The following is a 45,680-nucleotide window of genomic DNA, read 5'->3' on the forward strand; positions in this document are numbered from 1 at the left end:
CCTCGATCCAACCCCCGGCGAGGCCCGTGTCAACGCCCTTATGCCCCGGCGATCTCACACCTGGTTACGCGCAGAACTTCTGGATAGGCGCTTAGCCACTACGGCCGGGCCCAGCGGCCATCACGTCCAGCGTGGTGCAACCCGGCAGCTCACACCTCCGCCGGATCAGTTCCTCCAGCGCCACGTTGATCAGATCGGCCGGGTCGTCCTTGGACTGCACCGCCTCGCGGATCGCTTCCTCGGCGATCCACCGGACCTGGGGCGCGTCCTACCCCACGCCCAACCGCTCGCGGACGAACGCGCGACATCAACTGGCCGACATCGGCACCGCCCGCTGCAGCTCCACCTCTTCGGCCAGCCCCAGCGCGCCACGCACATGCCCGACCACCGCCGCCGGAACGTCCTGGACCTTCGGCCGCTGGTAGGACTTCAGTCACGCCACCAGCGCCATCGGCGGCCTGGCCTGGCAGGAGCGGGTCCGCCGGGCCGTGGCGGCCGTGCCCGGCGTGGAGACCGGGTGCGCTCAGTTGAGCGGGGCGTAGCCGAGGATGTGGTCGCGAAGCAGGGCCCCCGCGTCGGGGTCCCCGCGCTCGAACGCCGCCATGAGCGGCTCGTGGTCGGCGGTGTTCTCGCAGAGCCGCATCCGGAACAGCCGTATCGACAGGTGCGTCCACACCTCGATGCCGAGTGACTCCCACACCGCCAGGAGCACGTCGTTGCCCGAGGCCTTGACGATCTCGCGGTGGAACGCGACGCCGTGGCGTACCTGGTCGGCCACGGAGGAGGCGGCCGCGGCCTGTCGCAGGCCTGCGTGGTGGACCCGCAGCGCCTCGACGGACGGGTGCCGCAGCCGCACGGCCGTCTCCTCCAGGCCCGCCCGCACCTCGTAGATCTCGCGCAGGTCGGTCGCGGTGATCCGGCGGACCCGCGCGCCCTTGTGCGGCGACGACTCGATGAGCCGGAGCGCCTCCAGCTCGCGCAGCGCCTCACGTACCGGAGCCTGGCTGACGCCCAGTTCCGCCGCCATGTGCCGTTCCACGACGCGGTCGCCGGGCTCCCACCGACCGCTGATCAGGCCGTCGAGTACGGCCTGCCGGATCTGATCACGAAGCGGGAGTCGCATGACAGGTTTCACAGTCCCATAATGACGGATGGAAACATCCTATGATCGATCATAGGGTGTTTAATGGTGGTATGGAGAAGGACATTGACCCGCAGGAGACCGCGGAATGGCTGGAGTCGCTGGAGGCGGTCCGCCGGGCGGCAGGCCCCGAACGGGCCGAATACCTGCTGAAGCGGCTGGCCACGAGCAGCCGGTACATCAACACCGTGCCGACGTCGGAGGAGCCCGGCTACCCCGGTGACCTCGAACTGGAGGAGCGGATCGCGGCCTACGACCGGTGGAACGCGGCGGCGATGATCACCAGGGGTAGCCGACTCGGTCTCGGGGGCCACCTGGCCACCTATGCCTCGGCCGCCTGGCTGTACGAGGTCGGGTTCAACCACTTCTTCCACGGCGGCCATGACCAGGTCTACTTCCAGGGCCACGCGTCCCCGGGCATCTACGCCCGCGCGTTCCTGGAGGGACGGCTGACCGAGGGTCAGCTCGACCTGTTCCGGCGCGAGCCCGAGGGCGGGCTGCCGTCGTACCCGCATCCGCGGAGCATGCGCGGGTTCTGGCAGTTCCCCACGGTGTCCATGGGCCTGGGGCCGCTCAACGCGATCTACCAGGCCAGGTTCAACCGCTACCTGCACAACCGCGGCATCAAGGACACCTCGCTCAGCCACGTATGGGCCTTCCTCGGCGACGGCGAGATGGACGAGCCGGAGTCCACGGCGGCCATCACCCTGGCCGCCCGCGAAGGGCTGGACAACCTGACCTTCGTGATCAACTGCAACCTGCAGCGGCTCGACGGGCCGGTGCGCGGCAACACCCGCATCGTGCAGGAACTCGAAGGCGTCTTCAGGGGCGCGGGCTGGCACGTCGTCAAGGCGCTGTGGGGCGCCGAATGGGACGGGCTGCTCGGTTCCGATGAACTGGTGTCCCGCCTGGGCGAGATGCCGGACGGGCAGTTCCAGACCTTCGCCACCTCGACCGGGGCCTACATCAGGCAACACCTGTTCCACGGGCTGGACGTGCCGTACTCCGACGAGGACCTGCGGCGCATCGTCGGCGGCTCACGGGCCGGCCACGAGCCGCGCAAGGTGCACGCCGCCTACCGCCGGGCCCTCGACCACCGCGGCGCGCCGACGGTGATCCTCGTGCAGACCGTCAAGGGGTGGACGCTCGGGGCCGGTGTGGAGGCGCGCAACGCCAACCACCAGATGAAGAAACTCACCCGGGACGAGTTCCGCGCGCTACGCGACCGGCTCGGGCTGCCGGTGCCGGACGAGGCACTCGACGCGGACCTGCCGCCGTACCTGCACCCCGGGTCCGACTCGCCCGAGGTCCGCTACGTGGCCGAGCGCCGCCGCGCCCTGGGCGGGCCCATCCCCAACCGAACCGTCTCCCACCAGCCGCTGCCTGCGCCGGCCGAGCGGCCGTTCCAGTCCCTGGAGAAGGGGTCCAAGCAGCCGGTGGCCACCACGATGGCCTTCGTCCGCCTGGTCAAGGACCTCATGAAGGAGCCGGAGACCGGGCGCCGCTGGGTGCCCATCGTGCCCGACGAGGCCAGGACCTTCGGCATGGAGTCGCTGTTCCCCACCGCCAAGATCTACTCGCCGCTGGGCCAGCGCTACGAGTCGGTCGACCGGGACCTGCTGCTGTCCTACCAGGAGGCGGTCGACGGCCAGCTCCTGATCGAGGGCATCACCGAGGCCGGATCGATGGCGTCGTTCACGGCCGCCGCCTCCAGCTACGCCACCCACGGCGAGGCCATGATCCCGTTCTACATCTTCTACTCGATGTTCGGCTGGCAGCGGACCGGCGACCAGATGTGGGCGCTGGCCGACCAGCTCGGCCGTGGGTTCCTGATCGGCGCCACCGCGGGACGGACCACGATGACCGGCGAAGGGCTGCAGCACGCCGACGGGCACTCCCAGTTGCTCGCCTCCGCCAACCCCGCGTGTCTGGCCTACGACCCCGCTTTCGGCTATGAGGTCGCGGAGATCGTGCGCGAAGGGCTCCGGCGCATGTACGGGCCCGACGGCGAGGACGTCTTCTACTACCTCACCCTCTACAACGAGCCGCTCCCCCAGCCCGCGATGCCCGAAGGCGTGCGCGAGGGAATCCTCAGGGGCATCTACCGCTACTCCTCCGGCGGCGGCCAGGCCCATCTGCTCGCCAGCGGCACGGCGATCCACTGGGCGCTGGCCGCGCAACGGCTGCTCCAGGAGGAGTACGGCGTGGGCGTCGACGTCTGGTCGGTCACCTCGTGGAGCGAACTGCGCCGCGACGCGATGACCTCCACCGGAGTGCCCTACCTCCGGCAGGCCCTGGCCGGGACCGAGGGTCCGGTGATCGCGGTCAGTGACTGGATGCGCGCCGTGCCGGATCAGATCAGCCCGTGGATCGACCGGCCGTGGACCTCCCTCGGCACTGACGGGTTCGGCCTCTCCGGCACCCGGGAGTCCGTACGCGAGCACTTCGGCGTCGACCCACGTTCGATCGCCGACGCCGTACTCAAGTCCGTCGAGGAGACCGGCCGGAGATGACCGGCCCGGCTTCGCCACCGCTGCGGCCGAGCCGTCCGGGGGTGTCGCCCCGTTCCGCCGTACGCGGAGCGGGGCGGTACCTGACCGTGATCTCCAGGGACCTTCAGGGACCTTCTGGCCGACCCGGTCGAGGGGCGCCCGAAGTCCTACGCGCGAGACGCCGGTGTCACCGGTGAGGGCGGCCGATCGCCAGGTCCGTGAGACGTGGGTCGACTTCGGGAAACGAACCGTCGCCGAACAGGATCCGTGCCGCCAGGGCGCGGCCGGCACGACCGCGTAGCGCGGTCACCGCCGCCTCCGCCGCGGCAGGGGATCGAATACCGGCGAACACGCGGCGCAGCAGCAGCCGGCCGCGGAACCGGGTCCGCAAAGCGTCTCCGTCGTACCGGCTCAGCACACGCTGGTCGCCGGTACGCAGGTACCCGGCGATGACCGCAGCGGCCAGCTCGGACATGCGGAGACAGGGGTCCAGCCCACCGGCCGTCAGCGGCGAAACCGCGCCCGCCGCGTCTCCGACGAGCAGCCCGGCGGGACACGCCAACCGTCGCAGCACACCGCCGACCGGGATCGGACCACCTCGGCGCTCAACCGGCCCGGCCGACGGTGTGCCGCCGGGCGCGTCCGCGGCGAAGGCGTCCAGCAGGTGGCGGATGCCGGTGCGCATCGCGTTCGGATATCCCGCGACGCCGACATGCGCGTGTCGGCCGTCGTCGATGACCCACCCCAGGTACCCCGGGGCGATCCGCGGGTCCAGCACGCAGTGGAACGCCGGGGTGGTCGTGCCCGACGCGATCGGGTGGACGATCTCGGCGCCGACGAGGAAGCGCCGGTTGACATCAAGACCGAGATCACGGGCCACCCGGGAGCGGGCGCCGTCCGCGCCGACGACGAACCGGGTCGTCACCGGTTCCGCGCCCGCGAACCGTACGAACCCCATCGTCGTGCCGACATACCGTACGCCCAGAAGGACTCGTGCCCCGGCCGACTCCGCCGCGCGGCGCGCGTGTTCGTAGACGGCCGCCATGTCGGCCACGCGGTACTCGTCCCGGTCGCTGGTGAGCCGGATCGGTGCCCGCCGCGACGGCGGATACAGCAGCACGTCCCGGACACCTGGCCCGAGCAGACGATCCGGCACGTCGAAGTCGTCGAGGGTGCGGCGCACGAAGATCCCTGTCGTGCGGACGCCCGTCGACAGCGACCTGCGACGGTCGACCACCATCACGCTCAGGCCCCGTCCCGCGAGCAGGCGGGCCGTGCTCAAGCCGGCCAGCCCCGCACCCACGACCAGTACATCCACTGTCTGCATGCCTTGTGACGGTAGGGGCAGTGCCTCATCCATACGCTGGTTTGCACGCCACCTGCCCCATACCTCCACACCGTGGCCATACTCAAGACCGTGGAGCGTTCCCAGGCCCTCGGAAACGAGGAGATCCCGCCCGATCAGGCGACCAGACGGGATCTCGCCAACCGTTCTTGATCTGCCCCAGGAACGGCCCGCGGAGCCGCGCACCGTGCTCGGGCCGTGTATCCCGGCGTCGGGGTTGTCGCACCGACGGGTGGCCGCTGTCCGGTTTCACCGGGGCCGACCGACCTGGGCGGTCCAATAAGATCATCCGCATCGTAGCCTTACTCCAGGCCGCCGTCGCCCGCCACCGCTTCGGGCGTCCGGCCGCCGTCGCCGTCGCGCTCTACCTGACCGCCGCCGCCGTCGCCGCCGGGTACGACGGCGGGCGGTGGTTCGCCCTCGTCGCGACGGCGAGTCTCTGGCCGTGGGACGACGGGGCGCGGCTCCTGCCCGCGGCGATCGGCGTGCTCAACGCGTGGGCGCTGTGGCAGATCCTGCGCGGCCCGGCCTTGCCACGTGCCGGGGCGCTGCCGCGTGATGTGGTGTGGCTGCGGCGCCTGCTCTACACGGACGTGGCCGGCGACCTGCTGCTCTGGGAACTCCTCGACGAGGTGTCCGGCGTCGCGGAGTACGTCGCGCGCTGGGCCGTGTGGGCCGCCACCATGTTCCTGCTGGTGCGGGCCCTGGCCGGGGTGTCGGCCCGGTTCCGGGTCATCGCCCTCGGGCTCGGTCTGACCGGGGTGCTGGCCGCGGCGCTGCGGCCGTTCTCCGAGATCCCGTTGACGGCGTCGTTCCTGGTGGCGATGGCGGCCCTCGGCTGCAAGGTGATGATCATCGCCGGGCAGAGACGCGACAGACGGTTCAGCGCCGTCACGGTCGGCATCGGCTGGACCGCCCTGCTGGTCCCGCAGGTCTACTCGCTGCTCCAGATCGGACGGGTGGCGTTCGACGGCCTGTCGCTCGCGGTGCACGCGCTCGACGGGCTGCTCGTCGTGTGGGCGGCGCGCACCGCGCACGAGCTCGCCGCGCCCGGACAGGGCGTCCCGGCGCCGGGAACCGGCCGGACGCCGCGGCTGATCGCCGCCGCCTTCGTGCTCGCGCTGCCGGCTGCGGTCGTCGGCGCCGAGGAGGACGCCCGGCTCACCTACACGGTCGCGGACGAGGGCTGCCGCGACCGGCTCCGGCCCGCGACCGCCCTCGGGCCCGAGGAGCGGCGGCGGTCGTTCCTCTGCCTGGCCAGGAACGAGACCTTCGCGGCGAACGCGATGTTCCCCGAACGGCTGGCCGACCAGCGCGTCCTCGCCCACGGCGCTCAGCTGTGCGCGCTGCCCGGCGACCGGGAACGGAACGCGCTGCACGAGCGGGCCGGTGGTACGGCGGACGCCATCGAGCTGACCGCGGCTCTGGAGTACCTGTGCCCCGGCATCGTCGCCCGGCAGACCGCCGATGCGCACCGCCGTCAGGCAGAGCGTGACCTGCAGGAGGCCAGGTGGAAGGCCGAGGCCAACGCCCGGTGCGACGACCCGTGGCCCGGGACGCGGGCCAGACGGCAGGGCACGGCCGCGTACATGCTGCCCGAAGGCGGCGGCTACGCCGTCTTCGACGACCGTGACGACAGCGCAGGCGATCCCGGGGACATCTACGGCGACGGCGACGAGGTCGCCGACATCTTCGACGCCGTCGAGGACGGCTTCGTCGACGTCGTGGGCAGCAGCGCCGCCATCGTGACCAGAGGGGACGCGGCGATGTGCTTGACGGTCAAGGCGTTCGACCGCGCCCCGCCGCTCCGGCTCACCGGCTGGGACCAGGTGGTCGAGGTGGGCATCGCCAGCCGCAGCGGCCGCCTGGTCGTGCCGACGTACCCCGAGGGCGGCGATGGCGGTGCGGCCAGGCCGCTGCCGGACCTGGCCGTCGCCGGCCCGGGCCACTACCGCCTGCGAATCTACGCCCGCACGCTGCCGTGGGACGAGAACGACCCCGAAGCGCCGCTGGAGGAGCACCTGCTCGTCGTCCATCCCGGTCGCTCGACGGACAAGGTCGTCCACCGTCCGCGCGACTGACCTCGCCGCGCCTGCCTTCGTCACAAGGGTCGGGCAGACCCGCACGAGATGAGGCGCGAGGGCCGTGACCCCTTCGGCTCAGCTCGTCGTCAGCCGCAGCACCGCCTTTCTGCTGGACAGCGAGAGGGCCTGGACGGTGATGCCGTTGACCGTGACCGAGCCGCTTCCGCTGAAGTACGCCGAGCCGCTCACACCCGGCCCGCTGGACTTCACATGGACGCCGCCGGCGTTGAAGGACAGGGTCAGCTTGGTGATGCCGAAGCCGGGGTCGATCCGGAACGAGACCTTCCTGGTGATGGAGATCTTGCAGTTACCGTCGTAGCAGGCACGAAGGTTGGGCTTGGCGGCGGCGGCGAAGGCCGTGGTCGCGCCGGCGGGGACGATGGTGAGGGACACGGCGACCGCCAGGGCGGCGGTCCGGATTTTGCCGGACATGATCCTCCTCGGGTTTCCATCTGCGGACGGAACGGAAAAGTCCTGAGCAAGTTCAGTGTGCGCCTGTTCCTCCGGGTCCGCTCCCGGAACGGGCCCGGTTTCCCGTCGTGGTCGGAGCCGAAGGTCGCCGCCTGCGAGGCGCGGGCACCCCACAGCGCCACGGCGGTCCGCCGCGGACGCCCACGACGATCAGCCGTAGGAGGCCGCCTTCCTGGCGATGGCGTGCAGCATGACGCGGCGGATGACCCCGCTGAAGGGCCGGATGAGCCGCCAGTAGGCCAGCATCCTGCGCCGGGTGTCCACCGACCCGGCGGTGACCCGCGTCTCGGTGCGGAGCAGGGTGCCATGCTCAGTCGGGATCAGCTCGAAGACGGACGCCGACTTGGCGAAGCCGGGCACGTCATAGTCGCGGAACTGGCCGGTCGGGCAACTGCGGCGGAACTCCGCCGACCGCAGACGCCAGAACTGACTGATCGAGCCGAGCACGACATACCGCTGCGACTCGCTGGCCAGCTCGAACCAGCCCCGGCTGAGCATCGTGCCGATCATCGTCGGCGCCTCGTTCGCCCCTGTCGCCGAGAGCGAGCGGACGCTCATGAGCAGCCGCACCAGCGGAAGCTCACCGGGCGACAGCGTGTTCAACGCGGCCCAGACCGTTTCCGGCCGCTGCCGGATGTGCAACTCGTGGCGTTCGGAGCCCAACGGCTGCGGGATGAAGTCTTCCAGGACCTTCGGCATTCGCATGTCCCTTCGTTCGTCAGTTGTGCTGCGACAGGTGAGCAAGCTTTTCCGGGTTCGCCATGCCGTAGATGGCGCGTACCCGGCCTCCGGAGGAGTCCGCCTCGACGGTGACGACCGCGACCGGCCGGTCACCGGCGACGATCAGGGCGGTCGGCGTGCCACCGGGGAACGCCCAGCGGACCTCGCACCCCGCATAGCGGGGCCCGACGGCGGCCAGCAGGCGGGCCACCTTGTCGGCGCCGTGCACCGGCCGCAACGCGGCGCGGACCCGGCCACCTCCGTCGTTCCACAGCGTGACCTCGGGCGCCAGTACGTCGAGGAGATCGGTCACACTGCCTCCGACGGCCGCGTTCACGAACCGCTCCGCCGCCACCTGGGCGTCGCGCCGGTCGGCGGTGAAGCGGGGTCGCCGCGCGTGGACGTGCCCCCGCGCCCGGTGCACGAGCTGACGCACCGCGGTGGGCGTCCTGTCGAGAATTCCGGCGATCTCGTCGTACTCGTAGGCGAAGGCCTCCCTGAGAACGAACGCGGCCCGTTCGAGCGGCGACAGCGTCTCCAGAACGACCAGCAGACCAAGCGCGACACCATCACGGCGTTCCTCCCGGCCGTCGGCGCCCTCCTCGGTCCACAGCGGTTCCGGCAGCCACGGGCCGATGTAGTCCTCGCGCAGCCTGCGCGCCTTGCGGAGCTGGTCGACCGCCCGGTGCACGACGATGCGCATCAGGTACGCGCGCGGATGCTCGATCGCCGCGTGGTCGACCCTCTCCCAGCTCAGCCACGTGTCCTGCACGACGTCCTCGGCGTCGGTGACGCTGCCGAGAATGTCGTACGCCGCCGCGAACAGCAGGTTGCGGTTCGCGGCGAAGACCGTCGTCCGCTCGTCCACGATGTCGTCCGCCACTTCCGTCCCCCGACTCCCCCGGTTGCCTGCCTTTCCCACATAGGACGAACCCGTCGCCGGTCGTGTGACATCTCAGTCGACACGGCCGTTCCCGGTGTCCTCAAGGTCGAGTTCCACCGGAGCGGACCGGTCCTGACCCGGCTACGCATGGGCCCGTGTCCGGCGGCTGAGCTGCCTGCGGTGCACCACGAGACCGGCCAGCGTCAGCAGTGAGACGAGGCCGAGCTGCCACCAGTTGTCCGGACTGCCGCCAAGGTCCAGGTCGGCCGCGTGGTTCACCGCGTGCAGCGTGTTGGCGACGAAGAACCCGACCAGCACGATCGACAGCACGTCATGCCACACCAGCGCGCTCAGCATCATCAGTCCGATGCCGATCTGGAAGACCCCGGCGTCGTGCAGGAAGTGCACGTGATTGGGGAACCGGGCGAAGACCGCGAAGCCCGCCGGGTCGATGCGCATCCACACGCCGAAGACCAGCATCGTCAGCGCGCCGACCACCACGGCCACCTGGACGAAGGTCCTGGCCTGCCTGCTGTAGCCGTTCGTCATGTTGTGTCCCTTTCCTGTGCTCGCTCTGGTGATAGGACGAGCGCCCAGGGCGGTGTGTGACACGGCTCATCCCGCCTCGCCGGTCAGCCGACGGCGTCCGCGCCTTCCCGGTAGCCGACCTGCCGCAGGATGGTCACGAAGTAGGCCTTGACGGCGTCGGCGCTCTCGGTGGCCGGGTAGGAACCCAGGTGGTGCAGCACCGCGCCGTTGAGCAGCTGCTGGACGGCGTTCAGGTCGCAGTCGCCGGGAAGCTGCCCGCGCTCACGCGAGCGGCTCAGCGCGGCGTGCTCGGCCGCCGCGCGCCGTCCGCCGTGGGAGTCGCGGTACGCGCGCAGCAGTTCGGGGTGGTCGTCCACGGCGCCGTACAGCCGCCGCAGCATGCGCCGGTTGCGCGGGTTGCTCAGGTAGGTCGCCCAGTTGCCGAGCATGTGCTCGATGTCGGGCCAGTCGAGGGCGCCGGGGTCGTGATCGTGGTGCACCGACTCGATGGCCTGGATCAGCAGGGCCGTCTTGTCGGGGAACCGCCGGTAGATGGTGGCCCGCGTGACGCCGGCGCGCTGGGCGACCTGCTCGATGCTGGTTCCGCCCGCGCCACGTTCGATGAAGAGGTCGAGAGCCGCCGCGAGAACCGCCGCGTCCACCTCCTGGCTGCGCGGCCGCCCCGGTGGGAGTCGTCGAGGTCGTGTCACGGCGGCGCTATCCGGCCTTGGTGACCAGCGCGTCGAACGCGCGGTCGGGCAGGATCCGGTTCAGGGCCAGGAGTGTCCCGGCCAGGTAGCCGACCGGGTAGCGCGGTTTCGGCCTGGGTGATTCGACGGCGCTCCTGATGGTCCTGGCGACCACGGCGGGGGCGGAACCCCTGGTGTTGCCCTCGGCCCGGCTCGCCATCGACTCGGCCAGCGCGCCGTAGGCCCCGTGACCGGAGGTCTCGCGCAACTCGCGTGGCGTGTCCTGTTCGAACTCCGTCCTGATGACGCCCGGCTGTACGACCACCACGTGGACGCCGAAGGACCGGCACTCCTGGCGCAGCGAGTCGGAGTAGGTCTCCAGGGCGTGCTTGGAGGCGTGGTACCAGGCGACGAGCGGCAGCGAGATCTCACCGGCGATCGAGGAGACGTTGACGATCGTGCCTGAGCGCCGTTCACGCATGTGCGGCAGGACGAGCTGGGTGAGCCGGGCCGGGCCGAAGAGGTTGACCTCGAACAGGTGACGGGCCCGTTCGACGGGCACGTCCTCGACGGCGCCGTGCAGACCGGCTCCGGCGTTGTTGACCAGCACGTCGATCCGGTGCTGCTCGTCCAGGACGGCGTCCACGACGCGGCCCAGATCGTCCTCCCTGGTGACGTCCATCGCCAGAGCGTAACCGCCCGCCTGACGCAGTTCCGCCATCCGGTCCACCCGGCGGGCTGCGCCGTACACGATGTGGCCGGCCCGGCGCAGCTCCAGTGCGGTGGCGCGGCCGATGCCGGACGAGGCACCGGTGACCAGGCAGATCTTGGGAGTCAAGGTGGCGTCCTTCCCCTGTCGGCGACCCCTGATTTCAATACAGTACTGTACTGTATTGAAACATCGGGTGAGAGACAGGATCCGCCATGAGTGCCTATGTGCTCGGGCTCCACGACATCGATGAGACACGACTGCCCCTGGTCGGCGGGAAGGGGGCCAACCTCGGCGAGCTGTCCGCGATCCGGGGCGTCCGCGTGCCGCGCGGCTTCTGCGTCACCACCGACGCGTACGAGCAGGTCGTGGAACGCGACGCGTCGGTCAGCTCGCTGATCGGCGGGCTGGCCGGGCTGCGGGCCGACGACCGGGCGGGCATCGCCGCCGCCTGCGCCCGGCTGCGCGCCGCCGTCGAGGGCCTGACCGTGCCCGACGAGATCCGGCGCGACATCGAGCGCAACCTCGGCGACATGGGCGGCGCGGACGTAGCCTGCGCGGTCAGGTCCAGCGCCACCGCCGAGGACCTGCCGTCCAGCTCCTTCGCGGGCCAGCAGGACACGTACCTCAACGTACGGGGCGCCGAGGCGGTGATCGACAGCGTGCGGCGGTGCTGGGCGTCGCTGTTCACCGACCGGGCGGTGGCCTACCGCATCCAGAACGGCTTCGACCATCGCGCCGTACGGCTTTCCGTGGTCGTCCAGCAGATGGTCTTCCCCGAGGCGTCGGGCATCCTGTTCACCGCCGACCCGGTCTCGGCCAACCGCACGGTGGTCTCCATCGACGCCGGGTTCGGCCTCGGTGAGGCCTTCGTCTCCGGGCTGGTCAACGCCGACAACTACCGGGTCAGGGCGGGGCGGATCATCGACAGGAAGATCGCCGCCCAGACGAAGGAGCTGCGCGCTCTGCCGTCGGGCGGCACCGAGGAGCTTCCCGTCGAGCCCGCGCGGCAGACCGCGCAGAAACTCGGCGACGAGCAGATCCTGCTGCTGGAGAGACTGGGGAGGGAGATCGAGGCGCACTTCGGCCGCCCCCAGGACATCGAGTGGGCGCTGTACGACGGCGCTTTCCACATCCTGCAGAGCCGCCCCATCACCACGCTCTATCCCGTGCCGCCGGCGCACGACGGCAAGAACCACGTGTACGTCTCCTACGGGCACCGGCAGATGATGACCGACGCCTTCGCCCCACTGGGCCTGTCGTTCTTCTCGCTCCTGCACGACAAGCTGGGCCGTACGGCGGGCGCCGTGGCCGGCAACCGCTTCTACAAGGACGTCTCAGCCGAGCTCACCTCGGTCTGGGCCAGACCCGCCACGCTCAAGAGTCTCGACCAGGTCGACGTGCTGATGGCCAACGCGCTGCGGGCCGTGCTGAGGCGCAAGGAGTTCGCCGCCGGGCTGGCGCGCGGCAAGACCTCGATGCTGGACTTCGGCGAGGGCGGCGTGCTGCCGATCGTGCGTCACTATCTCAGGCTCGCCCACGAGGACGACCCCGGCGTCGTGCCGGACCTGATCGCGCGCACCGAGGCGACGGTGGAGCGGCTGCGGAGCGAGATCGCCGGCAAGTCGGGCGACGAACTGTTCGCCTGCATCATAGACGACCACGACGTGCTCGCCGAGCTCACCTTCGACCCGCGCAGCGTGGCGGCGGCCTTCCTCGGCATCCAGTCGGTGAACTGGGTCAACAAGCACATGGAGACCTGGCTGGGTGAAAAGAACGCCGCCGACGCGATCGCCCAGTCCGCCGACCACAACGTCGTGGCCGCCATGGGGCTCGACCTGCTCGACGTCGCCGACGCCGTCCGCGAGCATCCCGACGTGCTGCGCTACCTGGAGACCGCCCGGTGCGACACCTTCTACGAGGGACTGGCCGCGTGCGCGGGCGGGGCGGCCGTGGGTGACGCCGTCCGCGGCTACCTGGACACGTACGGGATGCACTGCGCCGGTGACATCGACCTCACCAGGACCCGGTGGAGCGAGGACCCGACGCTGCTCGTGCCGCTCATCCTCAGCGACATCAGGAACTTCCCGCCCGGGGAACGCCGCCGCAAGGCCGAACAGGGCCGCGCCGAGGCCGAACGCGCCATGAACGACCTGCTCGCCCGCCTCCGCGAGCTGCCCGGCGGCGCGGGCAAGGCCAGGAGGGCGGCCAGGAAGATGAGCCTGATCCGCCACTTCATCGGCTACCGCGAGTACTCCAAGCACGCGCTCCTTCTGCGGTACGAGATCTACAAGCGGGCGCTGATGAAGGAGGCCGCCGGGCTGGTCGCACGCGGGGTCGTCAAGGAGCCCGAGGACGTGTACTTCCTGTTCATCGAGGAGTTCAGGAAGGTGGTCAACACCGGCGAACTGGACTACTCGGTCATCACGCGGCGGCGGGAGGAACACGAGACCTACCAGAGGCTGACTCCGCCGCGGGTGATCACCTCGGAGGGCGAGGTGATCTCCGGCGCGTACGAGCCGGGCGCCCTGCCGGAGGGGGCGCTGGCGGGCATCGCCGTTTCGTCGGGAGTCGTGGAGGGCCGGGCGCGGGTCATCCGCAGCATGGCCGAGGCCGACCTTGAGGACGGCGACATCCTCGTCACCGTCTTCACCGATCCGAGCTGGTCGCCGCTGTTCGTCTCGGTCAAGGGGGTCGTCATGGAGGTCGGCGGGGTGATGACGCACGGCGCCGTGGTGGCCCGCGAGTACGGGCTGCCCGCGGTCGTCGGCGTGGAGGACGCCACCCGGCGGATCAAGGACGGCCAGCGCATCCGGGTGAACGGCGCCGAAGGGTACGTCGAGATCCTCTGAGATCGCCGGGGCGGCCCCGCCCCGGCGTGTTCTCAGCGAACCTTCAACCCGTCGGACACGCTCCGGTGCACCGGGGTCCAGCCCAGGTCGCGGGTGGCCTTGGCGTGCGAGACCCGCATCGTGGTGTCGATCAGCAGGCAGCCCAGGTACGGCACGGCCAGCCTGACCAACCATCTCGGCGTCACGACGGGACGAGGCGTGCCGTGCGCGCGGGCGACCGTGGTCAGGAAGTCGCGCCAGCTCATCGGCCGGTCGTCCACGATGTTGTACGCCTCCCCCGCGCCGCCGTGTTCCATGGCCGCGACCGTGGCCGCCGCCGCGTCCTCCACGTGGACGAAGGAGGTGGTCCCCGTCCTCCCTCGCGGGAGTACGGGAGCCCGCCTGCGCATCAGGTCCGCGAACATGTCGCTGAACGCGTTCCTGCCGTAGAACATCCCGTACCGCAGGGCGATGCCCTCGATGCCCTCCGCGTCGAACACCTGCCGTTCGGTCGCCACGCTGGAGTCCGTCACCAGGTCGCCCACGTTGCCGACGCGCAGCCCGAAGACGTCGTTCTCGGTCAGGACCCTGGTGCCGTGATCGCGGTAGCCGTACCCGGTGATCAGTGACTGGGTGACGAAGCGACGCGCGCCCACCACCCGCGATGCCTCAAGGAGGTGCGCGGTGCCCCTGTCGCGGAGGGCGATGGTGGGGTCGTCGGGGCGCAGCCTGAGCCCGGGTTTCCGCAGCGCCGTGGCCTGGTGCATGACCACGTCGGCCCGGTGCCCTTCGACCGCGCGCAGCAACCCGTCACGATCCATCACATCCGCGATCACCGGGAACGCGCCGCGATCCACGACGAGCCGCCGCTTGGCCGGATGACGGATGAGCGCGATCACCTCGTGCCCCGACCCGGCCAGCGCCGACACCAGCGGCAACCCGATCGCACCGGTCGCGCCTGCGAGCAGCACCCTCATCGCACCTGCTCCCACGCCTGCGGCCAACTCCACGTCCAGACGCCGAAGACCGGCGTGCGGAGCACGTTTCCCGTGACGGCCTGTGCCATGACGACCTCCTGTCTTGGTTGAACACATCAAAGGACGAGACGGCCGGCGCCGTTGTGACAGACAGGTTCACGGCGTGGATCACCACCACTACCTCTTCGCCCGCACCCTAGCTAGAGTTAGAGCATGGGTAAGCCTCCCAGGATGACCATCCCGACCCAGCTCGTGCTACGTGCCTTCCTCGACGACCCCACGCGGGAGATGTACGGACTGGAGGTCTGCGCCGCCTCCGGCCTGGCCAGCGGCACCATCCATCCCATCCTCGCCCGCTTCGAGGGCATCGGCTGGCTGGAGTCACGCTTCGAGGACGTCAACCCCCACGAGGCGGCCCGGCCTCGCCGCCGCTACTACCGGCTCACCCCCGACGGCGCCGAGAACGCCCGCCTCGCGCTCGCCCAGGCGCACACCAGGATCGGCACGCTGCGTGGCCTGAGCCCACGGCTGGGCGGCGGAAGTTGAGCGACCTCCCCCAGGGTTCCATCGCCAACCCCAGCAGGTTCGTCATCGACCGCCACCTCGCCCTCGCCCTCGACCGGGCTCTCGTCCACGCCCTCGACCAGGCCCAGCTCCTCGCTTCCGGCCCCGTTTACCTCCACTCCTTCGAAGATCGAAGCTTCAGCCGCACCAACGTCATCGACCTGGACCGCGCCCTGACCCTCGCTCGCAGGCTGGACCACACCCTCACCTTCGTCCGTACCTACACGCTGGACTTCCAGCGCGGCTCCCACCAGGCCCGCGACCTCGCCCACGCCCTTCACCACGCGCTCGAACGCACCCACGCCCTCGGCTTCGACCTCGACCGCATCCCCACCTACGAGCTCGACCTCGACTACGCCCGCACCCGCGCTCGCGCCCGGATCCTCGCCGACCACCTGGACGCCATGGGGCAGAGGGCCGTGGAGATCTCCGAGCACCTCGAAAGGCTCAGTGCGCAGGCGTCGCCGGCGGAGCCGGTCGTGGTGGAGGAGAAGGCCGTCCCCATATCCCGGTCGGCGGAACACATGGTGAGCCTCATGATGAAGCTGCTCCCGGCCGTACGCCGGGACCGCTACGCCGAGGAGTTCAACGCCGAGCTGTACGACCTGGCACAGCTGAAGTCCACCAGGACCGTGCAGGTCGTCTACGCCCTCCGGCAGTTCGGCCGCGTGTGGCAACTCCGCGAGGCCCTCCTGAGGCCGGACCGGCCACGGTTCCATCGGCTACGCCGGATCGCGTGCTGGGTGCTCGCCTCGGACTGGCTCACCTGGAGCCTGCTCGGCCCGCCGCTGGCCTTCGGCGTGATCAACGTGCATCTCTCCCAGGGGTGGGGCTCCGCCCTGTTCACCCTGCCGGGTGTCGCCGGCTTCTACGCCGGGGTGGAGTGGCTCCGCAAGCGCTGGGGCATAGAGGTGAAACGGCGGGACGAGTCAGCCGGAGAGCCGCCGAACGATGACCTGAACAAGCCAAGACGGCCCTGACGTCCCGGAGAAGCCGGGTGGCGTTCAGCTTTCCAGATAGCGCAGGACCGCGGCGACCCTGCGGTCGACCTGGTCGGTCGGGGCGAGGTCGAGCTTGGCGAAGATGCTGCGGATGTGTTTCTGCACGCCGCCGTCGGTCACCACCAGACGCTGGGCGATGGCGGTGTTGCCCAGCCCTTCGGCCATGAGGGCCAGCACCTCGCGTTCGCGGGCGGTCAGCCGTTCCATCGGGTCGCGGCGGCGGGTGAACAGCTGGGCGATCACCTCGGGGTCCATCGCCGTCCCGCCCGCGGCCACCCGGTGCAGGGCGTCCAGGAACTCCTCCACCTTGCCCACGCGCTCCTTGAGGAGGTATCCCACCCCGCGGGTCCCCTCGGCCAGCAGGTTCGTGGCGAAGGCCTGCTCGACGTAGGCCGACAGGACCAGCACCGCCAGGCCGGGGTTCAGCCGCCGGGCCTCGACAGCGGCCCTGATCCCCTCGTCGGTGTGGGTGGGCGGCATGCGCACGTCCACCACTGCCACATCGGGCCGGTGCTCGGCCACCGCGGCCAGGAACCCCTCAGGTTCGGAGGCCGCGGCCACCACCTCGAATCCCTCGCCGGTCAGCAGCAGCACCAGGCCCCGGCGCAGCAACGCGTCATCCTCGGCGATCACGATCCGCACGGCAGCTCCACTTCGATGGTTGTCGGCCCGCCCCGCGGGCTGGTCAGCATGATGGTTCCGTCGTGTGCCTCGACCCGGCGGCGGATACCCTCCAGCCCGGTGCCGTCGGCCTCAGAGGCTCCGCCCTTGCCGTCGTCGCTCACCACCACGCGTAGCAGGCCGCCGTCACGGCGCACCTCGACCAGGGCTCTCCGCGCGCCGCTGTGTTTCGCCACGTTGGTCAGCGCTTCGGCGACGACGAAGTAGGCGGTGGTCTCCACCGACAGCGGCAGCCGTCCCAGGTCGTCGGCGGTCAAGGCGCACGGGATCGCGCTGCCCGCCGCCAGGGCGCTCAGCGCCCCGGACAGCCCCCTGTCCTCCAGGACAGGGGGCAGGATGCCGCGGACGACCCCGCGCAGTTCGGCCACGGCCTGCTCGGCGGCACTTTGCGCCTCATCGAGCGCCTCCCGCGGCCCGTCGAGTGCCAGGCCTGTCCGAACCGCCTCCCTGGCCAGCGCCCGCTTGGCCACGGCGACCGTCACCACGACGGCGACCAGCCGGTTCTGCGCGCCGTCGTGCAGCGCCCGCTCGATCCTGCGCAGTTCGGCCGCATGTGCCCGCAGGGCGCCTGCGCGCGTCGCGGTGAGCCGGGCGACCTGCCGCGACAGGTCGATCGACGGATGCGGGCGCAGGAGCCGCACCCCGGGCAACGCCTGCAACCTGGCCATCCGCGGGGCGAGCATGACGGCGATCACCTGGACGACCACGGCCGCCAGCGCGGCTGCCAGCGCGGCCGGAAACGTGGTGATCGGCAGCTCGTAGCTGGTGATCCGGCCCTCCGGCGGCATCAGGCCCCACCAGAACGGGGACGTCGCATCCCGCAAGGTCATCGTCGGCATCAGGACGGCGACAAGGCCGAGCGCCAGCCCCAGCGTGGCATGCGCGGCCACCCAGCCCAGATCGCGGAAGGTCGCCGGGTCGCGGCGGGCGGCGCGGATCCTGGCCGTCCAGCCCGTCGCGGTGTCCTGCTGCGGATAGGGGGTGACGACCTCCAGCCCCCAGCGGTTGAGCCGGCCGCGTTCCCGTTCGGCCACCGCCCTGGTCAGCGCCAGCATCGGCGGGATCATCAGCAGACCCACCCCCACGAGGCAGGCCGCGGCGACCATGATCCAGGACACGAGGACCAGGAAGGCGAGGATCGCGGTGCCGAGACCTCCCGCCAGGCGCTCCAAAGCCTCGAAAGCGTCCCTGCTCATCTCCCCCACCCTAAGCTGAGGCGGAGGACCGTTTCATTCCACCCTGCACTACCATCGGCCTGGCAGATTACGGCATTTCCCCAGGCAGAGCCAATTTCTAGGGTGATCAGTATGAATGACCCCTGCCGCGTCACACCTGCCGACCAGCCTCGGCCGTCCGCCCCCTTCCGCCGGCCCGAGCCACCGCGCGACGGCACCGTGCTCCGCGTGCTCCTGTGGACCGGTTTCACCGTGTGCGCCGTCGTCAACAGCGTCGGCAACAGCATCGGCGGCGTCGGCGAGGGCGTCGGCCTGGTCGCCGGGATCATCTCCGGCGGCTCCATCGCGGCCTTGATCGTCCACCACTACGCCCGGCGCCGTTCATGAGCGGTGTCACCTTCGGCGGCGTCTCCGAGAAGTACGGTGACCCGGTCGCCCGACGAGGCCTCGTTCGCCTTCCCGCGCCGGTCGACTCGTCACCGTCACGGGTTCTCGGTGAGTTTCCTGCGGCGAGACGGTAGGGCTGGCCATACCTTCACGACTCCATTCAGCAGGGTCGATCACGGATCATCTCGGCACCATGCTCGATAACGCCGCAAACCGGTCATCAAGCAGGGAGACAGATCCATGTCGCACTCCACCGTTCCATCCCCGCCGGTCACGTCCGGTCCTGCCAGGAGGCACGGCCTGCCGGCCTTGGCCACCGCGGCCGCCGTCGCACTGGGCGCCCTCGGCCTGGCCGCCGCCCCGGCGGTCGCGGAAACCCCCGCGGGAACCGACAGGCCGATCCGCTTCCACCATCAAAGGCTCGACTGGCACGGTTGTAAGACAGGACCGGATGACAGGGCCGGCGCGAGCCTGGACGCGGCGGGCGCCCAGTGCGCCGAGGTCACCGTCCCACTGGACTACCGCAGGCCCGGCGGGCGGACCATCTCGGTGGCGATCTCCCGGATCAAGGCCACCGACCCCGCCGGACGGCGCGGCGTTCTGCTGACCAACCCTGGCGGCCCCGGAGGACCCGGACTGGACCTGGTGGCGTCCCTCGCGCAGTGGTCACCCGCCCTCACCTCCCGCTACGACCTGATCGGAATGGACCCGCGCTTCACGGGCCGCAGCACACCGATCCGCTGCGGATGGAAGACCGACGTCTTCCTGCGTTCGGCCGGTCCGAACCGCCGCACCTTCAACGAGAGCGCGGCCCTGATGAAGGAACTGGCGGCCAAGTGTGCCCGGGGCAACCGCGACGTGCTGCCGTACGCCTCCACCCGGAACACCGCCCGCGACATGGACGTGATCCGCGCCGCCCTCGGTGAGCCGAAACTGTCCTATCTCGGATACTCCTACGGCACCTACCTGGGGGCGGTCTACACGCAGATGTTCGGTGCGAGAGCCGACCGGATCGTACTGGACAGCGCGGTCAACCCCGACACCTACGGCCCCGGCCTGCTGTCGTGGAACGAGCCGGCCATCACCGCCGCGCTGAGAAACTGGGCCGCCTGGGCCGCCGCGCACGACAAGGACCACGGCCTGGGCGACACCACCACCGAGGTCCTGGCCACCGTCAACCAGGTCAACCGGGCGGCCGCCCGGCGCCCGCTGCGGATCGGTGGGTACCGGATCGACTCTCACCACATCCCCTACCTGCTCTTCGGGCCTCTCTACGAGGACGGTGAAAAGGCCTACGCCGACTTCGCCACCCAGGTGCGGGCGCTGGCCGACGCCACCCGCGGCACCGTGGTCACCGCCCCGCCGTCGCTGAAGGCCTCCCTCGACAGCCTGTTCACCGGGACGGGCGCGCTCGACGCCCAGGCCCCGATCATCTGCGCCGACCGGGCCGCCTCCCGCGACCCGGAGACCTACTTCCGCGACATCCAGGCCCACCGCGCCGACGAACCGCTGTACGGGCCGCTGATCCGCAACATCACCCCGTGCGCCTTCTGGCCCACCGCTCCGGTGGAGGCGCCAACCAAGGTCCGCAACGGTTTCCCGGTGCTGGTCGTCGGCAACGACGGCGACCCAGGCTCCCCCTACCTCGGCCAGCAGGCCATGCACCGGGCGCTTACCGGCTCCCGCATGGTCACCCTGCGCGGCGCCTACCGCCACGCCACCTACCTCGGCGCCGACAACTCCTGCGTCAACACCACCGTCGAGCGCTACCTGATCGACGGCGTCCTGCCCGGCGGCGACGTCACCTGCGTCAAGGACGCCACTCCGGCAGGGTGACGACGCAACCGGCCCGATGCCTCGTCGCGGACCGGCTGATGCCAGGTCAGCTTGTCAATCGTTCCCGAGGCCCTCAAAGCAGGATGCGAGCGGAAGCCACTGCTGGGCGCCGGGCCGCCGAGGAGCCGGCGTCGAGTTCTTGTCAGCGGCGGGCGTCGTCCGCGGTACCGCCTGCCACTGATGACGCGGTTCGGTGCCCTCGATGAGGCTGACGTCTTGCTCCAACACGGCGCAGTGGAGGGTGAACGAGGCCGACGGGCGCAACGAGTGGCCCTGGCCGCGGCGGATGACCTGCCCGACGGCGAGGGCTTGGCGGACAGGGCCGTCGCCGGTGGTCGGCGAGGAGGCCGGGCAGATCGAGTTGCGGTACCGCTCATAAGGTGAGCCCAGGCGGTGGGCAGACCCGCTCAGGGCGCTGGCGGCTCAGGAATGAGGGCAAGAATCTCGTCGACAAGCCGCTTCCTGACCCCTGTGGGCAAGGAGGCGCCGAGGGCGTTCTCGTATCCCCAGAACCCGTCGGCGGCCATGCGCGCCATGAGGCACCGCATCGCCTCGTCGTCGTTCTCGTCGATCGGCGCCGCGTCACCGGGGAACCAGCGGTCGTAGACCCGCTGCCAGGGAGCCATCCAGTCGGGCTCGTTGCCCGCCTCGGCGATGAGACGCGTCTCCAGACGCGTGGAGGCTCCGGTGCATGCCAGCACGTATCCCCTCGTGCGTTCGGCGAGCGTCGCCTCCTCCGGTTCCTTGCCGGTCGCCTCGCGCAGCCCCCGCTCGACGCGGTCGGCGAGGAACTCGTGAATCCCGGCGAGCAGCGCGTGTTTCGTCGGGAAGTGGTAGATCAGCCCGCGCTTGGTCACCCCGGCTTCGGCCGCGACCGCGTCCAGGGTGAGCGCGGTGATGCCGCGCTCCTCGACGACGCGCAGGGCCGCCTCGATCATCGCCGGTCGCGCATTCGGTCGCGCCATGTCCCCTCCTCGTCTCCGCAGGGTTAGTATACCTTCTGGTGTAGTATACCGTTTGGTGAAGTAACTGGCTCGGGAGGGAAAGATGACCGAGAACGCACAGCGGGCGACAGCTCGCACCTGGATCGGACTGGCGGTGCTCGTACTGCCGATGCTGCTGATCGCCATCGACGGCATGGTGCTGGTCTTCGCGCTGCCCGCGATCACCACGGATCTCCAGCCCTCGGGCACCGAGCAACTGTGGATCCTCGACATCTACTCGCTGATGCTCGCGGGTCTCCTGATCACGATGTCGTCCCTCGGCGACCGGATCGGCCGCCGTCGGCTCCTGCTGATCGGAGCAGTGGGATTCGCGGCGGCGTCCGTGCTGGGAGCGCTGGCGAGTGCGCCGTGGATGCTGATCCTCGCCCGAGCGCTGCTCGGGGTCGCCGGCGCGACCATCATGCCCTCGACGTTGTCGATCATCCGCAACATGTTCCTCGATCGAAACCAGCGCCGCACGGCAATGGCGGTGTGGGCCGCGATGGGTTCCGCGGGCGCCGCGGCGGGCCCGATCGTCGGAGGCTGGGTCATCGAAGCCTTCAGCTGGCATGCCGCTTTCCTGATGAACATCCCGGTCATGATCATCTTGCTGGCACTCGCCCCGATCTTCGTGCCCGAGAGCGCCAACCCGATGCCGGGACGCATCGACGTCCCCAGCATCGCGCTCTCCCTCACCGGAATGGTGACGCTCGTCTACGGAGTCAAGGCCCTCGCCGAGGGAGAGCAGCCACTGGCGGCGCTCGTCACGTTCGTCTCCGGCGCCGTGCTTCTGGTGCTGTTCGTGGTGCGCCAGCTGCGCATCCCGAACCCGATGATCAACGTCCGGCTGTTTCGGGTCCGCTCCTTCACCGGCGCGGTCGTGGTCGACCTGCTGTCGGTGTTCGCCCTGGTCGGCGCACTCTTCGCGCTGACGCAGCACCTGCAGCTCATCGCAGGGCTCTCCACCGTTCAGGCCGCCCTCTGGATGCTGCCGCAAGCCGCGGTCTCCGCGATCGCGGGGTTCCTCGCCGCCGCACTCGTCAAGAGAATCCCCGCGTCGATCCTCGTGTCGGCGGGAGGCGTCATCACCGCGGCAGGATTCGGGATGCTGCTGTTCCTCACACCCCAGACCCCGCCGTTCGTGATCGCGATCTCGCTGTGCCTGGTCGGGCTCGGCGCCGGGGTCGGCCTGACGCTGACCAACGACATCATCATGAGCTCGGTGCGCCCGGAGCACGCCGGGCAAGCCGCAGCCGTGAGCGAGACCGCCTACGAAGTGGGCACAGCACTCGGCACAGCCGTTCTCGGCTCCATCCTGCTCGGGTTCTACCGGACCGGTCTGGCCTCCCATGCGCCCGTCGGCCTGCCCGGCACTGTGCTCTCAGCGGCTGAGGAGACGCTCGCCGCAGCCCTCGCCTTCACCGCCGAACTGCCCGGTGCGCTCGGACAGGCGCTCGCCGACGCCGCGGTGACGTCATTCACCCAGGCACTCGCGTGGACAGGCGGCCTCGCGGCCCTGATCCTGACCGGGGTGGCGATCTTCGCAGCCATCATGCTGCGCGGAGTCTCCGCACAGGCCGACCTGGTGAAGGCGGACCACTAGGCCCTCCGCTCCCGATGAGTGATCACGATTGCGGAGCTTCTGCTTGATCGTGTTCGTGTCGCAGAGGGTCAGGTGGAGGGCGGTTTCGGGTGTGTCGGGAAGCGTCCATGACGGTCGGCCCCGACGGACCGCTCCCCCGCTGCTCTTATCTGTTGGGTCCTACCTCGGCTTCCCGGCTGCCGTAGTGACGTTATCCGCCGAGATCGGAGTGGATCCCAGCGGATAACGGGAGCCGTGCACCGGGTTTCGGAAGGGCGATCCCGCGCAGAGATCGACAGCCTGACGCCGCAGGACGTCGTGGCCGACCCCGAGGGGCTGACACCGCCGTTCTGGCAGCACGTCCGGCTCTACGGCGAAGTACGGCCGGACGTGGTCAAGTGTCTGCCGCCCGGCGGCGCCGTGCGGGCTCCGCGACAGGGCGGCCCGTGGTGGGCCATCGGGATGAAGAACGCGAACGGGGTGTCCTCAAGCTCACCCGGGGCGGCGGTGGTCATGACGAGCGGTGCCGACATGACGGTCGGCCCGTCCTCGGTGTTGCGTAGCGGTCCTCTGCCGGGGCGCGTGCGATCAGACGCAAGGTAGCCATGAGCACCCCGGGGTTTCCGGACGGCATGAAAGCCGTTGGCGAGCAGTACGACCTGCGGCGACGTCCCCGCCGTCGTTATCGCGACGGCGAGCACCGGACTCGTCCCCGAACGCCAGGACCGAAACTCACGGTCGAGCGCCGCTGTGGCCTGCGGCAACGCTCTGCTCTGGAATTTGTCCATTCATCTCATGGGACGCCCCGGACGGCCCGTCTGACCTGACGCCGTAAGACTCCGGCCAGCCGGGAGGCGCGCGGCGCGGACGTCTCCCGCCTGCCGCGCGGCGGTGCAGAAATAGTCAATAAAAGGTACAGAAGCCATCAATGACATCCTGAGTACGGGTTGAAAAAGTGGCTTATAGCTCACCCGGCAAAGGAGGGAAACGCGTAAGGGGAAATGGATTCACGGAGAGTCATCGGCTCGTCCGGCAGTCGGCGTGAGCGGGAAGTCAACAGTGAAACCGAGACCGACGAGGGAGTGAGGCGAGTGGGAAAGCGAAGGAGTCTGGTGGCCGCCATGCTGGCGGCGTGCGCGACGGCCACCTTGGTCACCGCGGCACCGGCTCAGGCGAAGGCGATGGACTGGGACGCGTGTCCCGCGGGCTATGTATGCCTCTACGGCGACACTTACGGCAGGGGACGTTACAGCAACGCGCCGGGAACCGAGCGTGCCAACGTCGGCTCCCATATCAACGACCTGACGAGTTCCATCTGGAACCGCACCGATACGTATGTGTGTTTCTACGAGCATTCGGACTATGGGGGTAGGCGCCTGATAGGCGTCAACCCGAACTCCTGGGTGGACAACGTCGGGTCGTCCGCCAACGACAAGATCTCCTCATACACCCAGGACTGCCACCTCTGACGATGGGCGGATAGGCGTCGCGTTGAGCCCGGCCGGCTCCCGGTAGAGACGGAGAGCTTCCGGCGCTGCCCGGTCTCGGCCGGCTGGAGGGCGTGGCCGGTCAGCGAGGTGGCTGGGTTGGGCGGGTAGGCGTCACGGTTTGGTAGAACCGACCGATCAGAGTGTCATCCCAGGTCATGGAGGTACGCGGGGCGCGGTGGCCGCAGTCGCCGGTGGCGAGTTCGGCGAGTTGCGCCTCGACGTCGGCGGTCAGGTGGTGCTTGCTGCCTGACCGTCCGCGGTCGACCGGGGACGGCCCGGTCTGCGCCCTTTTTGGGGCGCTGAGGTGGGAGGAACCCACCGAGGCCGGGAGAGGTCGACGGCGTTGGCCGCTCGGAGCCCGGCCAGGAACACCTCGTGCAGGACCTGCCGGACGCCTGCCCTGTGCCACTCGTTCAGCCGCCTCCAGCAGGTCATGCCCGGGCCGTACCCCTGGGCCGTTGCGAGCCTCGGAAAATCCGGATCCCGGTAACGGACGCCCGTTGTTGAACGGCGCCGATCCTCCAATTTATGACGCAGGAAATCATAGAGTGTTTGATTAATTTTTATGACAATCAGGAAGGCCCATCCGATCGGCGGGCCGCCATGTCAGGGACACGTCACCGGATACGCATAATTCCGTGACCGGATCGCGGGCGGCCCTTCCAGAAAGTCTGGCTCCCAACCGGGCGCAGGGTGACCGAATTCCCTCAGCAGAAGCCCCGGTCCGCAGAAAGCCACTGATTCACTGCGGTCATCTTCCGTACGGGCGATCCCACGCATCCACAGACAGCGCCGGTTCCCGCTGACCGTCGCCCGGCGGGGTCACAGCGCGAGCAGGTGGTCGGCGTCCTGGGGAACCGCCTGGCGCAGGGCCGTCAGGAAGTCGCCGAGCACCGGGTTCGCGTTGCCCTCCCGGTGGATCGCCAGCACGGTTCGGTGGGCGGCGGTGTAGGTCCGCAGCGGCACGGCGGATATGCGCTCGTCGGGCACGTGGCCGAGGGCGGGCACGACCCCTACGCCCTGTACGAGGCGGAGCGGGCGGCGGGAGGAGTGAACCGGTGAGTCGGTAGGCGGCGGCCATGGCAGCCGATGCCGTACCGCCGGACGATCGAGGTGAGGGCTGGATCAGCTCGGGGTCGCGGCGTCGGCGCCCAACCGCCGCCCGACCTCCGCGGCCGGGAACGGCGTCCGCTTGCTCTCGGTGAACAGACGACGGAAGAAGGAGTCCAGGACGACGGTAGGACGTGCGTGCCGGTCGATGATGGCCGTGATCTCGGGCGGGATGTCGTCAGGCCGCCGGCCTGCGATCCAGTCGCGCAGGAAGACCTCACGTTCCGTGTCACCGCGCACGCCGTCGAGCAGGTGGTACTGGAGCAGGTGACTCGCGGTGTAGCAGTGGTCGTACGCGAGGTGGTCCGAGAGGAAGGCGGACTCGTCCGCCGAGAGGTCGAAGCGGGAGCTCAGAGCAAGTCCGAAGTCGGCGAAGTAGAGCCGGCGGCCATCGGTCAGGATGTTGGCGAAGTGGGCGTCGAAGTGGACGAGCCCGCGAGAGCTCATGAAGGCGGCTCCGCTCGTCAGAGCTTCCTCGACCCAGCGGAAGGGCGAGCCGCCCCCGCCGTCCAGCACGGTGGTTTCGCGGTGGTCGGCCAGCCATCCGGCGAGTGTGTACGGCACGTGCTCCAGGAAGAGCACCAGGCTGTACGAGGACCGGCCGATGGCCTCCAGCCGGTCGCGAACGGCGGGTGATCCCTCCCAGTGCGCGACGGCCCCCTCCAGACCCCCGAACTCGTCGGTGAATCCTTCGGGAGGAGAGTCAGGCAGAACCCGCCAGTGGTACATCAGGGGGAAGCCCGCGTACTCGTCGCCGAGAACCCAGTTCGTGGTCATGGTGTGCACGGCAAGCTCCCGCCAGGCACCGAACCCTGCCGAGCCCACCCCGTACTGGTAGAACATCGGCAGTTCGAAGACGTTCGCCGTGGACCGCACGTTCTCCGGGCGCAATTCGGTGTCCGTCAAAGGGATCCGCTTGACGAAGACGCGCGTTCCGCCGACGTCCAGCTCTGCCGACCTGCCGCCGATGCCCGACCCGATCGGGGCGGCGGCCGCCACGACCTCCCCGAGCCGGCGGTCGCTCAGCAGAGACAGTTGAGTGCTCACGGTCCCGTAGCCGGCCAGACGCGCGGCGCGCGGCGAATCCTGGTCCAGCATCGACGGCTCCTCGGTACCCGAACCAGGGCTTCGGCGATCCCACATACGGCGTCGACCTTACGCCGAAAGAGCCGGCCGCTCTCATGGACGGCCCTTTCTCGGAGCAGGACCAGGAGCAACGGGCGGAAGCGGCCAGGGGCACGGACGCGCCGTCACAAATCCTTCTCCCGCAGAAGGGAACCAGGTGTGTTCGTGACAGCAGCCGGAATCGTCACGGATATCCAGGCCCGAGCGCCACTGCCAGGATTCCCCCGTGAGTACCGCGTCGCCCCTGACCCCCGACGGCTACGAACCATCGTCGCGGTCGACTACTTCGTGCTGACGGGCGGCGACGAGGGCACCGATCCCGACGAGGACGAACCGCGTCAGCGCTTCGAGCGGTCTTGTGGTCATATGTGTGAGCCAGTCCAGATTCGGCACTGTCTCGGGTTCGGCAGACGGCCTGACCCGGTCCAGGAGTTCCGGGGTCAGTTCCGGTTCTATCGTCAGGGCGGCACAGCTCAGACGCCCGTTCGTGTACCCGGCCTGCCCGGGCCTGCCGACTCCCAGGTATACGCGACCTTCCGGCAGCCGGATCAGCAGGTGGACCGGCCCCACCTCCGGGCGTGGGGCCCGGTTCCATCCGGAGGAGTCGGGGGATGTCCGAACAGGCGGACGCCGACGTCGTCGACGAACGGTCCGTGAAGGTGGAACCGGCGGCTGTTCCATACGCCGCTCACGTCGAGCCCGTCCCGCGGATCCGCGATGACCACGGTTGCGGCGTCGCCGAGCAGGACGGAGACGCCGCCGGTCTGACAGTCGACGACGTTGTCGCCGGCCAGGCGTACAGCGGCCCCTCGGTGAGGAACCCATTCGGATTCAGGGGCACGCGACGGACCCTGCCCCTGTCGCGGATCGGCTCTCTGACGAGATCAGCGTGGGGACACCCCGCGCGCGCTCGGCGGACCAGCCGCGAATCAGGTCGGCGAGGCTGCGACGGTGGAGCGGAAGCCCGTCCGGACCGAGGAACGGCGCCGTCACAGCAGGAAGCCCAGGCGCTCGTCCGCCATGCCTGGTGCGATCTCGATGATCTCCGCGCCGACGACGTTCCCGGCCACGAACGGGTCGTCGTTCACCCGCTTCTCCAGCTCCGCAAGCGAGGTGCCGTGCGCCAGGACCACGCCGCCGAGACCGGGCTTGATACTGCCGACCAGCAGGAACACGCCGTCGTCCAAGCCACGCCTGATCCACTCCTGGTGGCCGCTCATGTGCGTGCCCGCGGCATCCTTGTTCTCGGCGAAGCGAAGCAGGACCACGAACATCAGATAGCTCTCATTTCCTGTAGGTGCTCAGCCAGTCGCGCATCCGGTCGACTTCGCGCCGGACGAATTCCTCGTCGCGGAAGGTGTGGGACAACACGGCGACGCCTTGGCTGAAGGCGAGCACGTGCATGGCCAGGTCGTCGGCCTGCTCGCCGTACCCCAGGAGCGTGAACTGCTCGCGCAGCCAGTCGCGGAACAGTGTGAACAGTCCGCGGGCCTGACCGTGCCGGGTGTGTCCGAGCTTGGCGAGTTCGGTGTTCAAGGTGCCCACCGGGCAGCCGTACTGCTGAATGTCGGTGCCGTTGGTCAGCACGATCTCGACGAACTGCAGGATGCGGCCGTCGGGGGTGGGCTGCTGGCTCTCCCACTGTTCCAGCATGTGCCGGGTGCCGGCGAGCCGGGCCTCGATCACGGCGTCCAAGATCGCGTCCTTGGACTTGAAGTGGTAGTAGAAGTTGCCGCGCGACAGGCCGACCGCTGCGGCGATGTCGGCGAACGAGGTGTGCTCGTAGCCGCGGTGGTAGAACAGCCGGTCCGCGGCATCGACGATCTGTTCACGGGTCGCCGCACCACTCATCGGTTCTCCTTCGGTCACGCCCTTGCTAGGACGTTTGACCTAGCGAACCCTAGGTCACTTGTCCTAGGGCCGTCAAGCCGACCTCCGGCATCGCCGTCGCCCCCCGAGCCGCCAGTGTGCCGGGGCTTGACATCTCTAGGACAACCGACCTAGCGTGACCGCATCGTAGGACAACTGTCCTAGATCGTGAGCGTAACGGAGACCCCATGCCCGCCGACCTGTTCGAATCCTTTTCGCTGGGTGACCTCACCCTGGCCAACCGGATGGTGATGGCGCCGATGACCCGCAACCGAGCCGACAGGGCAGGGCGGGTTCCGCCGATGATGGTCACCTACTACCGGCAACGCGCCACCGCCAGGCTGGTCATCACCGAGTCCACCACAGTCTCGCCGCAGGCCGTGGGCTACCCCTGCACCCCCGGAATCCACACCGATGACCAGGCGGCAAGCTGGCGACGGCTGACCGACGAGATCCACGAACAGGGCGCGCGCGTCTTCGTCCAGCTGCAGCACTGCGGCCGGATCTCACACCCGAGCCTGCTGGACGGCGCCACACCGATAGCCCCCTCCGCGCTGCGTCCCGCCGGCCAGGCCGTCACCTACGCGGGCCCGCAGGACTTCGTCGTGCCGCGCGAGCTCGCGGCCGATGAGATTCCCGGAGTCGTCGCGCAGTTCAGGCACGCGGCCGAACAGGCGAAGCAGGCGGGCTTCGACGGCGTCGAGGTGCACGGCGGCAACGGATATCTCATCGACCAGTTCCTGCGCGACGGCGCCAACCACCGCACCGACCGCTACGGTGGCGGCACCGAGGGCCGCATGCGCCTGCTGAACGAGGTCCTGGACGCGGTGTGCGCCGTGTGGCCGGCGCGGCGCGTGGGCGTGCGCCTCACCCCGGAGAACAGCTTCAACTCGATGTCGGACACCGATCCGCAGACCCACTTCGAGGACTACCTCCGCCGCCTGAGCCCGCGCGGCCTGGCCTACGCGCACATCCTTGAGGGCGACATGATGGCCAAGACCCGCACTCTTGACTACGGCGCCCTGCGCGCCGCCTTCACCGGCGCGTACATCGCCAACAATGGCTACGACCTCGCTCGCGCCCAGGAGGCGGTGCGCACCGGCGGCGCGGACCTCATCGCCTTCGGCACGCCCTTCATCGCCAACCCGGACCTGGTCCGCCGCTACCAGGACGACCTGCCCCTGACCCCGGCCGACCCAGCCACGTTCTACGCCGGCGGCCGGCGCGGCTACACCGACTACGGGACGTGGCCGAGCCGGAGCTGAACAGCGCGGATTCCCCGGCCGGCGCCATCAAGGCAGCGGCGTCTGTCCTCCTGCGATACCGAGACAGTGCGTCCGACATGGCCGACCATCAGGAGCCGCCCAAGAGCCACTTCCCCGCACGGCCGTCAGATGAGCGCCTGGACCGTGTAGAGGCAGGCCAGGGCGACGGCCAAGGCTCCCAGCAGCAGCCGCAGCCCGGTTTCCGGCAGACGGGGCTGCAGGTGGGCGCCGAGGTAGCCGCCGACCAGCCCGCCCAAGCCGCACAGAAGACCCAGCGCCCAGTCCGGTGCGATGTCGCCAGGGGCGGTCAGCGCCAGGACGGTGTAGGTGAGCGCGCCGGCGATCGAGGTGAGGAACGTCGAGGCCAGCGCGGCGGGGGCGACCGTGGCGACCGGTAGGCCACGCCCGACCAGGATCGGCCCAAGGAGCGATCCGCCGCCGATGCCGTACATCCCGCCGACGGCCCCAACGGCCAGTGCGAGCGCGGTGACGGCGCCCGGCGAGGGGTCGTCCGGCGTGTTGCGGCGGCGGAGGGGGCGTACGGCGCGCACGCACAGCCACAGGCCCAGCGGGAAGAGCAGGCATGCGACCAGAAGACGGAACACCTGAGCGCCGGGCAGCAGGAAAACCCGCACGAGCGCGCCGATGACGACGCCGGGCAGGGTGCCGAGCACCAGCAGGCGGGTCAGCGGGCCGCCCAGACGACCACGCCTGCGGTAACGCAGCAACGCGCCGGGGACGGCCACGATGTTGAACAGCAGGTTGGTGGGCGTCACCGCCGGGTTCGGCACCTGCAGCACGCTGAGCTGGACCGGGAGCAGGAACACCGCCCCCGAAACCCCGACGGGGGTGGTCACCACCGCGATCAGCAAGCCCGCGGTGAACCCGAGCAGACCCTGCCACCAGCTCATGGGCTCACCGCTTCTGCTCTGTCTCAAAGGTCCGTTCACAGGATGACATGGCGGACAGATGATGGCTCGCCGGCCTTCACCGCCCGCCAGGGGTCCACTGCTGGGCGGCCGGCGCGGTGGGAGGTGGAGGCCCCGGCAGACCCGGCGCCCAGGCAACACGCCTTCGCCCATGCCGTCCCGGTGCTCCTGGTGAATGAGGTCACGGTCGTCGTGGCGCCGGCGATCCGGGGAGGTGACCATGTGGTGATGACCTCCTCGCCCGGCTCGCCGCACGTCGGTGGCCGACCGGATCCGGCGGACGGGACCACCGCGCTCGGTGGAGAGCCCGCTCCCACGCGCGGGTACCTGCTGGACAACGCGCGCGCCGAGGCGGGCGAGCGATTCGTCTGGCTGGCTGAGCTGGTCGACGGTGTGACGCGGGGACACCTCGATCGGCTGGGGGCACGACGTCGCCGCTGATCCACCCCCGGAGCCGGGGACGTTCGATCTGGTGCACGCCCGGCTCGTGCTGGTCCACGTACCCGACCGGGCTCGGGTTGCTCCGGCCCTGGTAGAGGTTGGAGGGCGGCGAAACGGTGTGTCGGGATGGCGCCGACGTTTGCCGTGGGCGGAGCCGAGGGGCCTGGATTGGGGGATGGCCGCTGCGGCACTCCTGAACCATAATCGGGACGGCACAGCCAGCGGCTGTTCACGGTCGGCGGGGCCGAACGCTCATCTCCCGTGCTTGCACCTCAAGGCGCCAATCGGTGACGAGGAGGCCGATGTGGCACGACGAAGGCGAAACCGGCACACCCGAGCAGCGGCCCTGGCGGCCGGTGTCCTTCTCCTGGCGGCGCCCGCGGTTGCAGCCGGCGCCGCGACAGACGACGGTGCGGCACCTGGCGGCGCGGGCAGCCGGACGGCACCGGGCGACATCGCCGAGTGGGTGGTGGACATGGACGCCACCAGGTTGCGTGAACTACTGGCGAGCGGTCAGGTCACCTCGGCCCGGTTGGTCAAGGCATACCAGGCACGCGTCGACGCCTACGAGCAGGCGTACGCCGACCAGCCCGGTGTCAACGCGGTCATCCGCATGGACCCGACGGCGATCGCCGACGCCGCCCGGCTCGACGCCGAACGCCGGCTGGGGCGCGTCCGCGGCCCGCTGCACGGCATCCCGATCCTGGTCAAGGACAACTACGACACAGGAGACCTGCCCACGTCCAACGGTTCGCTGGCGCTGAGGAACTGGCGTCCCGCCGACGACGCCGAACAGGTCGCGCGGCTGCGCGCGGCCGGCGCGATCGTCGTCGCCAAGACCAACCTGCACGAGTTCGCCTCCGGCATCGAGACCATCAGCTCGCTCGGCGGTCAGACCCGCAACCCCTACGACCAGACTCGTAACCCGGGTGGTTCCAGCGGAGGCACGGGCGCCGGCGTCGCCGCCGGCTTCGGCGCGGCCGGCCTGGGCTCGGACACCTGCGGCTCCATCCGCAGCCCGGCGGCGCACAACAGCCTGGTCGGCCTGCGGCCGAGCCAGGGCCTGTCCAGCCGTGACGGCATCGCGCCTCTCTCCGACACGCAGGACGTCGGCGGCCCCATCGCCAAGTCGGTCAGCGACATCGCACTGATCCTGGACGCCACCGCCGGATACGACCCGGACGACCCGTCCACCAAGGCGTCCATCGGACGGATCCCCCGCACCTACACCGCCACGCTGGACGACACCGCCCTGGTCGGCGCCCGCATCGGCGTGTTCACCGACTACCTGAGCACGTCGGGGCCCGCGCAGGTCACGACGGCGCTGGTCCGGGCGGCCGCCGGGGACATGGCCTCGCAGGGTGCGACCGTCGTCGATCTGCCAGCCCAACCCGCGCTGATTTCGGCGGTGGACGGCTCCAGCGTGTTCACCGACGAGACCGAACGCGATCTCAATCGCTACCTGGCGGCGCCGGGCACACGGTTCCCCCGTTCACTGGCCCGGCTGGAGCCACCGGCCGACATCGTGACCCTGGCCGACATCGTCGCCTCCGGCCAGGTCACGCCCACGGTCCTGAAGCGGCTCAAGGAACGGCTGGGCACCTCGACCGGCCCGCAGGACGCCTACCGCCAACGGCTGGCCCGGCGCGCGCAGGCGCAGCAGCTGCTCCACAAGCTGTTCGAGGACAACGACCTGGACGCACTGGTCTACCCGGCGGTCTCACAGCAGGCCGCGCCGATCGGGCGGCCTCAGGAGGGGCTCAGGGTCTGCGCCCTCGCCGCCAACACCGGGTTCCCCGCCCTGACGATCCCGGCCGGCTTCACACCCGACGGCATGCCGGTGGGAGTCGAACTACTGGGACGGCCGTTCAGCGAACCGGCACTGCTGGGGCTCGGGTTCGACTACGAGCAGGCCACGCGTCACCGCCACCCACCGGCGAGCACCCCGCCCCTGAACCGGCTCCGCCTCATGTCGCCCCGGACTCCGGCCGGAACGGGCGGCGAATCGGTGCCGGATCCGGCCCGCGGGTGACGGGCGGCGTCAAGGGGCGGCCGGGGCCGACGGGAGAGGGCCCAGATCGCGGATGATCCCGGCCAGTGCCCGGATGGGCTCGCTCTCCGCCTCACTTCGCCACACCAGCGCGTACGGCAGCGGCCCCATGTCGGTGACCGGCAGGCCGCGGCAAGAGGCCGAACAATGGTACGGGGACATAGAAGAAGGGGAATGAGTCGGCGGAGGGGAAAGCGCCGTGCCCTTCACCTGCGCTTCGGTCTCTCGCGGTAGCCGAGCGGGAAGCACAGGCGGTCAAGAGGCCCGGCGCTCAAGTCGGTGTCACCGGCTCAAGCGCCGGCCGAGGGACGGCCGGGTGCGTGTGGCACCACACCGACACCCGTGCCTCCGTGCCTGCCCGACGGCGTCAGCCGCCGCACGGTCCGGCAATGTCACCAGTTGCGCTGGTCGCACCGGCGCATCCGGCCGCCCCCTTCTCCGCTCCGAGCCGTCGGTCAGTCTCAGTCGTCGTCTTCGTCGCGGTAGGAGATGCCGCCCTCCGGGCGGTTGGGGTCGAGGCTGCCGAGGGTCGTGACGGCGAACGCGCCGGCCTCCGCCACCAGTGGCGACTCGTACACCTTCACCGGCTCCGTACGCGTGTCCTGCATCTGATTCACCTCCTTTCCTGAACGGTCGACGACACCATTACGGCTAACAGACCGCGCGAATAGGGCTTGGGTCGGAGGGCACAAGTGGCTACGCGCCTCGGCTGTCGATCACCATCGTGACCAGGCTTGACCTACGCTGAGCCGATGACCGACAACGGCGCACCCACGAGAAGCTCGGGCGCTGAAGAGCCTGGCGTTGACGCGAGACTGCCCGCGACCGTGCGTATCGCCGGGGTCGTGTTGAGAAGGATGGAGAGCCCTCCATCGCTGGCCTGCTGGACCGGTTACTTCCCGGAGCCGACAGGCGCGGTCGAGACCGGGATGAGCCTGGTGATCGAGCCGGCCGCCCCGCCGGAAGAGGCCACCCTCCATTTCGCTCACGACGTCGTGAGCCACTTCGATGTCTTCGTCGACCAAGCTTTGGAGTACTGCCGCACCCGACTCCGGGAATCGCACTTCGAACTCACAACTGAGGAACTGAGCTGGCTCGACCTTCCGGAGTTGCCACTGGCAGTCCCCGAAGCAACCGTGTGGGCCGACCGAACCTGGGCAATCCGTTTCACGGAGAGCAGGCTTCGGCTGGCGGACCCCTACGGAATCCTCGTGACGTTCAACGGAAGGCAGCCTGTCGACGTTGAGGGCCTCGGCGGCGAGCGATGAACCACTCGACGCGCCATCGGGCGTGTGTTCACGGGTGGCAGTTGAGTCGGTTGTCCAGGCCCGGCGGATCAGGCTGCGTACGGTGATGACGGTGTCGGCGAGATCGAAGAACGCGTCAATGACCGTTGCGTGGTGTTCGTGGCAGCGGGCGAGGCGCTGGAAGGCGTTCTGCCAGGCATGGGTACGCTCCACATGCCACCTGTCGCTTGCCTGGACCGGTGCCTTCTCGCCCTTGTGCGCGATCCGGCCGTCCGGGCCGCGTTCGGCAAGCAGGGCGCGGGTCTTGCCGGAGTCCAGGCGCCTTGGCGATGCCGCCGTCCACGGCAATCCGGTCCAGGACCAGGCCGACGATCCGGTCGTAGGACTCCAGCGCGATCCGCTTGAACTGCGCGAAGGCGCCCAGAGGTATCCACTCGCCACGACGACTGCGGATCGTCGTGGCCGAGCACGTCGCATCCGCGATCGCCTCGCAGGAACAGCCGAAACGCAGCAGCTTGTCGAAAACGGCCCGTCACCGACACGCCTGCGATGACAGCCCGACGGATGACCGGGTGGAACTCCGGCCGCATCGGCAACAGGTCCGCGAACTGCCCAACTCTCCCTATCCGCTGGGACCCCCTTCGATCTCAGCGAGCCGCCCGCCCCCGGGGAGCGAGAAGCCAGAAGAAGACTCAGCGGATAAGGCGGGCTCGACTCTCGCGCGGAAGGTGTCCTTTGCTCGCTGAGTGACTGATGTTGCAGGAGTGACACCATCCTGTCGATGCGGATAGTAGTTGACCGATCACTGTAAGGAAATCCTTGGGGTCGGACACACCCCAAGAGCCACTTCGCCGAGGCTCTTCATCCCGGGCGCCCCCAGCCCCGACCCTCAAGGACGTGAGCATGTCCCGAACCCTCACCAGGTTCCTGCCCGTCGGCGCCGCCGCCGCGCTGCTCGTTCTCGGAGCCCTGGCCCTGCCCGCCGCGGCTACCGCCGACCCCGACGACGACGGGCCCGACACCGCCCAGATCGAGGCCGACGCCCGGGCCCGTGGCATCGGCTGTCAGGGCCGCGACGGCAGAACCAAGCCCATCGGCACCGTGCGCGAGACCAACACCGCCAGCGGAATGCGCGTGCGCCAGCGCTGCGGCGCCGGCCTCTACGGCGGCATCGACTGGATCGACACCCAGGTCCTGGACTGGGGCCGACACTGACCGGCCGGTGAAACCAGCCCTGCCCGGGCTTGCGCTACGGCGCACCGCAAGCCTGGGCAGGGCTTTTCGCATCCAAGGAACGAGCAAGGCGAGGAGGCATCTCCTCGACACCGGCGCGCGGCGCAGCCCGGCCTTCATGTGGGCCTTGTGGTCGCGGTTGCGGGCGTCGATGAGCGGGTCGCCGTCGAGGCCGCCGACCTCCAGCCAGGCGGGGAAGGCCCGGACCCGGGAGTCGTGGGCGCGGCAGGCGTCACCGTTCGCAGTTGGTTTCTTCGCGTACCCACCCAGATCGGTCAACGGCGCACCCGATAGCGCAGGTGAAGCACCCGGTTGCCCTGAATCACCACGTCAGGGTCCTCCAACAGGTGCTGCGCGTGGACCGACCCGAAGTAACGCTTGCCGGACCCGAACACGACGGGTACGACGTCCATGCGCACCTCGTCGATCAGGCCCGCGGCAAGCACCTGGCCCCCGACGTCGCCGGCGGCGACCTCGACCATGCGGTCACCCGCAAGCTCCTGCGCCTTGGCCATGGCTGCCTCGACGCCGTCGACGAAGTGAAACGGCGCCTCGGGGTCCCAGCCCTCGGGCATCGGCCGGTGCGACACGACGACCACGTGGTCGATGCCGCCCGGAGGCTTCCCGTCCCAGCCGTCCGTCAGGTCGAAGACGTGGCGGCCGACGATCGTGACTCCGATCTGGTCCCAGTACGGCCGGGTGTAGTCGTAGGACGTCTGCGACACCTGCAGCACGCCGCTCTCGTCCAACGGGACGTCACCGCTGGACAACCAGTCGAACAGCGGTCCGGGCTGGTCGTTCTCATCCGCGACGAAGCCGTCCACCGACACCGAGCTGTACATGACCACCTTGCCCATCGGGCCCTCCTCTGCTTTGGGGTGCCCCAAATTAGCGTGTCGTGGGCCGTCGCTCTTGTAAGAAATCAATCGGCCGGCAGCGGCCAACCGTCCAGCGTGTGGCCGGGATGTTCGCGCAGGAACCGCCGCCGGACTTCGACGTAACGGGTCGGCGTGAGCCCGGTGAACGCCCGGAACTCGTGACCGAAGTGGGCCTGGTCGAAGTAGCCTGCGCCACCGGCGAGGTCGCCCCAGTCGATCGGCCCGGCGGGGTCGATCGCGAACACGGTGGCGGCGAAGCGGTAGGTGCGGGCCAGCCGCTTCGGCGTGACGCCGATGAGCCTCTTGAACCTCTGTGTCAGATGAGTGCTGCTGACACCGGCTGCCACGCTCAGGTCGCCGATCGCCACCGCCCCGCCGGTAGCCGCGATGACGCTGCTCGCATGGCGGACCAGCCCCAGACCGGCGGTCTCGCACAGCCGTCGCGTCAGCTCCTTCTCAAGCAGCGTCAGCATCTCGTGCGGTCCGTTCGCCGTGGCCAGCCGGTCGCGCAGCTCAGCGATGGCGGGCCGACCCCAAACCTGTTCCACCGTCACCGGCCGGTCACACAGCTCGGCTGCGGGCATCGGCAGGAACGGTGCCAGCCCCCACGGCTTGAAGTGCACGCCGACGGATCGGGTCCGAAGTGGGTAGCCGAACTCCAACGCGCGGGTGGGTGTGGTGACCACGCAGCCGTCGGCGTACTCGGCCGTTTCGATGTCGGTGCCGGCGCGGATGCGGAACGGCGCCCCGAGGTTGACGATGAGCAACGCCGCCGGCATCGGCGGCAGCGTCAGCCGGGCGTACGGCGGCGCGCCCTCCAGGTAGTAAAGGTCGTCGATCAGCCCGTCCAGCGGCGGTCGCGGCACTCTGGACACGTACTCCACGCCCACAGTATCGCCGATGCCCGCGGCATCGAGCGCTGGGCGCGGCCGGCCGAGGCCGGGATCAGCCGGACTGCCGGTGCCAGCGGTGCAGCAGGGCGGGGAGTTCGCCGAGCAGGAACTCGTAGAAGGCGCGCATCTGCGTCAGGCGCCGCCGGGCGGGATCGTCCTCATCGGTGGCGGCGATGCCGGCTGACGCGGCCTGGAGCATGGCCTGGATGACGGTGTTCTGGCTGGTGAACAGGGTGGCCCAGGCATCGTCGCGGAGCCGGTAGTGCTCGCGGCGGCTGCCGGGCGAGGGCAGGCGTTCGATCAGGCCGACCGTCGTCAGGGATTTGATCGCGCCGGACACCGAACCGGCGCTGGCTTCCAACTGGTCGGCGATCTCGCCGGCGGTGATGCTCTCCTGGTCGGTGAACAGGAAGGCTGCCAAGGTGCGCGCGGCCATGCGCTGTAATCCACCTTCGGTCAGGGTGAGGGCCAGTCGTTCCGCCGCCTGCCGCTGCTCATACCGGTCGTTCACGTGTTCGCCTCCTTGGGAAAAACAGAGTACCGAACGCTACGGATATTCAGAAATTTCTGAAACTTCGGTATTGTTCTCTCATCGGCCTCTCGTGAGGGGTTCGATGGTGTGCCGGGAAGCCTGGTCGGCGGCGTGATCTCTCATCAGCGACGAGACAAGAAGGTGACCGGCCATGACCCTGTTCAGCCGTTCGTACGGCGTGCGCTCCGCCCTACGCCGCCCAGCCCGCGTCCGGCGTAACGTGGGGATCCCGGCCGCCGGGCCGGCCGTGCGGCTGCTGGTCGGCCCGTGGCCCCATGGCGGCAGGCTCCACGCCCGCGAAGGACAATCGCGTCATCGAGGCCAGAGCCGACGTGCCGACCTTCACCACCTCACCCCTCACCGAGGACGTCCAGGCCATCGGCCCGGTCCCCGTCCGGCCGCCCGAGCGCTCGGACAACCCGCACGTCGACTACTTCACCCGCGTCTGCGACGTTGACCCGCGGGCCGGTCGGTCAACGTGTGCGACGGCCGCATCCGCCCGCGGAGCCGGGCGACATCCGGACCGCCGACATCACCCTGTGGCCGACGGCCCACGCCGCTTCCCGAGCGGCCACCGCATCCGGCTGCAGGCCTCCAGCGGCGCCCACCCGCGCTTCGGCCGCGGCCCCGGAACCGGCGAACCCCGCGCGCCCGGGAGCGAGCCGCCTCTCCGGAACACGGCATCCTCCATGACCGCCGCAACCCGTCAGCCCTCTGGCTGCCACTCACTTCAGGAGCATCGTGAAGCTACTCGTACTCGGCGGCACCCATCACGTCGGCCGCGCCGTCGTCGAAACCGCGCTGGAGCGCGGCGACGAGGTGACCACCCTCAACCGCGGTCTCAGCCGCGACCCCGCCCCCGGAGTCCGCGCCCTGATCGCCGACCGCACGGATTCCGAGTCCGTACGGCAGGCACTCGGCGACACCGAATGGGACGCGGTCATCGACACCTGGGCCTGGGCTCCCAGGGAGGTGCGAGAGGCCGCCCGCCTGCTGGCGCACAGGACAGGACACTACGGATACGTCTCCAGCCGCGGCGTGCACCGCTGGCCCTGGCCCTCCGGCTCCGACGAGTCGGCGCCCCTGGTCGACGGCGACCCCGGCAGTACCGACGACGCCGACTACGCCGCCGCCAAGCGCGGCGGCGAACTCGCCGTCCTGGAATCCTTCGCGGGGCGCGCGTTACTGGCCAGAGCCGGGATGATCCTCGGCCCGTACGAGGACGTCGGCCGCGTCCCGTGGTGGCTGCGTCGCCTGGAGAAGGGCGGCCGGGTCCTGGCCCCCTCCCCCGCCGACGCGCCCCTGCAGTACCTCGACGCCCGCGACCTGGCCACCTGGATGCTCTCCTGCGCCGAACGCGGTCTCAGCGGCGCCTTCACCGTGACCGGTCCACCCGGCGTGACCACCCTCGGCGAACTCCTCACCACGGCCCTGGAGGTCACCGGCTTCGACACCGAACTGGTATGGGCCGAACCGGATCTCCTCCGGAGGTACGGCCTGCCGCTCGGCATGGAGTTCGGGCTACGCCTGCCCGACGGCGGTGTCCCGAGCGGCATGCACGACGCCGACGTCAGCGCCGCCCTCACCGAAGGCCTCACCACGCGCCCGCTGCGCGCGACCCTCGCCGACACCTGGGCCTGGCTCCAGGCCGAAGGCGACCCCACACCCCGCACGGACGCGCCCTCTCCCGACACCTGGCTGGACTCCACCGCCGAACAACGCCTGCTCGACCAGCTCTCCCACTAAGGACAACCGACTTTCATGCGTGCCGTCATCATCGGAGCCGGTATCGCCGGCCTGGCCACCGCCCTGCGCCTGCACCAGATCGGCTGGGACACCCTCATCGTCGAACGCGCCCCGGCCCGCCGCGGCGGCGGCTACGCCGTCACCTTCGGCGGCATCGGCTACGACGCCGCCGAACGCCTCGGCATCCTGGACGACCTGCGAGCCAAGGCGTTCGACACCACCGAACTCATCTACCACAAGAGGGACGGATCCCGCCGCTTCGCCCTCGACCGCGCCACCATCGCCGCCACCACGGGCCCGCGCTCGATCACCATCCTGCGCGGCGACCTCGAATCCGTCCTGTACGAGAAGGTCCACGACCGGACCGAGATCCGCTTCGGCACGACCATCACCGCCGTCGACCAGGACGACCACGCCGTCCGCGTCGCCCTGGACGACGGCAGCACCGAGGAGGCCGACCTGCTGATCGGCGCCGACGGCCTGCACTCGGCCACCCGTGCCCTGTTGTTCGGGCCGGAGGAGGACTTCCTGCTCGACCTGGGGCACAAGGTCGCCGTCTTCATGCTGGACCGGCGGCCCGCCGGTATCGCACCCGGCGCGACCGGCACCCTGTCGTCCAACGGCCGTACCGCAGCGGTCATCAGTGTCGGCGACGGCCGCAACGTCGCCTTCTTCGGCTACCGCGCCGACCACGCCCGTCCCGGCGAGGACGTCGCCACCCAGCTGGGACGCGTCTACGGTGACCTCGGCTGGGTCATCCCCGAAACGCTCGCCGGGCTGGCTCGGGCCGACTCGGTCTATTTCGACACCATCAGCCAGGTCGTGGCACCGACCTGGAGCAGAGGCAGGGTGGTGCTGCTCGGCGACGCCGCCTGGTGTGTCACCCTGTTCGCCGGGTACGGCTCCTCACTGGCCGTCGGAGGCGCCGACCGCCTGGGCACCGAACTGGCCGCCCACCCAGGAGACGTCTCCGCCGCGCTGACCGCGTGGGAGGCCGCCATCCGGCCCGAAGCCGAACGCAAACAGAGGCTCGGCCGCCGGGTCAAAGGCGTCTACGCCCCCGCCAGCCCGCTGCTGCTGTGGCTGAGCCTGCTCCCGCTGAGGCTGGCCTCCCTGCCTCCGGTACGCCGGTACATGACGCGCCGCTTCATCAAGGGCTGAGGGCCGTGAACACCTGGCCGGGTCGGCGGCCAGGTGTTACATTCCAGGCGTCTACAGGAACGCACCCCGCGGTGGGGCGCGAACGTCGGTGAGCCGGGAAGCCTGGTCGGCCCGCGATCTTTCGATCGTGGAGCTAGGAGGCTGTTCCCGATGCGCCCGACCACACCCCTTCTCACATGCGGCACCGCCGCCGGTGTCCTCGTCCCAGTGTTGCTCCTGCTCGACGGCGCCACCCGGCCCGGCTACAGCCTCTGGCATCACGGTGCCAGCCAGCTCGGCACCGGCGAGCGGGGCTGGCTGCAAACGGCCAACTTCGTGATCGGCGGGCTCCTGCTGTTCGCCTTCGCCGCCGGGATGCGCCGTGCTCTTCCTGCCGGTGGTCGAGGCTGGGCGCTCTACTCGCGCTGGTCAGGTGCGCTGGTCATCGCCTTCGCCGTCGCCGCAGGCGTCGCCTTCCGACTGGGCCTTCAGGGCGTGGTCCGGCCCGCACCCGCCGGGCTGCTCGAACACGCCGCCCTGTTGGTCGGCTTCACCTGGATCGTCACCGCCGCAGCCCACCAGCGCCGCCGTTACACCCATGCGGAGGCGTGAGGTGGAGACCGCGTTGGAAACCTGCCCGGCCGTTACAGCCCACAGGCTCTGGTCGGTTCGTCGCCCTGTTCACCCTGGTGAACAGACCTCCGCCACGGTCACCGCCGACGCTGACCCCGCAGCTCGCCGAGCCACCCGCTGACTCGTCGGCCTCGTCTTCCTGTCGCCGCCGGCCGTTCCGATCCTCCTCGCGGGCCGACTAGGGACCCGCTGAAACGATCAGCGGGAGCAGCGCACCGTAGAGGACGAGCAGGAGGACCGACTCCCGACGGCTGAGCCTGCTGCCCCGGGCGAGCAGGCCCCAGCTGATTCCGCTGATGCCGACCATGGCCACGACCAGCGCCGGAGCCACAGCGGACGGCACACCGCCGGAGGAGAAGGCGACCACCGCTCCTCCCACCAGACTGTTGACCAGATTGCTGCCCAGCAGGTTGCCGATGACCAGGTCACCGTCGCCACGGCGTTGCGCCTGGACCGAGGTGACCAGCTCGGGCAGCGAGGTGCCGAGCGCCACCAGGGTGAAACCTACGACCTGGGAGGACACTCCAGCCCGGATGGCGAGCTCGGAGACGTTGGCGACGAGCAACTGCGCCCCCAGCAGTGTTCCGCCCAACCCGACGATCGTCCGGGCTGCCTCGACCACCAGGCGGGACCGTATCGCGGCCCCGAGGTGATCCGTGGTCTCGGCGACCAGGGCGTCTCGCGGGTCCGCACGGGCGAACCTCAGGAGCATGACCACCGAGGCGACCATCGCCAGGGTGAGAAGGACACCCGTCACCGGGCCGAGGCCGTACGTCAGGGCCACCGCGAACGCCGTCACCGCGGCCAGGGACAACGGAGCCTCACGCCGCAGGATCGACGACCGTACGGCGAGTGCGGCCGTCAGCCCGCCGACGCCGAGGATCAGCGTCATGTTGACGATGTTGGAGCCGACCAGGCTCGCGGCGGCCAGATCCGTGTGTCCCCGGGCGGCCGCCGTGGCGGCCACGACCAGCTCCGGGGCACTGGTGCCGAATCCGATGACCACGACGCCGACGACGACCGGCTGGACACCGAGCCGCCCGGCCAGCCGCCCGGCGCCGATGACCAGATGGTCGGCGGCCAGCGCGAGCACAACGAGACCGATCACACTGAGGATGGCGAGTACGAGCATTCGTTCCGCCTTTCCAGGGATGAAAGCGACATCGAAGGTGGAGCCGTCAGAAAGGGCTGTGGCGAACCGGGGCCGCTGTGACCGCTCCCGGCCACAGGGCGTCCCCGGGTTGCCGACGGCGCGGCGAACCCGCAGGGACCCGGCCTGCCCGCGACCGGTGCGGACCGGTCAGCCGCCTGTCAGATCTCGCCGCCGGAAACCGGCCAGACCCGCCAGGACCAGCGCCGCGGCGACCACGACCAGCCAGGCGAGAGGACCGAACGTCGCCTCGTCTCCGGGAACCCGCGGCAGATGGGCGAAGGGCGACAGGTCCTGGATCCGTTCGTCGATCCCGAGCAACCTGCCCAGCTGGCCGAGCAGGACGAACGCCCCCAGCACCGCCCACGCGAGGCTGGTCAGCCGGGGCACGAACCCGAACAACAGCACCGCGACCCCGGCCATTACCCACACCGCGGGCGCCTGCGCCAGCGCCGCACCGGTGATACGAAGGGCCTGACCCGCGGGATCACCGACACGAATACCGTGTGCGAGACCGGCGGCCAGCCCCGCCACGGCGAGGACCGTCGTGGCGCCCCCAAGTGCCCACACCAGATGACCGGCCGGCCACCGCCAGCGGGACACGGCCGCCGCCAGGACCGGTTCGGCGCGCGCCGCGACCTCCTCGGCCCGTGGCCGCAACGCGGCCTGCACCGCGTAACCCGCGGCCACCATGCCCAGCAGGCTCATCACGGTGGCGAGGAAGGCGTCGACAACGGCCCCCGCGCCGCCGAACCCCGCCATCAGGGCGGCGAGCTGCGGATTGTCGTCCACGATGTCGCCCACGCTCAGGGCCAGCGCGCCGAACACCGCTCCCACGACGGCGAACGCGATCACCCAGCCCAGCAGCACGCCTCGGTGCAGTCTCCAGGCCAGGGCCGTCGGGCCGCTCAGACGTGGTGCCGCCGTCGCGGGCCCCCGCCTGGACGACAGCAGACCCGTTCCGACATCACGACGCCCGGCCAGCAGGTGGGCGACGGCCGACAGAGCCGCTGCGGCCACGGCGAACAGGGCGAACACCGTCCATCGCTCGTCGGCGAAGGCCCGCACCCGCTGCGCCCAGCCGAGGGGGGACAGCCAGGACAGCGTGTCACCGTCGGCCGCGTCTCCCGCCGCCCGCAAGAGGAAGGCCAGACCGAGGACGGCCAGGGCGATGGCGTTGGCGGCGCGGGCCGTCTCGGTCAGTTGCGCGGTCAGCGCCGCGACGCCGGTGAACACCCAGCCCGTCCCCGCCACCGACAGGCCGAAGGCCAGCGCCCCGGAGACGGGCAGTCCCCGCGTGGCCAGACCGAGCGCGCTGAGCAGGGCGACGGCGAGGTTCGCCGCACCGGCCACGAGTACGGCGGCCGCCGGAAGCGCGTGACGGCCGACCGTCCCGGCGCCGATCAGCTCGGCTCGGCCGGTCTCCTCCTCGGCGCGGGTGTGCCGGGTGACGAACAGGACGCTCAACAGGCTGGTGAGGACGGCGGCGACGCCGGTCACCCGCCAGGCGGTCAGACCTCCGGCGGAGGACGGATCGAAGATCGGCCCGGTGAGCGCCCGCAGAGCCGGGTTGGCGCCGATGGCGAGCCCCAGCGCGAGCCTCTCCCCCATGGTCGGGTACAGCTCGACGATCGCCGAAGCGGTGGCCGTCACCAGCCCGGGGATGACGACGACCCAGATGGGCAGTCGCAGCCGATCGCGGCGGAGGGCGAGCCGAACCAGTGTGCCGGTGCCGGTGAGGGCGCTCATGCCGCGTTCACCCGGTAGTGCCGCAGGAACAGCTCCTCCAGGGACGGCGGCCGGCAGGCGAGGCTTCGCACGCCCGCTTCGCTGAGCAGACGCAGGACGCCGTCGAGCCCGTCGGGGTCGGCCTCGAACCGCACATACGGGCCGTCGACGACCAGGTCGTGCACGCCGGGGAGCGCGGCCAGCCCGTCCGGTGTACGGGCGAGTTCGGCGGTGACGGACGTGCGGCTCAGGTGGCGCAGCTGGGTCAGCGTCCCGCTCTCGACGACCCTGCCCTCACGGACGATGGTCACCCGGTCGCACAGTGCCTCGACCTCCGACAGGATGTGGCTGGACAGCAGCACGGTACGGCCGTTGTCCCGCTCTTCGGCTATGCAGTCGCGGAACACCGCCTCCATGAGCGGGTCGAGACCGGAGGTGGGTTCGTCCAGCAACAGCAGTTCGACATTGGAGGCCAGCGCGGCGACGAGGGCGACCTTCTGCCGGTTCCCCTTGGAGTAGGCGCCGCCCTTCTTCGTCGGGTCGAGGTCGAAGCGCTCCAGCAGCTCCGCCCTGCGCCGCAGGTCGAGTCCGCCGCGTAGCCGCCCGAGCAGGTCGATGGCCTCCCCGCCGGACAGCGTCGGCCAGAGCACGACATCGCCCGGCACATAGGCCAGCCGCCGGTGCAGTTCGACGGCGTCACGCCACGGGTGTCCGCCGAGGAGTTCGGCGTGACCGGAGTCGGCGCGCATCAACCCCAGCAGGACGCGCAGGGCCGTGGTCTTACCGGCCCCGTTCGGGCCGAGGAAGCCGTGCACCTCGCCCGTTCGCACACTGAGGTTCAGGCCGTTCAACGCGTGGACGCCGCCGAAACGCTTGGTCAGGTCACTGATGAGCACGGCAGGGCTGCCCGGCATGGGCGCCTCCTCGAAGCCGGTCCGATATGACGTTGCCGACCAGACTTCCCGGCGCTCCGACGTTGACGGTAACAGCGGCGAGGAGCGTTGACCAGAGCCTTTTCGCGGGAGTTCGTGCCCTTTCAGGGCAGGCCGGTGAAGCGCTCGATCTGTTTGGTCTTGCCGGAGACGATGATGACGTCGCCGTAGGCCAGCACGGTCTCGGCGGTGGCGTAGGTGAACTCCTCC

43 protein-coding genes and 1 pseudogene are annotated in these 45,680 nt (G+C 70.1%); 17 read left to right on the plus strand and 27 right to left on the minus strand.

Annotated elements, in window-relative coordinates; genetic code table 11:
• Positions 1–91: 91 nt before the first annotated feature.
• Both ACIBVQ_RS39495 and ACIBVQ_RS39500 read right to left on the minus strand, forming a co-directional pair.
• The gene (locus ACIBVQ_RS39495) at positions 92–247 is read right to left on the minus strand and encodes a DUF4158 domain-containing protein (protein ID WP_399184076.1); all 156 of its coding nucleotides are present in this window, start codon (positions 245–247) and stop codon (positions 92–94) included.
• A gap of 276 nt (positions 248–523) precedes the next feature.
• Positions 524–1,123 carry a GntR family transcriptional regulator gene (locus ACIBVQ_RS39500; protein ID WP_352012133.1) on the minus strand — a complete coding sequence of 200 codons (600 nt, stop codon included), beginning with the start codon at positions 1,121–1,123 and terminating at the stop codon, positions 524–526.
• A 71-nt stretch (positions 1,124–1,194) separates the two neighbouring features.
• Between ACIBVQ_RS39500 and aceE the strand changes: the two genes are divergently transcribed.
• Positions 1,195–3,654 carry a pyruvate dehydrogenase (acetyl-transferring), homodimeric type gene (gene aceE / locus ACIBVQ_RS39505; RefSeq protein ID WP_399184010.1) on the plus strand — a complete coding sequence of 820 codons (2,460 nt, stop codon included), beginning with the start codon at positions 1,195–1,197 and terminating at the stop codon, positions 3,652–3,654.
• 166 nt (positions 3,655–3,820) lie between these two features.
• Here the strand turns inward: aceE and ACIBVQ_RS39510 are convergent, their stop codons facing one another.
• Positions 3,821–4,960 (minus strand): FAD-dependent oxidoreductase, encoded by a 1,140-nt coding sequence (locus ACIBVQ_RS39510; protein ID WP_399184012.1) that lies wholly within the window; start codon positions 4,958–4,960, stop codon positions 3,821–3,823.
• Positions 4,961–5,127: 167 nt separating this feature from the next.
• Between ACIBVQ_RS39510 and ACIBVQ_RS39515 the strand changes: the two genes are divergently transcribed.
• On the plus strand, positions 5,128–7,059 hold the full coding sequence (locus ACIBVQ_RS39515) for a hypothetical protein (RefSeq protein WP_399184014.1): 1,932 nt from the start codon (positions 5,128–5,130) through the stop codon (positions 7,057–7,059).
• A 78-nt stretch (positions 7,060–7,137) separates the two neighbouring features.
• Here ACIBVQ_RS39515 and ACIBVQ_RS39520 read toward each other — a convergent pair whose 3' ends face one another.
• From ACIBVQ_RS39520 to ACIBVQ_RS39545, 6 genes are all read right to left on the minus strand, one after another.
• Positions 7,138–7,494: a hypothetical protein gene (locus ACIBVQ_RS39520; RefSeq protein ID WP_399184016.1), complete on the minus strand. Its 357-nt coding sequence runs from the start codon at positions 7,492–7,494 to the stop codon at positions 7,138–7,140.
• A 189-nt stretch (positions 7,495–7,683) separates the two neighbouring features.
• A complete protein-coding gene (locus ACIBVQ_RS39525; protein WP_399184018.1) occupies positions 7,684–8,232 on the minus strand; it encodes a hypothetical protein in 549 nt (182 codons plus the stop codon).
• Positions 8,233–8,251: 19 nt separating this feature from the next.
• Positions 8,252–9,136, minus strand: coding sequence for an RNA polymerase sigma factor SigJ (gene sigJ, locus ACIBVQ_RS39530; RefSeq protein WP_399184020.1), 885 nt, complete (start codon positions 9,134–9,136; stop codon positions 8,252–8,254).
• A 141-nt stretch (positions 9,137–9,277) separates the two neighbouring features.
• Complete coding sequence (locus ACIBVQ_RS39535) at positions 9,278–9,685, minus strand: hypothetical protein (RefSeq protein WP_362912803.1); 408 nt, start codon at positions 9,683–9,685, stop codon at positions 9,278–9,280.
• A gap of 83 nt (positions 9,686–9,768) precedes the next feature.
• On the minus strand, positions 9,769–10,326 hold the full coding sequence (locus ACIBVQ_RS39540) for a TetR/AcrR family transcriptional regulator (protein ID WP_362785393.1): 558 nt from the start codon (positions 10,324–10,326) through the stop codon (positions 9,769–9,771).
• A 55-nt stretch (positions 10,327–10,381) separates the two neighbouring features.
• Positions 10,382–11,191, minus strand: coding sequence for an oxidoreductase (locus ACIBVQ_RS39545; RefSeq protein ID WP_399184022.1), 810 nt, complete (start codon positions 11,189–11,191; stop codon positions 10,382–10,384).
• Between the two features lie 86 nt (positions 11,192–11,277).
• Here ACIBVQ_RS39545 and rph point away from each other — a divergent pair, with 86 nt between their 5' ends.
• Entirely contained in the window at positions 11,278–13,914 is a 2,637-nt protein-coding gene (gene rph / locus ACIBVQ_RS39550; RefSeq protein ID WP_399184024.1) for a rifamycin-inactivating phosphotransferase, read from the plus strand.
• Positions 13,915–13,946: 32 nt separating this feature from the next.
• Here rph and ACIBVQ_RS39555 read toward each other — a convergent pair whose 3' ends face one another.
• Positions 13,947–14,870 carry an NAD-dependent epimerase/dehydratase family protein gene (locus ACIBVQ_RS39555; RefSeq protein ID WP_399184026.1) on the minus strand — a complete coding sequence of 308 codons (924 nt, stop codon included), beginning with the start codon at positions 14,868–14,870 and terminating at the stop codon, positions 13,947–13,949.
• A gap of 213 nt (positions 14,871–15,083) precedes the next feature.
• Here ACIBVQ_RS39555 and ACIBVQ_RS39560 point away from each other — a divergent pair, with 213 nt between their 5' ends.
• Positions 15,084–15,416, plus strand: coding sequence for a helix-turn-helix transcriptional regulator (locus ACIBVQ_RS39560; protein WP_352012121.1), 333 nt, complete (start codon positions 15,084–15,086; stop codon positions 15,414–15,416).
• Positions 15,413–16,414, plus strand: a complete 1,002-nt coding sequence (locus ACIBVQ_RS39565; protein WP_399184029.1) for a hypothetical protein — start codon at positions 15,413–15,415, stop codon at positions 16,412–16,414. Before ACIBVQ_RS39560 ends, ACIBVQ_RS39565 begins: the two co-directional genes overlap by 4 nt.
• A gap of 24 nt (positions 16,415–16,438) precedes the next feature.
• Here ACIBVQ_RS39565 and ACIBVQ_RS39570 read toward each other — a convergent pair whose 3' ends face one another.
• Both ACIBVQ_RS39570 and ACIBVQ_RS39575 read right to left on the minus strand, forming a co-directional pair.
• Positions 16,439–17,077 (minus strand): response regulator transcription factor, encoded by a 639-nt coding sequence (locus ACIBVQ_RS39570; RefSeq protein WP_362912793.1) that lies wholly within the window; start codon positions 17,075–17,077, stop codon positions 16,439–16,441.
• Entirely contained in the window at positions 17,065–18,312 is a 1,248-nt protein-coding gene (locus ACIBVQ_RS39575) for a sensor histidine kinase (protein WP_399184032.1), read from the minus strand. The genes ACIBVQ_RS39570 and ACIBVQ_RS39575 overlap by 13 nt, the downstream gene beginning before the upstream one ends.
• Positions 18,313–18,423: 111 nt before the next feature.
• Here ACIBVQ_RS39575 and ACIBVQ_RS39580 point away from each other — a divergent pair, with 111 nt between their 5' ends.
• On the plus strand, positions 18,424–18,678 hold the full coding sequence (locus ACIBVQ_RS39580) for a hypothetical protein (RefSeq protein WP_399184033.1): 255 nt from the start codon (positions 18,424–18,426) through the stop codon (positions 18,676–18,678).
• A gap of 240 nt (positions 18,679–18,918) precedes the next feature.
• On the plus strand, positions 18,919–20,514 hold the full coding sequence (locus ACIBVQ_RS39585) for an alpha/beta hydrolase (RefSeq protein WP_399184035.1): 1,596 nt from the start codon (positions 18,919–18,921) through the stop codon (positions 20,512–20,514).
• A gap of 407 nt (positions 20,515–20,921) precedes the next feature.
• On the opposite strand, the gene ACIBVQ_RS39590 is transcribed toward ACIBVQ_RS39585, so the two are convergent.
• Positions 20,922–21,479 carry a TetR/AcrR family transcriptional regulator gene (locus tag ACIBVQ_RS39590; RefSeq protein ID WP_399184037.1) on the minus strand — a complete coding sequence of 186 codons (558 nt, stop codon included), beginning with the start codon at positions 21,477–21,479 and terminating at the stop codon, positions 20,922–20,924.
• An 82-nt stretch (positions 21,480–21,561) separates the two neighbouring features.
• On the opposite strand from ACIBVQ_RS39590, the gene ACIBVQ_RS39595 reads away from it, so the two are divergent.
• Both ACIBVQ_RS39595 and ACIBVQ_RS39600 read left to right on the plus strand, forming a co-directional pair.
• Complete coding sequence (locus ACIBVQ_RS39595; RefSeq protein ID WP_399184039.1) at positions 21,562–23,100, plus strand: MFS transporter; 1,539 nt, start codon at positions 21,562–21,564, stop codon at positions 23,098–23,100.
• A gap of 1,100 nt (positions 23,101–24,200) precedes the next feature.
• Entirely contained in the window at positions 24,201–24,548 is a 348-nt protein-coding gene (locus tag ACIBVQ_RS39600; RefSeq protein ID WP_352012422.1) for a peptidase inhibitor family I36 protein, read from the plus strand.
• An 843-nt stretch (positions 24,549–25,391) separates the two neighbouring features.
• Here ACIBVQ_RS39600 and ACIBVQ_RS39605 read toward each other — a convergent pair.
• The 4 genes from ACIBVQ_RS39605 to ACIBVQ_RS39620 all read right to left on the minus strand — a co-directional run bounded on the left by ACIBVQ_RS39605 (position 25,392) and on the right by ACIBVQ_RS39620 (position 28,655).
• Positions 25,392–25,577, minus strand: coding sequence for a hypothetical protein (locus ACIBVQ_RS39605; RefSeq protein WP_362785160.1), 186 nt, complete (start codon positions 25,575–25,577; stop codon positions 25,392–25,394).
• Between the two features lie 117 nt (positions 25,578–25,694).
• Entirely contained in the window at positions 25,695–26,777 is a 1,083-nt protein-coding gene (locus ACIBVQ_RS39610; RefSeq protein ID WP_399184042.1) for a protein kinase family protein, read from the minus strand.
• Positions 26,778–27,793: 1,016 nt separating this feature from the next.
• Entirely contained in the window at positions 27,794–28,078 is a 285-nt protein-coding gene (locus ACIBVQ_RS39615; RefSeq protein WP_399184044.1) for a YciI family protein, read from the minus strand.
• Positions 28,079–28,088: 10 nt separating this feature from the next.
• On the minus strand, positions 28,089–28,655 hold the full coding sequence (locus ACIBVQ_RS39620; protein ID WP_399184046.1) for a TetR/AcrR family transcriptional regulator: 567 nt from the start codon (positions 28,653–28,655) through the stop codon (positions 28,089–28,091).
• Positions 28,656–28,861: 206 nt separating this feature from the next.
• On the opposite strand from ACIBVQ_RS39620, the gene ACIBVQ_RS39625 reads away from it, so the two are divergent.
• A complete protein-coding gene (locus ACIBVQ_RS39625) occupies positions 28,862–29,938 on the plus strand; it encodes an alkene reductase (RefSeq protein WP_399184048.1) in 1,077 nt (358 codons plus the stop codon).
• A gap of 125 nt (positions 29,939–30,063) precedes the next feature.
• Here the strand turns inward: ACIBVQ_RS39625 and ACIBVQ_RS39630 are convergent, their stop codons facing one another.
• Positions 30,064–30,849, minus strand: coding sequence for a sulfite exporter TauE/SafE family protein (locus tag ACIBVQ_RS39630; protein ID WP_362918473.1), 786 nt, complete (start codon positions 30,847–30,849; stop codon positions 30,064–30,066).
• Positions 30,850–31,038: 189 nt separating this feature from the next.
• Between ACIBVQ_RS39630 and ACIBVQ_RS39635 the strand changes: the two genes are divergently transcribed.
• Entirely contained in the window at positions 31,039–31,308 is a 270-nt protein-coding gene (locus ACIBVQ_RS39635) for a hypothetical protein (protein WP_399184050.1), read from the plus strand.
• 304 nt (positions 31,309–31,612) lie between these two features.
• Positions 31,613–33,340, plus strand: a complete 1,728-nt coding sequence (locus tag ACIBVQ_RS39640) for an amidase (RefSeq protein WP_399184052.1) — start codon at positions 31,613–31,615, stop codon at positions 33,338–33,340.
• A gap of 9 nt (positions 33,341–33,349) precedes the next feature.
• On the opposite strand, the gene ACIBVQ_RS39645 is transcribed toward ACIBVQ_RS39640, so the two are convergent.
• Positions 33,350–33,520 carry a hypothetical protein gene (locus tag ACIBVQ_RS39645; RefSeq protein WP_399184054.1) on the minus strand — a complete coding sequence of 57 codons (171 nt, stop codon included), beginning with the start codon at positions 33,518–33,520 and terminating at the stop codon, positions 33,350–33,352.
• Between the two features lie 299 nt (positions 33,521–33,819).
• Positions 33,820–33,966: a hypothetical protein gene (locus tag ACIBVQ_RS39650; RefSeq protein ID WP_399184056.1), complete on the minus strand. Its 147-nt coding sequence runs from the start codon at positions 33,964–33,966 to the stop codon at positions 33,820–33,822.
• A gap of 144 nt (positions 33,967–34,110) precedes the next feature.
• On the opposite strand from ACIBVQ_RS39650, the gene ACIBVQ_RS39655 reads away from it, so the two are divergent.
• Entirely contained in the window at positions 34,111–34,626 is a 516-nt protein-coding gene (locus ACIBVQ_RS39655) for a hypothetical protein (RefSeq protein ID WP_399184058.1), read from the plus strand.
• Between the two features lie 48 nt (positions 34,627–34,674).
• On the opposite strand, the pseudogene ACIBVQ_RS39660 reads toward ACIBVQ_RS39655, so the two are convergent.
• Positions 34,675–35,231: pseudogene (locus tag ACIBVQ_RS39660) on the minus strand (IS5/IS1182 family transposase); the annotation flags it as partial.
• Positions 35,232–35,508: 277 nt separating this feature from the next.
• On the opposite strand from ACIBVQ_RS39660, the gene ACIBVQ_RS39665 reads away from it, so the two are divergent.
• Positions 35,509–35,820 carry a hypothetical protein gene (locus tag ACIBVQ_RS39665; protein WP_362918461.1) on the plus strand — a complete coding sequence of 104 codons (312 nt, stop codon included), beginning with the start codon at positions 35,509–35,511 and terminating at the stop codon, positions 35,818–35,820.
• 293 nt (positions 35,821–36,113) lie between these two features.
• Here ACIBVQ_RS39665 and ACIBVQ_RS39670 read toward each other — a convergent pair whose 3' ends face one another.
• The 3 genes from ACIBVQ_RS39670 to ACIBVQ_RS39680 all read right to left on the minus strand — a co-directional run bounded on the left by ACIBVQ_RS39670 (position 36,114) and on the right by ACIBVQ_RS39680 (position 38,120).
• A complete protein-coding gene (locus ACIBVQ_RS39670) occupies positions 36,114–36,695 on the minus strand; it encodes a dihydrofolate reductase family protein (RefSeq protein ID WP_399184060.1) in 582 nt (193 codons plus the stop codon).
• Positions 36,696–36,760: 65 nt separating this feature from the next.
• Positions 36,761–37,600, minus strand: coding sequence for a helix-turn-helix domain-containing protein (locus ACIBVQ_RS39675; RefSeq protein WP_399184062.1), 840 nt, complete (start codon positions 37,598–37,600; stop codon positions 36,761–36,763).
• 61 nt (positions 37,601–37,661) lie between these two features.
• Positions 37,662–38,120 (minus strand): MarR family transcriptional regulator, encoded by a 459-nt coding sequence (locus ACIBVQ_RS39680; protein WP_362785106.1) that lies wholly within the window; start codon positions 38,118–38,120, stop codon positions 37,662–37,664.
• A 762-nt stretch (positions 38,121–38,882) separates the two neighbouring features.
• Here ACIBVQ_RS39680 and ACIBVQ_RS39685 point away from each other — a divergent pair.
• The 3 genes from ACIBVQ_RS39685 to ACIBVQ_RS39695 all read left to right on the plus strand — a co-directional run bounded on the left by ACIBVQ_RS39685 (position 38,883) and on the right by ACIBVQ_RS39695 (position 41,639).
• Positions 38,883–39,887, plus strand: coding sequence for an NAD-dependent epimerase/dehydratase family protein (locus ACIBVQ_RS39685; protein WP_399184064.1), 1,005 nt, complete (start codon positions 38,883–38,885; stop codon positions 39,885–39,887).
• A gap of 15 nt (positions 39,888–39,902) precedes the next feature.
• Positions 39,903–41,048 (plus strand): FAD-dependent oxidoreductase, encoded by a 1,146-nt coding sequence (locus tag ACIBVQ_RS39690; protein WP_352012088.1) that lies wholly within the window; start codon positions 39,903–39,905, stop codon positions 41,046–41,048.
• A 150-nt stretch (positions 41,049–41,198) separates the two neighbouring features.
• A complete protein-coding gene (locus ACIBVQ_RS39695; RefSeq protein ID WP_399184067.1) occupies positions 41,199–41,639 on the plus strand; it encodes a DUF998 domain-containing protein in 441 nt (146 codons plus the stop codon).
• Positions 41,640–41,838: 199 nt separating this feature from the next.
• On the opposite strand, the gene ACIBVQ_RS39700 is transcribed toward ACIBVQ_RS39695, so the two are convergent.
• The 3 genes from ACIBVQ_RS39700 to ACIBVQ_RS39710 form a co-directional block, all read right to left on the minus strand.
• On the minus strand, positions 41,839–42,792 hold the full coding sequence (locus tag ACIBVQ_RS39700; protein ID WP_399184070.1) for a sodium:calcium antiporter: 954 nt from the start codon (positions 42,790–42,792) through the stop codon (positions 41,839–41,841).
• 168 nt (positions 42,793–42,960) lie between these two features.
• Positions 42,961–44,559 (minus strand): ABC transporter permease, encoded by a 1,599-nt coding sequence (locus tag ACIBVQ_RS39705; RefSeq protein WP_399184072.1) that lies wholly within the window; start codon positions 44,557–44,559, stop codon positions 42,961–42,963.
• Entirely contained in the window at positions 44,556–45,452 is an 897-nt protein-coding gene (locus ACIBVQ_RS39710) for an ATP-binding cassette domain-containing protein (protein WP_399184074.1), read from the minus strand. Before ACIBVQ_RS39710 ends, ACIBVQ_RS39705 begins: the two co-directional genes overlap by 4 nt.
• Positions 45,453–45,680: the final 228 nt, after the last annotated feature.

This window comes from Streptosporangium sp. NPDC049376 (assembly GCF_044466505.1).
Lineage (GTDB): Bacteria > Actinomycetota > Actinomycetes > Streptosporangiales > Streptosporangiaceae > Streptosporangium.

Bases quoted from the DNA above. Each gene is read 5' to 3' on its own strand.
- ACIBVQ_RS39560 (WP_352012121.1), top strand. From the start codon at position 15,084: ATGGGTAAGCCTCCCAGGATGACCATCCCGACCCAGCTCGTGCTACGT.
- ACIBVQ_RS39510 (WP_399184012.1), bottom strand. From the start codon at position 4,960: ATGCAGACAGTGGATGTACTGGTCGTGGGTGCGGGGCTGGCCGGCTTG.
- ACIBVQ_RS39650 (WP_399184056.1), bottom strand. From the start codon at position 33,966: ATGCAGGACACGCGTACGGAGCCGGTGAAGGTGTACGAGTCGCCACTG.
- ACIBVQ_RS39700 (WP_399184070.1), bottom strand. From the start codon at position 42,792: ATGCTCGTACTCGCCATCCTCAGTGTGATCGGTCTCGTTGTGCTCGCG.
- ACIBVQ_RS39710 (WP_399184074.1), bottom strand. From the start codon at position 45,452: ATGCCGGGCAGCCCTGCCGTGCTCATCAGTGACCTGACCAAGCGTTTC.
- aceE (WP_399184010.1), top strand. From the start codon at position 1,195: ATGGAGAAGGACATTGACCCGCAGGAGACCGCGGAATGGCTGGAGTCG.
- ACIBVQ_RS39595 (WP_399184039.1), top strand. From the start codon at position 21,562: ATGACCGAGAACGCACAGCGGGCGACAGCTCGCACCTGGATCGGACTG.
- ACIBVQ_RS39690 (WP_352012088.1), top strand. From the start codon at position 39,903: ATGCGTGCCGTCATCATCGGAGCCGGTATCGCCGGCCTGGCCACCGCC.
- ACIBVQ_RS39575 (WP_399184032.1), bottom strand. From the start codon at position 18,312: ATGAGCAGGGACGCTTTCGAGGCTTTGGAGCGCCTGGCGGGAGGTCTC.
- rph (WP_399184024.1), top strand. From the start codon at position 11,278: ATGAGTGCCTATGTGCTCGGGCTCCACGACATCGATGAGACACGACTG.
- ACIBVQ_RS39695 (WP_399184067.1), top strand. From the start codon at position 41,199: ATGCGCCCGACCACACCCCTTCTCACATGCGGCACCGCCGCCGGTGTC.
- ACIBVQ_RS39665 (WP_362918461.1), top strand. From the start codon at position 35,509: ATGTCCCGAACCCTCACCAGGTTCCTGCCCGTCGGCGCCGCCGCCGCG.
- ACIBVQ_RS39610 (WP_399184042.1), bottom strand. From the start codon at position 26,777: ATGCTGGACCAGGATTCGCCGCGCGCCGCGCGTCTGGCCGGCTACGGG.
- ACIBVQ_RS39580 (WP_399184033.1), top strand. From the start codon at position 18,424: ATGAATGACCCCTGCCGCGTCACACCTGCCGACCAGCCTCGGCCGTCC.
- ACIBVQ_RS39555 (WP_399184026.1), bottom strand. From the start codon at position 14,870: ATGAGGGTGCTGCTCGCAGGCGCGACCGGTGCGATCGGGTTGCCGCTG.
- ACIBVQ_RS39630 (WP_362918473.1), bottom strand. From the start codon at position 30,849: ATGAGCTGGTGGCAGGGTCTGCTCGGGTTCACCGCGGGCTTGCTGATC.
- ACIBVQ_RS39500 (WP_352012133.1), bottom strand. From the start codon at position 1,123: ATGCGACTCCCGCTTCGTGATCAGATCCGGCAGGCCGTACTCGACGGC.
- ACIBVQ_RS39585 (WP_399184035.1), top strand. From the start codon at position 18,919: ATGTCGCACTCCACCGTTCCATCCCCGCCGGTCACGTCCGGTCCTGCC.
- ACIBVQ_RS39615 (WP_399184044.1), bottom strand. From the start codon at position 28,078: ATGTTCGTGGTCCTGCTTCGCTTCGCCGAGAACAAGGATGCCGCGGGC.
- ACIBVQ_RS39705 (WP_399184072.1), bottom strand. From the start codon at position 44,559: ATGAGCGCCCTCACCGGCACCGGCACACTGGTTCGGCTCGCCCTCCGC.
- ACIBVQ_RS39655 (WP_399184058.1), top strand. From the start codon at position 34,111: ATGACCGACAACGGCGCACCCACGAGAAGCTCGGGCGCTGAAGAGCCT.
- ACIBVQ_RS39590 (WP_399184037.1), bottom strand. From the start codon at position 21,479: ATGGCGCGACCGAATGCGCGACCGGCGATGATCGAGGCGGCCCTGCGC.
- ACIBVQ_RS39535 (WP_362912803.1), bottom strand. From the start codon at position 9,685: ATGACGAACGGCTACAGCAGGCAGGCCAGGACCTTCGTCCAGGTGGCC.
- ACIBVQ_RS39670 (WP_399184060.1), bottom strand. From the start codon at position 36,695: ATGGGCAAGGTGGTCATGTACAGCTCGGTGTCGGTGGACGGCTTCGTC.
- ACIBVQ_RS39625 (WP_399184048.1), top strand. From the start codon at position 28,862: ATGCCCGCCGACCTGTTCGAATCCTTTTCGCTGGGTGACCTCACCCTG.
- ACIBVQ_RS39600 (WP_352012422.1), top strand. From the start codon at position 24,201: ATGCTGGCGGCGTGCGCGACGGCCACCTTGGTCACCGCGGCACCGGCT.
- ACIBVQ_RS39520 (WP_399184016.1), bottom strand. From the start codon at position 7,494: ATGTCCGGCAAAATCCGGACCGCCGCCCTGGCGGTCGCCGTGTCCCTC.
- ACIBVQ_RS39645 (WP_399184054.1), bottom strand. From the start codon at position 33,520: ATGTCCCCGTACCATTGTTCGGCCTCTTGCCGCGGCCTGCCGGTCACC.
- ACIBVQ_RS39620 (WP_399184046.1), bottom strand. From the start codon at position 28,655: ATGAGTGGTGCGGCGACCCGTGAACAGATCGTCGATGCCGCGGACCGG.
- ACIBVQ_RS39525 (WP_399184018.1), bottom strand. From the start codon at position 8,232: ATGCCGAAGGTCCTGGAAGACTTCATCCCGCAGCCGTTGGGCTCCGAA.